The 56,466-nt window shown below is 60.8% G+C and carries 54 protein-coding genes (2 of these 54 running past the window's edge); 29 read left to right on the top strand and 25 right to left on the bottom strand.

The annotated features are described in order from the left end of the window. From D3P04_RS00545 to D3P04_RS00570, 6 genes are all read right to left on the bottom strand, one after another. Nucleotides 1-1,005, bottom strand: partial view of an ABC transporter ATP-binding protein gene (locus D3P04_RS00545; protein ID WP_119744866.1) — the 5' portion only. Its footprint begins 810 nt before the window's first position; the window shows 1,005 of its 1,815 coding nt (coding positions 1-1,005); the start codon lies at nucleotides 1,003-1,005; its stop codon lies off the left edge, out of view. A gap of 1 nt (nucleotide 1,006) precedes the next feature. Continuing rightward, complete coding sequence (locus D3P04_RS00550; protein WP_119744868.1) at nucleotides 1,007-1,852, bottom strand: ABC transporter permease; 846 nt, start codon at nucleotides 1,850-1,852, stop codon at nucleotides 1,007-1,009. Next, nucleotides 1,849-2,799: an ABC transporter permease gene (locus D3P04_RS00555; RefSeq protein ID WP_119744870.1), complete on the bottom strand. Its 951-nt coding sequence runs from the start codon at nucleotides 2,797-2,799 to the stop codon at nucleotides 1,849-1,851. The genes D3P04_RS00550 and D3P04_RS00555 overlap by 4 nt, the downstream gene beginning before the upstream one ends. 5 nt (nucleotides 2,800-2,804) lie before the next feature. Further along, a complete protein-coding gene (locus D3P04_RS00560; protein ID WP_119744872.1) occupies nucleotides 2,805-4,322 on the bottom strand; it encodes an ABC transporter substrate-binding protein in 1,518 nt (505 codons plus the stop codon). Between the two features lie 2 nt (nucleotides 4,323-4,324). Further along, entirely contained in the window at nucleotides 4,325-5,839 is a 1,515-nt protein-coding gene (locus tag D3P04_RS00565; protein ID WP_119744874.1) for a M81 family metallopeptidase, read from the bottom strand. A gap of 403 nt (nucleotides 5,840-6,242) precedes the next feature. Further along, complete coding sequence (locus D3P04_RS00570) at nucleotides 6,243-7,331, bottom strand: D-TA family PLP-dependent enzyme (protein ID WP_119744876.1); 1,089 nt, start codon at nucleotides 7,329-7,331, stop codon at nucleotides 6,243-6,245. 159 nt (nucleotides 7,332-7,490) lie between these two features. Between D3P04_RS00570 and D3P04_RS00575 the strand changes: the two genes are divergently transcribed. Together D3P04_RS00575 and D3P04_RS00580 are read left to right on the top strand one after the other, a co-directional pair. Then, on the top strand, nucleotides 7,491-8,354 hold the full coding sequence (locus D3P04_RS00575) for a MurR/RpiR family transcriptional regulator (protein ID WP_119744878.1): 864 nt from the start codon (nucleotides 7,491-7,493) through the stop codon (nucleotides 8,352-8,354). 29 nt (nucleotides 8,355-8,383) lie between these two features. Further along, nucleotides 8,384-8,770 carry a RidA family protein gene (locus D3P04_RS00580; protein ID WP_119744880.1) on the top strand — a complete coding sequence of 129 codons (387 nt, stop codon included), beginning with the start codon at nucleotides 8,384-8,386 and terminating at the stop codon, nucleotides 8,768-8,770. 143 nt (nucleotides 8,771-8,913) lie between these two features. Here D3P04_RS00580 and D3P04_RS00585 read toward each other — a convergent pair whose 3' ends face one another. The 10 genes from D3P04_RS00585 to D3P04_RS00625 form a co-directional block, all read right to left on the bottom strand. Beyond that, the gene (locus tag D3P04_RS00585) at nucleotides 8,914-9,684 is read right to left on the bottom strand and encodes an ABC transporter ATP-binding protein (protein ID WP_119744882.1); all 771 of its coding nucleotides are present in this window, start codon (nucleotides 9,682-9,684) and stop codon (nucleotides 8,914-8,916) included. After that, nucleotides 9,681-10,676 (bottom strand): ABC transporter substrate-binding protein, encoded by a 996-nt coding sequence (locus D3P04_RS00590; RefSeq protein ID WP_119744884.1) that lies wholly within the window; start codon nucleotides 10,674-10,676, stop codon nucleotides 9,681-9,683. Before D3P04_RS00590 ends, D3P04_RS00585 begins: the two co-directional genes overlap by 4 nt. Before the next feature lie 28 nt (nucleotides 10,677-10,704). Beyond that, complete coding sequence (locus tag D3P04_RS00595) at nucleotides 10,705-11,535, bottom strand: ABC transporter permease (protein ID WP_119744886.1); 831 nt, start codon at nucleotides 11,533-11,535, stop codon at nucleotides 10,705-10,707. A gap of 15 nt (nucleotides 11,536-11,550) precedes the next feature. Next, nucleotides 11,551-12,903: an LLM class flavin-dependent oxidoreductase gene (locus D3P04_RS00600; RefSeq protein ID WP_119745570.1), complete on the bottom strand. Its 1,353-nt coding sequence runs from the start codon at nucleotides 12,901-12,903 to the stop codon at nucleotides 11,551-11,553. Nucleotides 12,904-12,938: 35 nt separating this feature from the next. Then, nucleotides 12,939-13,835 carry a TauD/TfdA dioxygenase family protein gene (locus tag D3P04_RS00605; RefSeq protein ID WP_119744888.1) on the bottom strand — a complete coding sequence of 299 codons (897 nt, stop codon included), beginning with the start codon at nucleotides 13,833-13,835 and terminating at the stop codon, nucleotides 12,939-12,941. Nucleotides 13,836-13,927: 92 nt separating this feature from the next. Then, entirely contained in the window at nucleotides 13,928-14,497 is a 570-nt protein-coding gene (gene msuE / locus D3P04_RS00610; protein ID WP_119744890.1) for an FMN reductase, read from the bottom strand. Nucleotides 14,498-14,622: 125 nt separating this feature from the next. Next, nucleotides 14,623-16,008, bottom strand: coding sequence for an FAD/NAD(P)-binding protein (locus tag D3P04_RS00615; protein ID WP_119744892.1), 1,386 nt, complete (start codon nucleotides 16,006-16,008; stop codon nucleotides 14,623-14,625). Continuing rightward, a complete protein-coding gene (locus tag D3P04_RS23205; protein WP_182912688.1) occupies nucleotides 16,008-16,160 on the bottom strand; it encodes a hypothetical protein in 153 nt (50 codons plus the stop codon). The genes D3P04_RS00615 and D3P04_RS23205 overlap by 1 nt, the downstream gene beginning before the upstream one ends. Nucleotides 16,161-16,280: 120 nt before the next feature. Beyond that, entirely contained in the window at nucleotides 16,281-16,868 is a 588-nt protein-coding gene (locus tag D3P04_RS00620) for an RBBP9/YdeN family alpha/beta hydrolase (RefSeq protein ID WP_119744894.1), read from the bottom strand. Between the two features lie 342 nt (nucleotides 16,869-17,210). Beyond that, the gene (locus D3P04_RS00625) at nucleotides 17,211-19,418 is read right to left on the bottom strand and encodes a HAMP domain-containing methyl-accepting chemotaxis protein (protein ID WP_119744896.1); all 2,208 of its coding nucleotides are present in this window, start codon (nucleotides 19,416-19,418) and stop codon (nucleotides 17,211-17,213) included. A 426-nt stretch (nucleotides 19,419-19,844) separates the two neighbouring features. On the opposite strand from D3P04_RS00625, the gene D3P04_RS00630 reads away from it, so the two are divergent. From D3P04_RS00630 to D3P04_RS00640, 3 genes are all read left to right on the top strand, one after another. Continuing rightward, nucleotides 19,845-20,300: a nucleoside deaminase gene (locus D3P04_RS00630; protein ID WP_119744898.1), complete on the top strand. Its 456-nt coding sequence runs from the start codon at nucleotides 19,845-19,847 to the stop codon at nucleotides 20,298-20,300. Nucleotides 20,301-20,311: 11 nt separating this feature from the next. After that, nucleotides 20,312-21,589: a cytosine permease gene (codB, locus tag D3P04_RS00635; RefSeq protein WP_119744900.1), complete on the top strand. Its 1,278-nt coding sequence runs from the start codon at nucleotides 20,312-20,314 to the stop codon at nucleotides 21,587-21,589. A 182-nt stretch (nucleotides 21,590-21,771) separates the two neighbouring features. Then, nucleotides 21,772-24,057 (top strand): OmpA family protein, encoded by a 2,286-nt coding sequence (locus D3P04_RS00640; RefSeq protein ID WP_119744902.1) that lies wholly within the window; start codon nucleotides 21,772-21,774, stop codon nucleotides 24,055-24,057. Nucleotides 24,058-24,140: 83 nt separating this feature from the next. Here the strand turns inward: D3P04_RS00640 and D3P04_RS00645 are convergent, their stop codons facing one another. The 3 genes from D3P04_RS00645 to D3P04_RS00655 form a co-directional block, all read right to left on the bottom strand. Then, nucleotides 24,141-25,283: an HPP family protein gene (locus tag D3P04_RS00645; RefSeq protein WP_119744904.1), complete on the bottom strand. Its 1,143-nt coding sequence runs from the start codon at nucleotides 25,281-25,283 to the stop codon at nucleotides 24,141-24,143. A 259-nt stretch (nucleotides 25,284-25,542) separates the two neighbouring features. Further along, complete coding sequence (locus tag D3P04_RS00650) at nucleotides 25,543-26,133, bottom strand: outer membrane protein (RefSeq protein ID WP_119744906.1); 591 nt, start codon at nucleotides 26,131-26,133, stop codon at nucleotides 25,543-25,545. A 179-nt stretch (nucleotides 26,134-26,312) separates the two neighbouring features. Next, nucleotides 26,313-27,335, bottom strand: coding sequence for a LacI family DNA-binding transcriptional regulator (locus D3P04_RS00655; protein WP_119744908.1), 1,023 nt, complete (start codon nucleotides 27,333-27,335; stop codon nucleotides 26,313-26,315). A 97-nt stretch (nucleotides 27,336-27,432) separates the two neighbouring features. Here D3P04_RS00655 and bglB point away from each other — a divergent pair, with 97 nt between their 5' ends. From bglB to D3P04_RS00685, 6 genes are all read left to right on the top strand, one after another. Continuing rightward, the gene (bglB, locus tag D3P04_RS00660; protein WP_119744910.1) at nucleotides 27,433-28,518 is read left to right on the top strand and encodes a beta-galactosidase BglB; all 1,086 of its coding nucleotides are present in this window, start codon (nucleotides 27,433-27,435) and stop codon (nucleotides 28,516-28,518) included. Nucleotides 28,519-28,627: 109 nt separating this feature from the next. Next, nucleotides 28,628-31,183 (top strand): hypothetical protein, encoded by a 2,556-nt coding sequence (locus D3P04_RS00665; protein ID WP_220475223.1) that lies wholly within the window; start codon nucleotides 28,628-28,630, stop codon nucleotides 31,181-31,183. Continuing rightward, nucleotides 31,180-32,457 (top strand): ABC transporter substrate-binding protein, encoded by a 1,278-nt coding sequence (locus D3P04_RS00670; RefSeq protein ID WP_119744912.1) that lies wholly within the window; start codon nucleotides 31,180-31,182, stop codon nucleotides 32,455-32,457. Before D3P04_RS00665 ends, D3P04_RS00670 begins: the two co-directional genes overlap by 4 nt. Nucleotides 32,458-32,460: 3 nt before the next feature. Then, the gene (locus D3P04_RS00675; protein ID WP_119744914.1) at nucleotides 32,461-33,471 is read left to right on the top strand and encodes a carbohydrate ABC transporter permease; all 1,011 of its coding nucleotides are present in this window, start codon (nucleotides 32,461-32,463) and stop codon (nucleotides 33,469-33,471) included. Further along, nucleotides 33,468-34,523 (top strand): carbohydrate ABC transporter permease, encoded by a 1,056-nt coding sequence (locus D3P04_RS00680; protein WP_119744916.1) that lies wholly within the window; start codon nucleotides 33,468-33,470, stop codon nucleotides 34,521-34,523. The genes D3P04_RS00675 and D3P04_RS00680 overlap by 4 nt, the downstream gene beginning before the upstream one ends. A 9-nt stretch (nucleotides 34,524-34,532) precedes the next feature. Next, nucleotides 34,533-35,582 carry an ABC transporter ATP-binding protein gene (locus D3P04_RS00685; protein ID WP_119744918.1) on the top strand — a complete coding sequence of 350 codons (1,050 nt, stop codon included), beginning with the start codon at nucleotides 34,533-34,535 and terminating at the stop codon, nucleotides 35,580-35,582. Between the two features lie 205 nt (nucleotides 35,583-35,787). Here the strand turns inward: D3P04_RS00685 and D3P04_RS00690 are convergent, their stop codons facing one another. Next, a complete protein-coding gene (locus D3P04_RS00690) occupies nucleotides 35,788-36,717 on the bottom strand; it encodes a LysR family transcriptional regulator (protein ID WP_119744919.1) in 930 nt (309 codons plus the stop codon). A 210-nt stretch (nucleotides 36,718-36,927) separates the two neighbouring features. On the opposite strand from D3P04_RS00690, the gene D3P04_RS00695 reads away from it, so the two are divergent. The 10 genes from D3P04_RS00695 to D3P04_RS00740 are packed head-to-tail and all read left to right on the top strand — an operon-like array spanning nucleotide 36,928 to nucleotide 45,263. Next, nucleotides 36,928-37,758, top strand: coding sequence for a transporter substrate-binding domain-containing protein (locus D3P04_RS00695; protein WP_119744921.1), 831 nt, complete (start codon nucleotides 36,928-36,930; stop codon nucleotides 37,756-37,758). Further along, nucleotides 37,739-38,530 carry an amino acid ABC transporter ATP-binding protein gene (locus D3P04_RS00700; protein WP_119744923.1) on the top strand — a complete coding sequence of 264 codons (792 nt, stop codon included), beginning with the start codon at nucleotides 37,739-37,741 and terminating at the stop codon, nucleotides 38,528-38,530. Before D3P04_RS00695 ends, D3P04_RS00700 begins: the two co-directional genes overlap by 20 nt. Next, nucleotides 38,527-39,210, top strand: a complete 684-nt coding sequence (locus tag D3P04_RS00705; protein WP_119744925.1) for an amino acid ABC transporter permease — start codon at nucleotides 38,527-38,529, stop codon at nucleotides 39,208-39,210. Before D3P04_RS00700 ends, D3P04_RS00705 begins: the two co-directional genes overlap by 4 nt. A 3-nt stretch (nucleotides 39,211-39,213) precedes the next feature. Beyond that, nucleotides 39,214-39,879 carry an amino acid ABC transporter permease gene (locus tag D3P04_RS00710; RefSeq protein WP_119744927.1) on the top strand — a complete coding sequence of 222 codons (666 nt, stop codon included), beginning with the start codon at nucleotides 39,214-39,216 and terminating at the stop codon, nucleotides 39,877-39,879. Nucleotides 39,880-39,889: 10 nt separating this feature from the next. Further along, entirely contained in the window at nucleotides 39,890-40,816 is a 927-nt protein-coding gene (locus tag D3P04_RS00715; RefSeq protein WP_119744929.1) for an N-carbamoyl-D-amino-acid hydrolase, read from the top strand. Then, nucleotides 40,813-41,439, top strand: a complete 627-nt coding sequence (locus D3P04_RS00720; RefSeq protein WP_119744931.1) for a flavin reductase family protein — start codon at nucleotides 40,813-40,815, stop codon at nucleotides 41,437-41,439. The genes D3P04_RS00715 and D3P04_RS00720 overlap by 4 nt, the downstream gene beginning before the upstream one ends. Beyond that, the gene (locus D3P04_RS00725; protein ID WP_119744933.1) at nucleotides 41,436-42,371 is read left to right on the top strand and encodes a dihydrodipicolinate synthase family protein; all 936 of its coding nucleotides are present in this window, start codon (nucleotides 41,436-41,438) and stop codon (nucleotides 42,369-42,371) included. The genes D3P04_RS00720 and D3P04_RS00725 overlap by 4 nt, the downstream gene beginning before the upstream one ends. Beyond that, nucleotides 42,371-43,159, top strand: coding sequence for an SDR family oxidoreductase (locus D3P04_RS00730; protein ID WP_119744935.1), 789 nt, complete (start codon nucleotides 42,371-42,373; stop codon nucleotides 43,157-43,159). The genes D3P04_RS00725 and D3P04_RS00730 overlap by 1 nt, the downstream gene beginning before the upstream one ends. A gap of 2 nt (nucleotides 43,160-43,161) precedes the next feature. Then, nucleotides 43,162-44,622 carry a dihydropyrimidinase gene (gene hydA / locus D3P04_RS00735; RefSeq protein WP_119744937.1) on the top strand — a complete coding sequence of 487 codons (1,461 nt, stop codon included), beginning with the start codon at nucleotides 43,162-43,164 and terminating at the stop codon, nucleotides 44,620-44,622. Beyond that, complete coding sequence (locus D3P04_RS00740) at nucleotides 44,619-45,263, top strand: aspartate/glutamate racemase family protein (RefSeq protein WP_119744939.1); 645 nt, start codon at nucleotides 44,619-44,621, stop codon at nucleotides 45,261-45,263. Before hydA ends, D3P04_RS00740 begins: the two co-directional genes overlap by 4 nt. A 108-nt stretch (nucleotides 45,264-45,371) precedes the next feature. Here the strand turns inward: D3P04_RS00740 and D3P04_RS00745 are convergent, their stop codons facing one another. From D3P04_RS00745 to D3P04_RS00755, 3 genes are read right to left on the bottom strand one after another with little or no spacing between them, the layout of a single operon-like run. After that, entirely contained in the window at nucleotides 45,372-47,621 is a 2,250-nt protein-coding gene (locus D3P04_RS00745) for a xanthine dehydrogenase family protein molybdopterin-binding subunit (RefSeq protein ID WP_220475224.1), read from the bottom strand. Further along, complete coding sequence (locus tag D3P04_RS00750) at nucleotides 47,618-48,106, bottom strand: (2Fe-2S)-binding protein (protein WP_119744941.1); 489 nt, start codon at nucleotides 48,104-48,106, stop codon at nucleotides 47,618-47,620. The genes D3P04_RS00745 and D3P04_RS00750 overlap by 4 nt, the downstream gene beginning before the upstream one ends. Continuing rightward, the gene (locus D3P04_RS00755; protein ID WP_119744943.1) at nucleotides 48,103-49,479 is read right to left on the bottom strand and encodes a cytochrome c; all 1,377 of its coding nucleotides are present in this window, start codon (nucleotides 49,477-49,479) and stop codon (nucleotides 48,103-48,105) included. Before D3P04_RS00755 ends, D3P04_RS00750 begins: the two co-directional genes overlap by 4 nt. A gap of 424 nt (nucleotides 49,480-49,903) precedes the next feature. On the opposite strand from D3P04_RS00755, the gene D3P04_RS00760 reads away from it, so the two are divergent. The 7 genes from D3P04_RS00760 (at nucleotide 49,904) to D3P04_RS00790 (ending at nucleotide 54,560) form a co-directional block, all read left to right on the top strand. Continuing rightward, the gene (locus D3P04_RS00760; protein WP_119744945.1) at nucleotides 49,904-50,689 is read left to right on the top strand and encodes a sterol desaturase family protein; all 786 of its coding nucleotides are present in this window, start codon (nucleotides 49,904-49,906) and stop codon (nucleotides 50,687-50,689) included. A 104-nt stretch (nucleotides 50,690-50,793) separates the two neighbouring features. Then, entirely contained in the window at nucleotides 50,794-51,165 is a 372-nt protein-coding gene (locus D3P04_RS00765) for a hypothetical protein (protein ID WP_119744947.1), read from the top strand. Between the two features lie 52 nt (nucleotides 51,166-51,217). Further along, nucleotides 51,218-51,409, top strand: coding sequence for a hypothetical protein (locus tag D3P04_RS00770; protein WP_119744949.1), 192 nt, complete (start codon nucleotides 51,218-51,220; stop codon nucleotides 51,407-51,409). Then, entirely contained in the window at nucleotides 51,406-51,714 is a 309-nt protein-coding gene (locus tag D3P04_RS00775; RefSeq protein WP_119744951.1) for a DUF6166 domain-containing protein, read from the top strand. The genes D3P04_RS00770 and D3P04_RS00775 overlap by 4 nt, the downstream gene beginning before the upstream one ends. A gap of 79 nt (nucleotides 51,715-51,793) precedes the next feature. Further along, nucleotides 51,794-52,903, top strand: a complete 1,110-nt coding sequence (locus D3P04_RS00780; protein WP_119744953.1) for a Zn-dependent alcohol dehydrogenase — start codon at nucleotides 51,794-51,796, stop codon at nucleotides 52,901-52,903. 67 nt (nucleotides 52,904-52,970) lie between these two features. After that, on the top strand, nucleotides 52,971-53,732 hold the full coding sequence (locus D3P04_RS00785) for an alpha/beta fold hydrolase (protein WP_119744955.1): 762 nt from the start codon (nucleotides 52,971-52,973) through the stop codon (nucleotides 53,730-53,732). Nucleotides 53,733-53,882: 150 nt separating this feature from the next. Next, entirely contained in the window at nucleotides 53,883-54,560 is a 678-nt protein-coding gene (locus D3P04_RS00790; RefSeq protein ID WP_119744957.1) for a GntR family transcriptional regulator, read from the top strand. 84 nt (nucleotides 54,561-54,644) lie between these two features. Here D3P04_RS00790 and D3P04_RS00795 read toward each other — a convergent pair whose 3' ends face one another. Then, on the bottom strand, nucleotides 54,645-56,072 hold the full coding sequence (locus tag D3P04_RS00795; RefSeq protein WP_119744959.1) for an MFS transporter: 1,428 nt from the start codon (nucleotides 56,070-56,072) through the stop codon (nucleotides 54,645-54,647). Between the two features lie 68 nt (nucleotides 56,073-56,140). On the opposite strand from D3P04_RS00795, the gene D3P04_RS23210 reads away from it, so the two are divergent. Continuing rightward, a complete protein-coding gene (locus D3P04_RS23210) occupies nucleotides 56,141-56,311 on the top strand; it encodes a hypothetical protein (RefSeq protein WP_182912689.1) in 171 nt (56 codons plus the stop codon). 62 nt (nucleotides 56,312-56,373) lie between these two features. On the opposite strand, the gene D3P04_RS00800 is transcribed toward D3P04_RS23210, so the two are convergent. Beyond that, nucleotides 56,374-56,466 carry the end of a GntR family transcriptional regulator gene (locus D3P04_RS00800; RefSeq protein ID WP_119744961.1) on the bottom strand. 693 nt of this gene lie beyond the right edge of the window, so only the last 93 of its 786 coding nucleotides appear in the window; its start codon lies beyond the right edge, outside the window; it ends in the stop codon at nucleotides 56,374-56,376.

Below are 56,466 nucleotides of genomic sequence, written 5' to 3' on the forward strand. Positions count from 1 at the left end.
TTCGCCGGGATGCAATTGAAAGGACACATTTTCCACGGCGTGAATCCGGCCATGCGGCAGATCGAAACGGATGGACAGGTTCGAAACCGAGACCACCGGTTTCGTTTCCGGGGATGTCCGGACCATTTCGAGCCCTTCGCTGGCGATGCCGGTCGTCAGATCAACCTCGGGAAAGCGCCGCGGACCCCTGGCGTCGCCCATCGAGCCAAGACGCGGGATCGATGCCAGCAAGGCCTTGGTATAGGGCTGGGTTGGGTTCGCGAAAATCCTGCCCGTTTCCCCGGATTCGACCATATCGCCGCGAAACACCACAAGGGTACGGTCCGCTACCTCGGCCACCACGCCCATATCATGGGTGATGAACAGAACGGCCATGTTCTCTTCTTTCTGAAGCTCGCGGATCAGCAACAGAATTTCGGCCTGAATGGTCACATCCAGCGCGGTGGTCGGCTCGTCCGCGATCAGCAGTTTGGGGCGGCAGGCCAGCGCCATGGCGATCATCACCCGCTGGCGCATTCCGCCCGAGAACTTATGCGGATATTCATGCAACCGGTCCTTGGCGGCGGGGATGCGGACACGTTCCATCAGGCGCAGCGCCTCGGCCTCGGCCTCGCGCCATGACATGCTGCGATGCAGGACCAAAGCTTCGGCAAGCTGATTGCCGATGGTGAATACCGGGTTGAGCGAGGTCATCGGTTCCTGAAAGATCATCCCGATATCGCCGCCGCGGACCGCGCGCATTTCCGCCTCGCTGATTTTCAGCAGATCGCGGCCCTCCAGCAGGATCCGGCCTTCGATGCGGGATTTGTCGCGCGGCAGAAGACGCATGGTTGACAGCGCCGTGACGCTTTTGCCCGAGCCGGATTCACCGACGATGGCAAGGGTTTCGCCCGCATCGATATGGAAGCTGATATCCCTGATGACGGGTTTCCAGCCGTCGCGGGTGTGAAACGAGGTGGTCAGGTTCTCGACCGCAAGGATCGGCTGGTTCTGGACGTCATTCATATCAGCGTTCCTTCGTCAGGCGTGGATCGACCAGATCGCGCAGACCGTCGCCAAGAAGTTGCAGCGACAGGACCGAGAAAACGATGGCGAGGCCGGGGAAAAGCATCAGCCAGGGCGCGTTGTTCATATATTCGCGCCCCGAGGCCAGCATCGTGCCCCATGTCGGCATATCGGTCGAAACGCCCACGCCAAGGAAAGACAGGCTTGCCTCGGCCAGCATTGCCGAGGCGAAGACGAAGGTTGCCTGCACCAGGATCGGCGAAGCGAGGTTCAGCAGCACATGGCGCAGCAGCAATTGCCGCGTCGGCAGGCCAAGCGTCACTGCGGCCTCGATATAAGGCATTTCGCGCAGGACAAGGGTAGAGCCGCGCACGATCCGGGCCAGCCGCGGCGCATAGGTGATGCCAAGCGCGATGATGACCGTCACGAGTGAAGGCCCGAGTGCCGCGACCAATGCAATGGCCAGCAGGATATCGGGAAAGGACATCATGGCGTCGAGCAGCCGCGATATCGGCGTATCAAGACGCGGGAAGAACCCGGCTGCGACGCCAAGGATGACCCCCAGAATGGTGGACAGGATCACCACCCCGAGGCTGACCAGAAGTGAAATCCGGCCCGCATATATCGCGCGGGACAGGATATCGCGCCCGAATTCATCGGTGCCGAACCAATGCCCGGCCGAGGGGGGCAGCAGCTTGTTGACGATTGAAAGCTTGTTTGGTGCGTAGGGCGTGATCAGCGGGGCAAGAATTGCGGCCAGCACGACCGTGGTCAGGATGATCATGCCGATCACAACGGCGCGGTTGCGCAGAAGCGGACGGATCGTGACAAGGAATCTGGAGATCATAGCCGCACCCTTGGATCTGCGACGACATAAAGCATGTCCACGATGAAATTGATCAGGACATAGATTGCCGCGACGACCAGCAACGTGCCCTGAATCACGGGATAATCGCGCCTTAACACCGCCGAGACGACAAGATTGCCGACGCCGGGCAGGCCAAAGACGGTTTCCGTCACAACGGCGCCCGCGACCAGCATGGCGATGGACAGGCCGATGACCGTAATGATCGGCACCAGCGCGTTCCGGAAGGCATGTTTCAGCACCACCCGCCGCTCATTCGCGCCTTTTGCCCGGGCGGTGCGGACATAATCGTCACCCAGAACGTCCAGCATCGCCGCTCGGGTAAAACGCGTGATCAGTGCCGAATTGACAACGCCCAGAGCGACGGCGGGCAGGACCAGATGGCCTAACCGATCCAAAAACGGCGTCGCGGGGCCGCCATAGCCCGAGGCAGGGAACCAGCCCAATTGAACCGCAAAGACCTGAATCAGGATCAGACCCAGCCAGAAGCTGGGAACGCTGGCTGCCACCATGGTCAGGGTGACGACGATCTGATCGAAGATCGTCCCGCGCTTGACCGCCGACAGGATCCCCACCGGCAGCGCGATGGCCGAGGCGATCAGGATCGAGAACAGCGTCAGGAAGAATGTCGGCTCGGCGCGGGCAAGCAGGGCCTGCCCGACCGATTGGTTCAGGAAGATCGAATGGCCAAGATCACCTTTCAGCAATCCCAGCATGAAATGCCCATATTGAACGATCAGCGGCGCATCGAGCCCCAGCCTTTCGCGCAGTTGGGCAATATCCGCAGGCGTGGCATCAGAGCCAAGCATGACAGCGGCGGGGTCGCCCGGCGTGACCCGGACAATGATGAAAACAAGCGTTGCGACAATCAGCAGCACGATCAGCATGCCGAAAAGGCGCTTTGCGAAAGCACGAACGACCCGGTTCATGGCAGTTACTCCGCTGGGGTTACGTTCCAGAAATGCGGCCAATAGGTCGGCTCATAGCCGCTGACCGTATTGGATACACCGGACAGACCATTGAAATTGCCGACCTTGAACAGCGGCGCATCGTCATAGATCGCCGTCTGGATGCCGGCCCATGCCGCGATCTTGTCGTCGTCCGAGGTCGCCTCCATATATGTGGCCACGGCCTGTGCTTTCTGATCGGACACATACCAACCCGGATAATTGTCGTTGATTGTGTTGATCGTGGTCGGATCGCCGGGAAAATTCGAATGGGTGATGAAGATATCCCATTTGCCCGGATCGGCGCGGCGCTCGGTCAGGGTTGCCCAATCCACCACCTGCAAATCCACCTTGAAGCCCGCGGCCTCCAGATAGGCCTTGGCGACTTCGCCGATCTTGTAATGGAATTCATACTGACGGCTGGTCAGCAGACGGATGGGCGTGCCGTCATATCCGGCATCGGAGAGCATCTTTGCCGCCCCTTCGGGATCCGCCTCGTCATAGCGGACGACGCCTTCTTCAGTATGCCAGATATAACCTTCCGGGAAAATCGAGCCGTCGACGCTGAAGAACCGGTCGTCGCCGAAAGCGGCAAGCATCATGTCGTTGGGATCAAGGGCAAGCTGAACGGCCTGACGCAGGTCTTTGTTGGTCAAAGGCCCTTCCTGCATGTTGATATTCATCGACGCCCAGCCGGAGTTCTCGAAAATCACCGGCTTGGCGTTGTCACTGGCCTCTACCCGTTCATAGGCACTGACCGGCAGCGAATCCGCGAAATCGAATTGCCCGGAAATCAACCCCTCGACACGGGTATTCGCATCGGGAACCGGGACGAAATGAATTTCCTTCGCGATGGCCTCACGCTTCCCGGCATAATTACTGATCTCGCCTTCGGGCGATTTGTAATCCTCGAACCGGACCAGCTGGATATATTGATCCGGCTTGCGTTCCTTCAGCAGATAGGGGCCGGTGCCGACGAATTCCGTCAGCGTATCCGCAATTTTTTCCGAGGGCAGGATGATCGCCGCCTGCGAGATGGTGGCAAGCAGTGGCGCATAGCGGGATTTCAGCTTGAAAACCACGGCATTGTCGCCATCGGCCGTCAGGCTTTCGACAACCTCGGCAACCTCTTTGCCCTTCGAGTTGATCTTCATCCAGCGATCGAGCGAGGCAACCACATCGGCGCTGTCGAAATCGCTGCCGTCATGGAATTTCATCCCTTCGCGCAGCGGAATGCGATAGGTCAGCCCGTCCTCGGATATCTCGGGCATGTCCGCCGCCAGCAGCGGAACCGAGCGCCATGCCGCATCATAGGTGAACAGGGTTTCGAAGATATGCTGATCGATGGTCAGAACGATATCGGTCGGCGTCTGCATCGCATCAAGCGTGGGCGGTTCGCCAATTGTGGCGACAGTCAGGATATCTTCGCCCGGTTCGGCCAATGCGGTGCCCGCCAGCCCGGCGATCAATGCGATGGTGCTTGTCGTGAGTGCTGATTTTTTCATGATTAAGCTTCCTGTTGAGACGTTTCGTTTTTTGGTTCTGCTTCCAGCCCAAGCGGATCCTCGACCCGCGGCCAGAGATCCCGGCGGGCCTTGCGATAATCCGTTTTTGCCGGATCGGTGGGGTAGGATGTCGGTGCGGCGATATAGACGATCTCGGAGGTGATCGGCGCGAAACCGGCATAGAAATGGTTCGTGGATTTCACGAGCAGGTAGTCCTTGGTCGCAAAATCCATACCGGCATTGGTGAAGATATCGGGCTCATAGGTTTGAGTGCGGCTGGTGATCAGGATAATGTCCAGTTGCGTGCCGACCGGGCGGATCACCGCTGCGCGCCCAAGCGTCACCCGGCTGTTGCGAAAGCTTTGCCAGCCCGCATCCAGAACCCGCATCACCCTGACCCGCAGATCCAGCGGTTCGCCCCCGTCCGCGCAGGACTTGCCGCCGATCCGCATCTCCAGCTCGGCGCCCTCGCCAGCCGCATGGGCGAACCCGGCGGCGATGGGATCCCATATGGTCGCCACGCCCGTATTGGTCATGCCGCGCGCGATCATCTGGCGCAGGATATAGGTGGCATCCCCCGCCACGCCGCCGCCCGGATTGTCCCAGACATCCGCGATGACCACCGGCTTGTCGGGATACCGGCCGCGCAATGCCTGCGCGTGATCCAGACCGGCATCCGTGTCCAGCATGGGCATCACGGTATCGCGGCGCATCAGATACAGCTCTTCGCCAAGCCGTTTCGCCAATGCGTCGCCGGCCGCAGGGTCATTATCGGTGACGACGACGATTCTTGTTCCCATTTCAGGGACATCGCCCGCCATGAAGCCGTGAATGACCGAGATGGACAGAATTCCGTCCTTGCCCTGCATGTCGGCCAGCCTGTCCACATAGGACCGCATCGGTTCGCGGCTGGTGGGATAGATGGTGATCATCCGGCAATCGAAACTCGAGATGACCGGTTTCACCTCACCGCGCAGGGCACGCAGGGAAAGTTCGACCACATGTTCGCCGCGTTCCTCGAAATCGGTATGCGGGAATTCCAGAAAGGCGGCCATCAGGTCAAGGTTCCGGACACGCTTCGGGGTCAGATGGCTATGCGGATCGAATTCGGCCGAGATCAGGACGTCCGGGCCGACGATGGTGCGTACATGTTCCAGCAGATCGCCTTCGGGGTCGTCGTAATCCTGCGCGACCATCGCCCCGTGCAGCCCAAGCACCACGCCGTCGACCGGCAAGGCGGCGCGAATCTGATCAAGAATCTGATCCCGCAATTCCTCATAAGTCGCGCGCTGGATCAGTCCCGCCGGTTCCGCCCAGCAAGAAGTGCCTTCGATGACGGTAAAGCCTTCCTGTTTCCCGCGCCTGCGCAGAATCGGCACGACGGCGGAACATAATGTCGGCGTTTCGGGGTGCTGCCCCGGGGTGGCGAAGAATGCCGCGCGAAAGGCATTCATGTCGGTCGGCACCGGTGAGAAGGTGTTGGTTTCGGTCGCAAGGGATGCGGTGAAGATGCGCATGATCAGACCGCGAGAATACAGATGCGGAATGACCGGCGAGCAACTGTCGCTGGGGACGTTGTCACGGTGCCGGATGCGATCATCCTGTGATCGTTTGCCATTACAATACACCCCTAATACGTAAATAATTTACATTAATTACGGTAATCTCGCAAATCATGTCAAGAAAATTTGGAATTACCGAAAATTAAGGTAAATTCTTTTCATAAAATGCGTCTGATGATATTGGGGCGATCTTTGGTCGTGATCTGGTCGGATGAAAATTCGAAGGCGCAAATGCCCCGGGCATAACGCTCAGTGGAGCCATTCGGCGCCATGCAGTGAAAACTGCGCCGGTCACGACAGGGAGATTTTCAGTCTGTATGGGCGCGGTCGGTCGTGAACACCGACCGCGCCGTCCTGTTCACCAGACCGTGCCGCGCGCCGCGACGTCTTCGACCCGGGTCACGACACCATCGCGGTGAAAGACCATCCGGTCGAACAGGTTGCTGACGACACAGGTGTGATTCGGTACGATTCGCACGACCTCGCCCAGGGAAGGGAACTTTCCTGAATGCCCGGTCAGATCCACCACGGCATGTTCTTCCGACAGTCCGGTGATCCGGGCGCCTTCGGCCCCGAGGATTTGCCCGTAATCGCTGAACCCCAGCAGATCCGAGGTCAGGGCTTTCGATCCCGAATCCAGCACCGCCCGATCCGCGGCAGGGCGCGAGATGACGGTTGCCAGAATGGTCATCGCCAGATCATCGGCCCCGCATTGGCCGGCGCGCACCATGCTGCGGTCGTTATAGATATAGGTTCCGGCCCGATGCTCGGTCGCCGAAGGCACCAGATGCGCCTTGTAAAGATCGGGCGATCCGCCGCTGGAACGGACCGGACAGGGGATGCCCTTCGCATCCAGCCCCTGCATGGCGGTCGCAAGGAAGGTCTCGACCTGCTCTGCCCCGCCGGGTGCGGGATAGGTCATCAGCCCGACAAATTCGAGCCCCGGCGCCGCAACGATATATTCGGCCAGTTCAATCGCGGCTTGCGCGGTTTGCACACCACAGCGTTTGCCGCCGGTATCGCATTCGACCATGACCCGCAAAGGGCGCGACGCATCGAAAGTCGCGGCCAGTCCGTCGATCACCGCTTTGCTGTCAGCCACGACCGTCAGCTTGGCGACCCGGTCGTTCAGCAGCTTCAGCCGTGCCAGCTTGGCGGGGCCGAGAATGTGATATGTAAGCAGGATATCGTCGATCCCGGCATCCGCGAAAACCTCGGCTTCGGTGATCTTCTGGCAATTGATCCCGTTCGCCCCGCCTGCGATCTGCTGCCTCGCAAGCGCCGGGATCTTGTGGGTCTTGATATGCGGGCGGAAGCTTTTGCCGCAATCATCCAGATATTTCTGTGCCCGCGCGATATTCCGTTCAAGTATCGCTTCGTCGATAACCGGCATCGGCGTCGGAATCTGGGAAATCGGGGTTCCCGGCCTGGGCCATGGATAGCTCATGTCATGTCCTTCGTGTTTATGGGCGCGCGATAGGTAATGTATATAATTTTCATATTTCAACGTAGATTCGGATAAAATACCAGCAGATTTGCTTGACGACAGTAAGGTTATGTAATTTATTTTCCTTATCGGCCAATTATACCAATCAGGAATATCCCTGTGGACCTGTTTCATGCCCTGACCGACGAAGAGCGCAGCCGATCCAGGCTTGACGCGAAAATCACCGCTCTGGTGCTGGATGACGTGGATTTCGTCACGGGCTCGACAATCAACGAACTGGCCGAACGTGCTGGAGTATCCCCGCCGACGATCACCCGGTTTTGCAGGCGTCTGGGCTGTGTGAGCTTTGCGGATTTCAAGGTGCAGCTTGCGCGGATGACCTATGTCGGGCTGCGCTATCTGAAGCCGGAATTGCCGACAACGACGGTGTCGGAAGTCATCGACGATATTGTAGTCAAGGCGCAGGATACGCTGTTTTCACTGCATAATCAGCTTGATCACGACCGGCTGGAGGATGCGGCACGGCTGCTGCGCGGTGCCGGCTTCATTCAGGCGGTCGGCGCGGGCGGGAATTCTTCCATGATCGCGAATGAGATTCAGAACCGCTTGTTCCGGCTTGGCTGCCATGTGCAAAGCACCAATGACAAGGCGATGGCGGTCATGCTGGCGGCGGCGGCAACGCCCGATACGGTTGCGATCGTGTCATCAATGACGGGCAGGGATGTGGAACTGGTCCGGTGCCTTGATCTTTACCGTCACCACAACGTGCTGACCATTGCACTTACCCAAAGCGGATCACCGGTTGCCGAGCGGGCTTCGGTCGTGATTCCGATTGATCTGCCCGAGGGCGTCAATATCTATCGTCCGACCTCGACGCGCTATGCCTATCTGGCGGTGATCGATATTCTTGCCAATCTCGTAGCCTATGCCGACCGCCAGAAATCGTTGCAATATCTGCGGCGGATCAAGGAAGAACTGGTCAGCAATCGCGATGGCGACGACCGCCAGCTTCTGGGCGATTAATCAATAACCCTGTTAATATGGAGAATAGTATGACGATCAAACGCCACGGTGTCGGGGCTTCGAAAGGTTCGGGACAGAAATCGCTGCCCTTCGCCAAGGCGACGGAAGCGGATGGCTGGCTTTACGTTTCGGGCCAGACCCCGATGCGTGACGGCGAAGTCACTGGTCACGGCATTACCGAGCAGGCCAATATCGCCATCGAGAACATGCTGCAGATCGTCAGGGATGCCGGTTATGGCGTCGAAGATATCGTCCGCGTCGGAGTCTGGCTGGACGATGCACGCGATTTCTGGAGCTTCAACGGCGTTTTCGAGAAATATTTCGGAGACCATCCGCCCGCCCGCGCCGCGGTGCAATCCTCGATGGTGGTGGATTGCAAGGTCGAGGTGGATTGTATCGCTTATAAGAAGAAGTGACGGCGGGCCGGGTCGCCTGAACCGGGCCCGGACCAGCGGGAATGTTCCTGATATGAAAAGGGCGGCGATATGCCGCCCTTTCGAGAATGATGCTGCACCCCGATGTGAAACTTCCGGCCAGCCATCCGCCGGCCGGAGCCATTTCAATGAAGTCCGAATTCCGCCATAAGCTGCCGCCGGTTCCGGACGAAGTCGGGATCGCTGCGGTCTCTGGGATGGGGCAGATCGATATCGATCAGGCGGATGGCGGTATCCTTGGTCTTCGGCAGCACCAGCACCCTGTCAGCCAGAAAAATCGCCTCTTCGAGATCATGGGTGACAAGCACCATGGTCACGCTTTCTTCCGTCCAGATGCGAACCAGCTCTTCCTGCATCGTCATCTTGGTCATGGCGTCAAGCGCACCCAGCGGTTCGTCCAGCAACAGGATCTCGGGCTGAACGGTCAATGCGCGGGCGATGCCGACCCGCTGGGCCATGCCGCCCGAAAGTTGTCGGGGCCATGCCCCCTCGAATTCGGCCAGGCCCACAAGGCGGATATAATGCCGCGCCCGTTCTGCGGCCTCGTCGCCGGGGATGCCCTGAACCTCCAGCCCGAAGGCAACATTTCCAAGCACCGTGAGCCATGGCAGAAGCCGGGGTTCCTGAAAGATCACCGCGCGTTCCTTGCCAAGCCCGTGGACCGGTTCGCCATCGATCAGAACGCTGCCGGAATCCGGCTCTGTCAGCCCGGCCAGCACGCGAAGCAAGGTCGTTTTGCCGGAACCGCTGGCGCCCACGATGGCAAGGCTTTCGCCGCCGGAAATGTCGAGATTGATATCTTTCAGAACCGTCAGGCTATCGCCGTCGATCCGGAAGGATTTGGAAAGGTCGCGGATCGTGACCTCTCCTTTCGCGGAAATCTGTGCAACGCTCATGCGCCCGATTCCTTGTCGGTCTTTTCCTCGTCGCCGGTGATCAGAAGTATGTCGGATACGTCAAGCTGTCCTTCGGAAAGGGCACCCTCGCGAACCAGGACATCGATCCAGAACTGTACGTCGTGCTCGACAGGTAAACCGCCTTCGCGAATGCCATAGCCTGCGAAATACTGCGCCACCTCGGGATTCTCGCCACGCTCTTCAAGCATGCGGGCCATGATCTCGCGGGTTTCCTCGGGGTGTTCGCGCGCGTAATCCAGCGCAAGGGCCGATTTCTCGATAAAGGCTTTGGCCGCTTCGGGATGCTCATCGGCCCAATCCCGGCGCAATACGGTAAAGCCACCGGCGATATCGCCAAGAATATCGGTATCGTCAAAAACGGCCCGCAAACCGCCCTGCGTGTGGGCAACCCCTTCGAAAGTCGTCTGCCAATAGCCGAATGCAGCGATATCCACCTGTTTCGAGCGCAGGACCTGTTCAAGCTGCGGGCCCGGCGCCACGATCAGATTGGCGGCATTCTGCGGCAGGCCGACCGAATGCAGCGCCTCGCGCACCGTATAGTCAAGATGCGCGCCAAGCGTGTTCACCGCGATGGTCTTGCCCGCGATATCCTCGATCGAATGAATCGGGCTGTCCTCAAGCACATAGAAAATGGATTGCACCTCATCATTGATGCCATTGCTGGGGTAAGCCGCCACAAAATCATTGCCGCTTGCGATGGAATTGAGCACGGCAGAAGTCGCGGCCGAGCCGATATCGACGTCTTCGGAGGCAAGGGCAAAAAGGGATTCGGGGCCGCCGCCGGCATAGCCGATACTTTCGACACTGACGCCGGTGCCCTTGAAGTAACCAAGCTCCTGGGCCAGTTCATGCGCGGCGATGCTGCCGTGACTGGCGAGGAAGCGCATGGTGACATCCTCGGCATGTGCCGCGCCGGCCAGAACGATCGTGGCGCCCGCGGCGGAGAGAAAGTTTCTGAACCTGTGGGTCATGGGTCTATCCTATTGTGAAATCCGGAGGTCACTGGCTCGCGACGCTCCAGCGGCAAAGACGCCGTTGCAGCAGCACCAGAACCGCATTCGCGGCAAGGCCAAGAAAGGCCAGCAGGAAGATTGCGGCGAACATCAGGGGGATCTGGAAATTGTACTGGGCATTCATCACCTGAAAACCGATCCCCTTATTCGCGCCGATCATCTCTGCCGCGATCAGCAGCAGAAGCGCCGTCGTCGCCGAAAGCCGCAGACCCACAAAGATGGACGGCACGGAAGCCGGCAGGATCACACGGCGAAAGATGGTCGCGCGTGACGCCCCGAAACTGCGGGCCATCTCGATCAGTTTCGCATCGACTTCCTTGACCCCGCCGATCGTGGCCAGCAGGATCGGGAAGATCGTCGCCCAGAAGATCAGGAACACTTTCGAGGTTTCGCCCAGCCCAAGCAGCAGGATGAAGACCGGATAAAGGGCAAGTGCCGAGGTTTGCCGGAAAAGCTGCAGGATCGGGTCAAGCGCACGTTCCACCGGTTTGATCTGTCCCATGACAAGGCCAAGCGGGATGCCAAGACCGACCGCTGAAATAAAGGCAATGCCCGCCCGCTGGATCGAGATCGCGATATCGTCCAGCAAGGCACCCGAGGTGATCCCGCTCCAAAGCGCTTGTGCCACGCGGTCGAGCGGAGGAAATACCGCCGGATTCAGCCAGCCGACGGTGCTGGCAATCTGCCAGCCTGCGAAAAAGGCGAAGATCAGGCCATAATCGGCAGCCGCCTTGCCAAGCACAGGCGAAATACCTTTGGCGCTAATGGTCCATTTCGGACGCACCCGCTGCGCGGCACCGGTCAGGTCATAGGTCATTGATATTCGCTCCTGTCATTCTGCGGCCTGGGCCACTCTGCGACCCGCCGCATATCCGTTGACGGGGATGGGCAGGCCAAGATTTTCGCGCAGGGTCCGGCCTTCATAGGCGGTGCGGAACAGACCGCGGCGCTGTAGCTCGGGGATTACCAGATCGACGAAATCGTCAAGCGATGTCGGAAGCCAGGGCGGCAGGATGTTGAAACCGTCCGCGGCTTCGTTCTCGAACCACTCCTGTAGCATATCAGCGATCTGCCCTGCTGTGCCGATGATCGTGTAATGCCCGCGTGCTGACGCCACCCATTGATAAAGCTGACGGATCGTGAAGCCGTTTTCATCGGCGATCTGGCGAAGCAATACCTGACGCGACTTGTTGCCCTCGGTCGGAGGGGCGGGAGGCAGGGGGCCGTCGAGATCATGGCCCGTCAGATCCAGCGTTCCTCCGGTCAGGCCGTTCAGAAGCGCGATACCATCCTCTTCCAGAATATAGGACGTGAGGCGCTCGTATTTCTCCTGCGCTTCTTCCTCGGTTCGTCCGACGAATGGCGACACACCGGGCATGATCAGCACATGATCCGGATTGCGCCCTTCGGCTGCGGCGCGGGACTTGATGTCGCGATAGAATTCCTGAGCCGTGTCCAGCCGCTGATGCGCGGTAAAGATGACTTCCGCCGTCGCGGCGGCCAGTGATCTTCCGTCCTCGGACTGACCGGCCTGAACGATGACAGGATGGCCTTGCGGTGAACGAGGCACATTCAGCGGGCCATTGACCTTGAAATGCTCACCCGCATGATCCGCGAAATGCATCTTGTCCGTATCGTAAAAGACACCGCTTTCCTTGTCGCGAATAAAGGCGTCATCTTCGAAACTGTCCCAAAGCTTCTTGACGACCTCGACATGTTCCCGTGCGCGGCGATACCGGGTTGCATGTGGCGGCTGTTCGGCAAAGTTGAAATTCCGGGCTGCGGCCTCGCTTGCCGTCGTCACCACGTTCCAACTGGCCCGGCCACCAGAGATCAGGTCGAGAGACGCGAATTTGCGGGCGGTGTTATAGGGTTCTTCGTAACTTGTAGAGGCCGTCGCGATGAAGCCGAGATGTTTGGTCAATGGCGCCAAAGCAGAGAACAGGGTCACAGGTTCGAAGCCTGCGACCTTGGCATTGCCGCCCTCGGTCCCGCCGCCGAATGAGACGGCAAGGCCATCGGCAAGGAAATAGGCATCGAACAGTCCGCGCTCCGCTGTCAGGGCAAGTTGCTTGTGAAACTCGAAATTCGTGGCGCCATCGGCGGGCTGATCGGGGTGACGCCAGGCAGCCACATGCTGACCGCCGCCAGGCAGGAATGCGCCAAGTTTGATCTGTCTGGTCATGATTTCGGGTCCTGTGAGATTGTGAAAGGTCACGGTCAGGCGAGTTTGACGCTCCTGCGGCCATCGATGCCTACGGGCGTATCGCCCTCGGTGGTCACACGCCGCACGACGCGATGGGCATCGCCATAATCGTTGATCGCCACATGCTGGGTTGCGCGGTTGTCCCAGATCGCAATGTCACCGACACGCCAGCGCCAGCGAACCGTGTTTTCGGGGGCGGTGATATAGCCTTGGAAAAGCTCGTAAATCTTGTGGGTATCGGATCGGGACAGCCCGGTAATGCGCTGCACGAAGCTGCCCAGCAACAATGTCCGTTCTCCGGTTTCGGGATGAACGCGCACCACCGGATGTTCGGCCTGGAAGACCTTGGACGAGAAGACCTCGCGGTAATGTTTCTTTTCGACCTCTGTCGCTTTCGGACGCTGGGCCGCGTAGTCATAGGAATTGCTGTGAACCGCACGCAGCGAGTCGGCCAGCTGCTTTAACGCGGGCGGCAGCGCCTCATATGCGGCGCTCGTATTGGCCCAGATCGTGTCTCCGCCCGTTTCCGGGATGACCACGCCACGCAGCACTGAATATTTGGGATAGGCCGGAACGAAGGTAATGTCGGTATGCCACTGGTCGGCCCGGCCGCCATGAGACGAGTCCAGTTCGAGAAGGCTCGATGTCCCTTTGCGGACATGCTGGGTCGGATGTGCCACCAATTCGCCCAACCGCGAGGCAAAGGCTTCCTGACCGGCATCGTCAAGGTGATGCTGATCGCGGAAGAACACGACCTTGTGGCGGGCGACAAGCGTCTTGATCTCGTCGATGACCAGATCGTCAAGATCCCCCGATAGCTGCACGCCACGGATCTCGGCGCCGATGACCGGCGTGACCTGCAGCGTCTCAAGGACCGGGGTGCCGTGGGTGATGATATCTTGCTGAGTCATGGGAAAAGCTCCTTTCAGTGAGCGCAGCGCGCCGTTGCCGGTTCAGCGATGAACCGGATCGGGAACAGGACGAACTGATGGGGTTCTGGTTCTCAGGCCGGACTAAAGGCGGGTTCGTGCTGCCTGACGGACATCCGCGTGGCGATGGCCGAAGCCAGTTGCCCCGCCGCATCTTCCAGCCGCTTGGTCAGGGCCAGCGATGTCAGCTGGCCGTCGGTAAAGTCTTCGGATGAGGCATAAACGCCGGTTGCGACTGTTGTTGCCTCGAAAAAGCCAAGCAGCGGGCGCAACTGATGCTCGATGACAAGCGCGTGGCGATGCCCGCCGCCCGTGGCGGTCAGAAGGACCGGCTTTCCCTTCAACGCCTCGGGTTCGAGCAGATCGAACAGATGCTTGAAGAGGCCGGTATAGCTGCCCTTGTAGACCGGGCTGCCGACCACAAGGGCATCCGCGGCGATAATCCGGTCAATGATCGCACGGGTCCTCGAATCGAGCTCGGCCAGTGCGTGAGTGGCCCCGAACTGGCGGCCAAGATCGATAAGATCGAAGGTCGCGCCTTTCAATCCTGACAGATCCGCGCTTCGTTGTGTCGCCAGGTCAACAAGCGCTCTGGTGCGAGACGGGATGCTGACACTTCCTGCAAAGCCGATGATTTCCGCCATTTTATCCTCTTACACGATTATTCCTATCGTGATTAAGATATAGATGACGGAAGGTACTTACTCCATTCTAAAGATTCTCGCGCAGAGAGAGTAAACAGCTTGCTCTTTGCACTTCTGGGAGAAACTTAGACCCTTTCGCCGGCATGGATATCGGTTGGCCCAAAGAAGTCCTGGGCCAGATTGGCGGTTTGTTCGCGGATGTCGGGAATCGCCGTGATCTCCCACAATGCGCCCCGTGCGGCAGGGCCGATCGCATAGATCCGCTGCGATGTCTGGCCGGACGCGTCGATCACTTGCGCCGAGGTGGTCGTATCCAGGCCAAGGCCAAGCGGATCAAGCCGTGCGGCACGCCGCAGCAGCAGATCGCGAACCACCGGAACCGCATGTTCGACCGGATTGCGGCGAATGCCCCGGCAGTCGATCACATGATCGGCGACCAATTGTTCAGGACCGCCGTTTTTCCTTGGGACAATCCGCATGGCGATGCGCCCGTCGTCACGTTCCTCGGCGCTTTGGAAATGGCCGCGCAGGATGGAAAGCTGCCCGCTTGCCGCTGCCCGCGACATCCGATTCGCCGAAACCGGAGGCATCCGGTGGCGATGCACTTCCCACCACGCGGCAGCATGGCGCAGGAATCTGGCGCGGTCTTCCAGAGACCATGCGTGCCATATCTTCGCGACATGGGGACGGATCGCATCGACCGCGTTCCGCCAGGTTCCGCCCTGCGCCTCGGCAAGCCGGACCAGTCCGCGAAGCCAGTGCATCGTCTCGCTGACCGATGCGCCCAGCGGAATCCTGTGCTGTTCAAGCCCAAGCGCATATGTGTCCGCATGGGGCTGCGGCAGCAGACCGCGGCGCGACAGGCAATAAATCGGCCCCTTGTGGCCGGCCCCCAGAAGCGTCGCCACATGATCGACCATGCTCAGGCCGGTTCCGATGATGGCAACGGTCGCATCCGCATCGGCAGGCGGATTGAAATCCCACCCGCCACGCAAAGGATAGGGTGGCTCTGACGGGACCGCGTGACCTGTTGCAAGGATGGCCCGATCCGCCCGGGCGGTTCTGCCGTCATCAAATTCGGCGACCACTCCGCCATCCGTTTCCAGGATACGCAGGCATTCGCCGCGCATGCAGTGAAGCCGCCCGCTTTCCGCACCTTCTTCGCGCCACGGGGCAAGAAGGCTGGCCAGATAGCGGCCATAGGTGCCGCGATCGACAAAGCTCATGCCGGTAACGGGAATACCCTCAGCGGCCAGCCAGCGTTCGAAATGGTCCGGCTGATCCGGGAATGCGCTCATCTGCGAGGCGCGGGTGTTCAGCAGATGATCGGGATCATCGGTGCCATAGGCGATGCCGCAGCCAAGCAGTTCCGCCCGTTCGATGATCGTAACCCTGACCTCCCGGCTTGGAAGCCGCAGCAGATGGGTGGCCATCAGAACGCCGCTCGCGCCGCCTCCGATGATCAGGACATGCTGCCCATCCCGATGATCTTGCCTGTATGCCCCGTCCATCACGATACCGCCATCGCAAGGCCGACCGTCCAGACCAAGGCCAGAAGGGCGACGGAAACGGTCAGGGCGCTGTGATCGGGCGCCGGTTCAATCCCGTCCTTGTCCATCGCGAACAAGAGAAAGTTCGGATCATACGCGCAACAGGGAAACATCGGTGTTTTCCTCTCAGTTTGGTGGTAAATACAGGATGAATGCCAGCAGGGTGAGATAGCAGGTCCCAAGGATGAGTGCCGGTTCGGCCTGCCGGATCATTATCGCGGATCGTTGCGTCATCAGCGTATCTCCACGGCTTTCGGAGCGCGGTCGACCGGCAGGAAAACGCGCGGCCGGGCGGTTCCTTTCTGAGGCCAATGCTGTTCACGCAGAGCCTTGCCCTGCGCCCAGGGTCCATAGCCGGAGGCGATATTGATATGGCCGGCATCGCCCATGTCGATGAAATCGGCCTTCCAGCTATCCGCCAGGCTGCGGGCCTGTTTCTGATCCATCCACGGATCGTTCCGGCTGGCGGCGACGATCACCTTGTCATGCAGGGGCCGTTTCGGGATCGGGCCGAAGGACGCGGTACGGGCACTTTTCGAGGGCTCTGCCGGGGCGACCAGCAGGGCGCCCGCAATCTTGATCTGGGGCCAGGACGAGAGCAGGCGGACAATGGCGATAGCGCCCAGCGAATGACCGACCAGAACCGAATCGGGATAGATCAGTGTCGCCGCCGCAATCTCGGTAAGCCATGCTTCCGGCGATGGCTTGGACCAGGAATATTGCTCGACGATCTTGGCAGTGGGATCGGTCGCCGCCCACCAATGCTGCCAATGTGCGGCCGGTGAACCGTCGAGACCGGGAATGAGGAGGGTTTTGATCATGACGAAACTCCTTTCCCATAAAGACTACCAAGTTAGTCGTATATTGTTATTCCAAATATTTCCGGATCTGAAGAAAAATAATCCTCATTGGCGCGATTCTTCCGAAACAAGCGGGTTCCGGAGCGCTGGATCAAGGCTTTTGCCCGCCGATTGAAAAAGAATCGGAACAGCTTAACGGTGATTCCAAAGGCTTTTCGCGGCTATCTGCGACGGGTTCGCCCGATGTCGGATTCAGCGGGCAAGGAATACAAATGCAAAAGAGACCGGCAGGTATCGACCGATCTCTTTTCAGATGACATGAGGCCGGTTTTCACCGGCCCCGTGGAAGTGGATCGATATCTATCAATATCTGACGAATTCGGCATCCGATATCTGATCTTCTCCCAGATCAAGCACGACGCCATTGGATCGCCCGCTTCCATTCGCGACCCGTCTTGCCGCCGGAGCGGTCGCCATGGCGGGCGCGTCGTTATTGGCACGGCGCGTGATGGACGAAATTTCCGCGCTTTCCATTGCCGGGGCGGAGGCCATTTCATGAAGCGAAACGGATCCGCCATTGCCCAACCGGAAGAAAGAAATGACGCCGCGAAGCTGTTCGGACTGCGTTGCCAGATTTGCGGAGACGTTTGCCGCTTCGGTCGAAGCCGACGCGTTTTGCTGAATCACAGTGTCAAGTTCGCGAATTGCTTGATTGATCTGCTCCACGCCAATATTCTGTTCGCGCGCTGCGGCACTGATTTCCTGCACGAGATCCGCGGTTCTCTGGATCGAGGGCACCAGTGCCGACAGCATCTCACCGGCTTTCTGGCTGACCTCTACCGTGCGGCCGGAAAGTTCGCTGATCTCCCCCGCAGCCTGCTGACTGCGTTCGGCCAGTTTGCGCACTTCCGAGGCGACGACCGCAAAGCCCTTGCCGTGCTGACCCGCGCGCGCGGCCTCGACCGCCGCATTCAGGGCAAGCAAATCCGTCTGACGGGCGATTTCCTGGATGATGTTGATCTTCTCGGCAATGGTTTTCATCGCACGCACCGCCTCATCGACAGCCTCGCCACTCTGCGCGGCTTCTTTGGCCGATTGCGTCGCGATCTTTTCCGTTTGCGCCGCATTATCCGAGGATTGGCGGATGTTGGCGGTCATCTCTTCCATGGAAGCGGATGCCTGTTCCGCTGCGGCAGCCTGTTGGGTAGAGCCGTGGCTGAGTTCCTCTGCGGTGACCGACATGGCCTGCGCACCTTCGGCGACGCCATCAGAGCTTACATTGGCATTCGCGATCACATCGCGCAATTTCTCAAGCATCTGCTCCAGCGCGATTCCCAGGGAATCCTGGTCAGAGCGCCGACGGGTGGTGACGGTCAGGTTTCCTTTGCTGATCTCTTCGGCGACACTGGTGATCTCGCGCATCGAACTGTTCATCCGATCCATCGCACCCAGCAGATCGCCGATTTCGTCATTGGAGGTAGGCTTGGCATCAATCGAAAGATCGCCCTTGCCGACCCCTTCCGCCACTGTGACCGCACGGCTCAGACCACGGCTGACCATCATCGAAATCCAGAATGCGGCAACAATTCCCACAAAGGCCGCAATGCCCGCACCGGTCATCAAAAGAACACGGCTCGACTGATAATCGCCGGCTGCTTGTTCAACCGAGTCGTGCATGAGCATATTGCTGCGCTGTGCATATTGTTCAAGCAGGTCTTCGTTGTTCCGGGCCAAGGGCAAAAGGGTCCCGGTCACCAGTTCCTGTGCCCTCGTTTCGCTATTGCGCTGTCCAAGGGTCATAATCTCTGCCATCGCATTGCTCAGCGTTTCGACAGCATCGCGCAACCGGGAAATCTCGGCCCTTGCGTAACCTTTGGATGCGACTTCCAGAGCATCCACCGCTGCCAGCGCCGCGGTCCCGGACTGGGTCGCTTTTTCGCTTTGCGATACCCTTTCAGCGTCATCTGTCATGGTAGTCGCGTATTGTACCCGACGCACCTGATTCAGAAGATGGAATTTGACATCAGCAGCCAGAAGCCGGATTTCCGCAGGATCTGCCGAAGGATTACGCAAGGCTGCGGCAACAGTCGCGTCGGTGGCTGACTGAGTCATGTGCAGGGCATCCCGCGTTTCACCATGCAACTTCTCGGCCGCCTGTGCATTGGTTGCTTCCAGCGCAAGAGCAAAAACCTGCTCCAGCGTATCCTCAACCCGTTGGCGATTATCCGCGAATTCTTCAAGAATTTTAAGGCCATCCTCACCACTCAGCGGGAGGAGTTCGTTATAATATTGTTCGATTTCTGCGTTATCTGCCTCGGCCTGTGCGATCCCGGCCCGCCGTCCCGCGTCATCATCCGCCATCATGACAATGCCGACCGCTCGACCTAACTGAGCCATCGATTCCTGTATTCCCAGTGAAAGTTCGACCCGTTCATGGTAGGTTCCTACTAAATCTTCCGTTCGCTCGTTTGCGGCAGAAAGACTGGTGATTGCCAGCCACACCACTGCCCCCAACATTGTCAGGACGGCAGCGAAGGCGGCGGCCAGTTTGGCCTTGATGGTAATGCGCATGATAATTCCTCGCTAAGGGATGTCGTGTTGTAGCGAGGCTGTTCCTAAGAATTCGTTTCGGACCCAGCTAATCACCAGGCATTTGCCCATGGAAATATATTGAAAATTTGACTGATCGCTTGCCGGCTTCTATCGGGCCCAGACGCGATCAGGCAAATTGATCCAGTTGCGCCCGGGGGTCTTTTCGATCTTCGCCTCTGTCCAGCCGGCCCGCGCCATGGTCTGGGAACGCGGCAACGCAGAAGAGCTGAACATCTTCCTGCGCCGCACCCGGCCGCTCATTTCCGCAGGAAGCTGAATATACGATCCAAATTCCGGGCATCGGATAAATTCCTGACATCCGGTTGGTTCTCGTGGCCGCGACAGCCTTGTATTATCACGCAAGCTCCGTGATGTTTGAAACAACAATAATCCTGGGGGAACGGAATGGCGGAAGATGCAGATCGACAATTCATGGCGTTGGCCCTGGCCGAAGCCCGGCAGGGGATGGCGGATGGCGGCCTGCCAATCGGTGCGGTGCTGGTCAGGAACGGCAAGGTCGTCGCCTCGGGCCACAACCAGCGCGTTCAGCATGGCGACCCCATCGCGCATGGCGAAATGGACTGCCTGCGCAAGGCGGGACGACAGCGCAGTTATCGCGACACGGTGCTTTATACCACGCTCAGCCCCTGCATGATGTGCAGCGGCACGATCCTGCAATTCGGCATTCCCCGCGTCGTGATCGGCGAGGCCGAGAATTTCGAGGGCGACATCCCCTTCCTGCGCGGCCGCGGCATCGATGTCACGCTGATGGATGACGAGGGCTGCAAGGAGGTGATGCGGCATTTTCTGGCTCAGCCCGGCAATCTGGAGCTGTGGCATGAAGACATAGCCGAGGATTGAGGGTCGGCGGCATGGATCAGAAAAGCCAGGATTATCCGCTGTCCGAAGTGCCGCAAGCGGCCCGCAAGAGCTTTGGATCGCTTGCTGTCGTACTGCTGGGGTTCACCTTTTTCACCGCGACGATGTTCGCGGGCGGTCAGATCGGCACGGCCTTTCCGCTATGGCCGGATCTGGTGGCGATCATCGTGACCGGCAACCTGCTTCTGGGCGCCTATGTCGCGGTGCTGGGGATGATCGGCGCGCGCACCGGGCTGAACACGGCGCTGCTCAGCCGTTTCAGCTTTGGCCGGATCGGGGCGAAGCTGCCCGATCTGCTGTTGGGGTTCACGCAGATCGGATGGTATGGCTGGGGCACGGCGACCATGGCCGTCGTGCTGCTGCGATTGATCGGGATCGATGCCGAGACTCATTCGGTTCTCGCTTACGCATTGATGATCCTTTTCGGCTTCGCCTTCTGCTGGACGGCCTATATCGGCTATCGCGGACTCGAGCTTCTGTCGATCGTCTCGGTGCCGCTGATGGTCCTGCTTCTGGCGGTATCGCTGTGGATCGCGGTCCAAGATGGCGCGGGCGGTGAGGGGCTGATGGCGATCCAGCCCGGCCATGCGCTTGGCATCGGCACCGCCATCACCATGGTTTTCGGCACTTTCGTGTCAGGTGGCACGCAGGCTACAAACTGGACCCGCTTCGCAGCCAGCCCGCGTCAGGCCGTCTGGGCTTCTTTGGTGGCTTTCTTCATCGGTAACGGGCTGATGATCACGACCGGAGCAATCGGGGCGCTGGTCTATCAGCAGCCCGATATTGTCGATGTGCTGGTGATTCAGGGGCTGACGGTGCTGGGAATCCTCATGCTGTTCCTGAATCTGTGGACCACGCAGGACAACACCATCTATAACTTTTCGGCTGTGGGCTGCACGGGCTTCGCCACCGACAAGCGGCGGATGGTCACGGTCATCGGTGCGGCGATCGGAACGGTTCTGGCGCTTCTCAGGATCGATCTGTATCTGATCCCGTTCCTGTTGCTTCTGGGCACCTTCATTCCGCCCATCGGCGGGGTCATCATGGCCGATTATCTGGTCAAGCGCCGCGGGTCCTATCCGCCAATCGCTTCGGCCGATCTGCCGGATTTCAACAAGGCGGGTCTGGCAGGCTATGTGGTCGGGTGTCTTGCGGCCTATTTCAGCCCGGGTATCCCGCCACTCATCGGCATTATCGTTGCAATCCTGACCTATGTGATGGTCGATCGGGTGCTGTCGGAACGGGATAAGCCGGCGGCCGGCTCGCCCTGAAGATATATAACGGACAAGGATTGATCCGTTCGTTGCATCCGGCCTGTTTCCAGGGGCCGGATTGCGGTGCCGGTACAGGTCGCGGCCCTGTGTTCACGAAAGGGTCATGCGGTTGTCGGGAACCGGCAGGTATACCGCTCGTTGTTCATCACAGCACAGAACATAGCTTGTGAGGAATGCAGATGCGCCGGATCGTTCATAATACAACCGCCATCGTCGCGTGCTTATCGCTTATGGCGCCCCATATCGCGATGGCTCAAACCAATATCCCCGAGGCTGCAGCGCAAAAGGATGCCGACAAGTTGCCGGCCAACGCCGATGTGCTTGCTCAGGCCGAAGCGGAGCCTGTGCCACCGGCAGAGGCAGAACCAGTCGCCCCGGCGGAGGCCGAGGCTGAAGCACCGGCTGAAGCAGAGACAGCCGTACCGGTAGAGCCGGAGGCCGAAGCGCCGGCAGAGGCAGAAACAGCTGCCCCGGCAGAGGCTGAGGCCGAAGCGCCGGCTGAAGCAGAAACAGCCGCTCCGGCAGAGGCTGAGGCCGAAGCGCCGGCTGAAGCCGAGACAGCCGCTCCGGTAGAGGCAGAGGCCGAAGCGCCGACGGAAGCCGAGACAGCCGCCCCGGCAGAGGCTGAGGCCGAAGCACCGGCGGAAGCAGAAACAGCCGCCCCGGCAGAGGCTGAGGCTGAAGCACCGGCGGAAGCCGAGACCGCCGCCCCGGCAGAGGCTGAGGCTGAAGCACCGGCGGAAGCCGAGACCGCCGCCCCGGTAGAGGCTGAGGCTGAAGCACCGGCGGAAGCCGAGACCGCCGCCCCGGTAGAGGCTGAGGCTGAAGCGCCGGCTGAAGCAGAAACAGCCGCTCCGGCAGAGGCTGAGGCCGAAGCACCGGCTGAAGCAGAGACAGCCGCTCCGGCAGAGGCTGAGGCCGAAGCACCGGCTGAAGCAGAAGCAACTGCCCCGGCAGAGGCTGAGGCTGAAGCACCGGCGGAAGCAGAGTCAACCGCTCCGGCAGAGGCTGAGACGACCGAACCGACAGCGGCTGAGGCCGAAGCGCCGGATAATGCCGCGTCCGAGGATAAGGACGCCCTTGCCAAAGCTCTCGCCGAGAAAGAAAAAGCATCGGAAGGGGAAGCTCAACCGGACGACGCTGCCGCCTCTGAGGACCCCGCATCCTCGGGCGAGGATGACCTCGCCGATGCCTTGGCCGAACAGGAGAAAAAGGCTGAGGAATCCGGGCAGGAGGACAGTTCGCAGCAACCGGCTGATGCCGAAGGCGAGGCGAAGCCCGATGACACAGCCTCCGATGACGCAGCCTCCGGTGACAAGGCCGCCGGTGACACAACCGCCGAGGGCGGCAGCGAAACCGAGGCCGCCAAAGAGGCCGCGACTGAAACCGAAATTCCCGAGCTTTCCGCCCTGACTTCCGAAGAGGGCGAGGGCGAAGTGACCGAAGAGGAAGTGACCGAAGAGAATAGTCGTTCCTCGTCGGAAGATTTCGGAACCAGTCTGAGTGACGCCTTGTCCGGTCTTGCCGGTCAGGAAGAGCAGCAGTCGGATGATGACAGCAAAGACAACGACAAGAGTGATCTGACCAAGGCCGTGCTTCTGGGGCTTGGCGGGCTCGCTGTCGGTTCGATGCTGAGCAATAACCGCGAAGTCGAACTCAGCACGCCAGATCGGCTTGTCGTAACGCGTGCGGATGGCAGCCGGGAAGTGATCAAGGATGAGACCGTATTGCTGCGGCAGCCGGGTTCGACCGTTGCGACGGAGAATTTCGACGACGGCTCGTCGCGGACGACGGTGACACGTGCGGATGGCAGCAAGGTCGTGACGATCCGCGACGCCAATCTGCGGGTTCTGCGCCGTACCCTGATCACCGCGGATGGCGGCTCGATGCAACTGATCGACGATACCACAAGCGCCGAGCCGGTTGATATCGCGAGCCTTCCGGCCCCGGCCGAGCCCGTCGAAACGTCGGGTGGTTCCCTGAGCGAGGAGGAATTGCGTGCCGCATTGCTTCGGGAAGTCGATGCCGGACGTTATTTCACCCTTGGCCAGATCCGGAATATTCCGGAAGTGCGCGCCCTGGTGGCTCCGATCAATATCGACGCGATCACGTTCGATACCGGTTCGGCAGCGATCAAATCCGATCAGGCCGAGCAATTGTCGACGCTTGGCAAGGTCATCCAGCAGACTATTCAGGAAAACCCGCGCGAGATCTTCCTGATCGAGGGTCATACCGACTCGGTCGGAGACGCGGCAATGAACCTTGCCCTGTCCGACCGGCGGGCTGAATCGGTCGCGCTTGCGCTAACCGAGTATTTCGACGTACCGCCCGAGAACCTTGTCACGCAAGGTTATGGCGAGCAGTTCCCGAAAGTGAGCGCCGAGGGCGATCTTCGCGAAAATCGCCGGGCTTCGGTGCGCCGTATTACGGATTTGCTGCAAACGGCATCGACCGAATCCGAATAGGTCGCTACCCATCATAAATAGCCGGCAAGGTAACAGCTGCCGCTTCCCGAACTGCCCGACGCTTTTCAAGTGTCGGGCAGTTTTCATGCGCGCTGCACGCTTTGATGCGCCAGTGCGGCGATAATATCCGTTCGGGTGACGATGCCGACAATGCGCGTCCCGTCGAGAACCGGCACCGCATCGCAATGCCCGTCGGACATAAGCGGCAAAAGCGCGGAAACCGGCGTTTCGGGGGCGGCCCGGGGAATCCGGACATCCATGACATCCCGTGCGCGTGCCCCCGAACCATGGCCGATCAATCGCCCCATTGCCGAAAGAAATCCGCCGACACGGCGCTGGGCGCGTTCATCCGCGTGACGGATCAGGTGAAGCTGGAAGATCACGCCGTGAAACTCATTCCCATCGCCAACGACCGGCAGAGAGGTGAAGGCGTGGCGGCGGAAAAGCTCGGCAACCTCGAATAGCGGCGCGTCCGGGCCAACGGTTATCAGGTCGCGCGACATGATATCGGCCGCGGTCGAGCCGGTCCCGCGATGCGAGGCGATGACCATTTCCGCCGCGCCGATCAGCCGGGCAAGGTCCGCCACGCCCAGGTTCATCGTCTGGTTATACCGTTCGAGTATGCTGACAAGTTCGTTTTCGTTCAGACCGATCCGTTTCAGCGGATTCAGATCCCCGGTGCCGTGAGGATTTTTTTCCTCGAACTGACGGAAAGGATATCGCCGGCCGGTGATGCGCGCATAGATGACCGCGATCAGGATCAGGGCCAGGGTGCCGCAGGCCACCGGAGCGAAAGCAAAGCTCCATCCAAGTTCCAGCGTTGCATCGGGGTTCAAGGCCGCTGTCATGGCCACGGCGCCACCCGGAGGGTGAAGCGCGCGGATCAGGATCATGGCGGTAATCGCGGCGCCGACGGCAACGGCAACGCGCAGGACAGGATCCGGGATCAGCATGCAGGCGGCAATCCCCATCAGGGCAGAGGCCAGATTCCCCATGATCGCGGACCAGGGCTGGGCCAACGGGCTGTTGGGCGCCGCGAAAACCAGAACCGACGTGGCTCCGAAAGGTGCGATCAGATAAAGGCCCAGACGGTCATCGACCGATGGCGCAAGCAGGAACAGCCCGGCCATCAGCAGGCCCAGCAATGCGCCCAGCCCCGCCCTGACCGCCTCTTTCGGCGAGGCATGGGGGACGGCCGGGCCGACCGATCGCAGAAAATGGGTCATGGGTGTCGGCATCCGGGCGTCCCTGAATTACAGCGCCGTGTGGCTACTCCCGGTGATCGCGAGATGCAATTCCACAAACAGCCGGGCACAGATAAAGTCGGAGATGCAGGGCGGATTTCGAATGCCGGATTTTGCCAGCCGCCCTGTCGTGCTCGAAAGATGCGGCCGTCACGCCCGGCGCTTTCCGGCTATCGCGCTCACATGTAAAAACGCGGACCTTTTCAGATCCGCGTTCGCACTCGGGAAAGACAGGTTTGGCTCAGAAGCGGAAGGTTCCGCGGACCTGCGCCAGTTCGGTGTCAAGGTCGGTGCCGCCGATATCATCCACATCCGAGAAATCGTTGCGGGTGTATTCGAAGCCGACCGAGAAGCGGTCATGCACGAGATAATCGACGCCGAGACCATAAGTGACGCCGGTTTCAGAGATATCAATATTCCCGCCATCGACTGAAACTTTGGCGACGCCCAATGCCAGATAGGGCTGGATTTTGCCAAAGTCGTAACCGGCGCGGCCGCGAAGGCGGATCAGGTCGCCGTCGACATCGACATCATCGAGCTCGACCTTGTTGTAATCGAGTTCACCGCCAAGCACATATTTGCCGAAATCATGCAGATAACCGGCATGGACGCCATAGCCGTCAAAATCGGCATCACCATTTGCGCCGGAAACTTCGGCATCGCCCTTGCCATATTGCAGACCGGCATAGAAACCCGTCCAATCGGTTCCGGCTTCCACAGGCGCGACGGGCGCAACCACCGGGGCGGGCTCGACAACCGGCGCGACATAACCGCCGGCAAAGGCGCCCGTTGCGGCAAGCGATGCGGCGAGAGACAATATAACAGTTTTCATAGCTGTTCTCCTTCTTGTTCTGGGATAGAGCTAGGGTTGCAGAATCTGCAATTCCAGAACGCCGACAAGATGGATATGCCGGGATGTGGCATAAATGATACGATACGTAACATACGCGTTACACTTCGGAACATTTGCTTGATCGGCCTTGAATTCGTGAGGGTGAGCTCTTCCGAAAATCAGCCGGCGGGGGCTGTCGGCGGGATTGACGCGGGGCCGGTCGATCCACGTTCGACAATGCGGCAGGCCAGTTCCACGCGGCGGGGTGGCAGGCCGGGTCCGGAGATGATTTCGCCCAGAAGATCGAGGGCAAGGCTGCCGATGGTGCGCATCGGGATCTCGACCGCAGAAAGCGGCGGAGTCTGCAGATCGCATTGCGGCAGCCCGTCGAAGCCGAGTACGCTCACCTCGCCCGGAACATCGATGCCTGCCCTGGCCAGGGCAAGAAGCGCGCCGACGGCAAGGCTGTCTCCGGCCGCGAGGATTGCCGTGAAATCCCGGGGGGCTTCGGTCAGGCGGCGTGTCACTGCGGCGGCGGCGGCATCGGGCAACCAGTCATCGACTTCAACGACCAGCGAAGGTTCAGGAACGATCCCTTCGGCCATCAGCCGGTCCGCCCAGCCTTCGCGGCGGCGTTCGATGGTGCGGCGGCCGGGGCGGGTCAGAAACAGGATGCGCCGGTGCCCGTGCCGAAGCAGCAGCTCGGTCGCCCGCGCCGCGGCGGTGCGGTTGCAAGGCGCGACCGAGGATAACCGCATCATCGGGTCGTCGGCATTGACAAGCACGACCGGCCGGTCGAGCGCAGCCGCCTCGGCAATCACGGCATCGCTTTCGGGCGTCAGCAGCACATAGCCCGCCGCATCCTCGTCTGCCGCGAGATTCGCGGCCAGCGGTTCCGTGGCGGTGCGGGTTTCGAGGGTCATCCCCAAAGCCGCCGCGCGGTCGCGCATACCGTCAAGAACATGCAGCGTGAACTGGCTTCGGGCGTAATCGACCATGGCCGCCTGGCTTGCCACAAGGATCGCCTTGCGCCCTGCCACCGCTGACGGCATCGCATATCCCAGCAGCGCCGCCGCGTCGCGGATGCGGCGGCGCAGTTCGGGCCGCACGCCGGGACGATCGGCAAGGACGCGGCTCACCGTCGCGACCGAGACGCCGCAGCGTTCCGCCAGATCCTCCATCCTGATGCGCCGCCGTTCCATGACCAGCTTTCTTGATGCCCGGACCAAGACTGCAAAAAATTTACATATTGTGCAAACAATTTTCTGTCAGTTAACCTTGCGCCAGGGGAGGAACGTGATGCGGGACGATTCGGTCGTTCGTAATGCCTTGACGCGCGTTGTCGACGGTTTGACCGCGCTGCGCGATACCGGAAGGTTCGACGAGCCGAATCTTGACGGCACGGTCGGGGATTATATCAGCTTTCAATCCTGGGAATGGCCGCAGGGCGTCGGGCTTTATGGCCTTGCCCGGCTTTGGCGCGACACCGGAGAAGAGCGGCTGCGCGCCGTGCTGGAGGATTGGTACGCCGCACAGGAAACACGCGGGCTGCCATCGCTCAATGTCAACACGACGGCGCCGATGCTGGCACTGACCCTGCTTTGGGACCGCACGCGCGATCCGCGATGGGAGGCGATGCTGTCCGGCTGGGCTGACCGCGTGCTGGCCGAGATGCCGCGTACCCCGGAAGGCGGATTTCAGCACGATGTGTCCGACAAGATCAATGACGGCGAGCTTTGGGACGATACGCTGTTCATGGTGGCGCTTTTCCTTGCCGCCTATGGCGAGGCTTCGGACCGGCGCGCGCTGGTCGATGAGGCGCAGCATCAGTTTCTGGTGCATGCGCGCTATCTGGCGGATCCGGAAACCGGGCTCTGGTTCCACGGCTGGAGTTTTCCCCGGCGCAGCAATTTCGCCCGGGCCCGCTGGGCGCGGGGCAATGCGTGGATCACCGCGGGACTTGCCGATCTGCCCGAGCTTTGCCGCCTTGATCCGGCGGTCGCACGCTATCTGGACGGAGTGCTTGGCGCTCAGATGGCGGCGCTTTTGCCATTGCAGACCGCGAACGGCGCATGGCGGACCCTGCTGGACGATCCTTCATCATACGAGGAAACCTCGGCCACGGCAGGGATCGCCTATGGTCTGATGAAGGCCGCGCGTCTCGGTCGCGCATCGGATGAGGCGCGGCGGGCGGGACGCCGTGCGGTCGATTATGTGCTGAGACAGATAGATGCCGATGGTATCGTGGGCGGTGTGTCCTATGGCACCCGCATGGGCCATGATCTGCAATTCTACCGTGACATCCCGCTGCAACCCACCGGTTATGGCCAGTCGCTTGCCATCCTGTGCCTTGCAGAGGCACTTAACGATCCGGAGTTCCGATGATCTCAGACACCCGATATGGTCCCGCGCCACTGGCGATCGGCAGAGCGAAGGCTCCGGCAATCTGCGGCGCGCGTTTCTTTGTGAGTTCTGTTTCGGCCGGGGTTTTCGGATGAGCCGCCTGGACCGCCCGCTTGAAGCCGGTATGCCCGTCACCCTCTGGCGCGTGTCGTCCATCGCGGAACAGCCGTTCGACGTGCCCGAACGTCCGATGGAGGGCGAGATGGATCCGTTTTTCTTCCTGACCAAGGAGAAGAATTTCATCCCGCATGAATATCCCTGCCGGACTGATTTCGCCCGGCGTTTTCAGGGACGGCGCCCCGAGGAACGGGCTTTGGCGGCGCCGGACCGGGTCTGGCTTGGCTTCGGATCGCCACGGCTCGACCTCTCAGGCTTCTGGTTTCGCGCCACGCGTCTGGCGGCACGTGCCGAGACGCTTGTCATCGCCGGAATCGCGGGGCGCGCCACGCTGCGTCTGGCCACATGCGGAGGAGCGATACTGCGGGTGAATGGCCGGGAAATCCTTTGGATGGCGGAATACCGGCGCAATTTCGAGACCGCCGCCGAAATCGGGGTCGATCTCGTGGCGGGCGAGAACCGGATCGAATTGTTTCTCGACGACCTTGCCGAGCGGGATACCCGTTTCTATGCGCAGCTGGACTATGCCAATGGCCCGTCGGCGCAGCAGGCGATCCGGATCGAAGCAGATGCCGCGCATGCACGCGAGATCGAGACCGCGCTGGAGACCATGCATTTTTCCCGAAGCAGCCACGATGGCGGGCCGGTTCGGCTGACCCTGCCGCATGCGCTTTCGGTGCCTTGTCATGCCGAGATCCGGATCGAAGGCGATTTCATGTCCCACGATCCGTTTCCTCCGATGCGGATTGCGCTTGCCGCGGGCGCGACCGAGATCGATCTTGGCGATGCCGATGCGCTTCCGGCGGATTTCCGGCATGTCGTGGTGCGCCTTGCGGTGGAGGGTTTCGCGGCTGAACGCGTCTATGGCACCGAGATCGCCCATAGCGCGAAACAGGGGGTGGCACCTGCTGCGAGGGCTTCGCGCGTGACGGAGGCCCTGACCGCGGTCGCGGCAGGGGGTGAGGCCGATACCGTGCGGGCGCTGGCGCGGCTGGCATTGCAGGATGGCGGCGCGGAAACCCGGGCGATGATCGAGGCGGCGCTGCCGCGGATCGACGCCTGCTGGGATTGCGCGGATTTTGCGCTTGTGCCGCTGATCTGGTGCCGGACAAGCTGGCCCGAACTGCTGGGGCCGGATCTCTGCGCGCGCATCGACCGGACGATTTGTGGTTACCGGTACTGGATGGATGAGCCGGGTAACGACGTGCAATGGTATTTCTCTGAAAATCATGCGCTGCTGTTTCACACCGCCGCGCATCTTGGCGGGGCGCTTTTGCCGGCCAACACCTTCCTTCGCTCGGGACGCACCGGAGCCGAGCAGTCCCGGACAGGCGCCGAACGGCTTGCCCGATGGTTCGATCATTTCGAAAAATGGGAGATGGCCGAGTTCAACTCTGCGCCCTATTTCCCGATCGATCTGAAGGGGTTGACGGCGCTTTACGCGCTTTCGCCGGATGCCGGTTTACGTGCGCGTGCCGAAAGCGGGATCCGCCGGCTGATCGGGATTGTGGCCAACTCGTCGCATAAGGGTGTGCTCACCGCCGCGCAGGGCCGAAGCTATGAACACACGCTTCGGGCCTCGATGACGCTGGAGCTTTCGGCGATCGCGCGGCTTCTGTGGGGGGCCGGAAGCTACGGCACCCGGTTCCATGCGACGCCGCAACTTGCGGTTTGCCTCAGGGATCACGGGCTGGTGCTGCCCGATGACACGGATCGTGCCATCTTGACGGGCGATCAGGCGCAGGAATGGCGGTTCGCGCAAGGTCAGGATGCGATCGCAAAGCTTTACCATTACAAGACCGCCGATCATGCGATGGGCAGCGCCGTGGCCTATCGCTGGTACGAATGGGGGTATCAGGAAACGCTGATCCATGCGCGGCTTGGCGAGAATCCGAATGCGCAGATATGGATCAACCATCCCGGCGAGGTGACCCATTCGGGCTATGGCCGGCCCTCTTACTGGGGTGGTTCGGCTTCCATCCCGCGGGTTCAGCAATATCGCGACCTCGCCCTTGTCCGGTTCGCGGGGGTGGCTTCGCAACCGGCATTTACCCATGCCTGGTTTCCCACCGGGGATTTCGACAATGCCCGGATCGACGGCGACAGGGCTTATGCCCGGTCCGGGTCGGCCTATCTGATGCTGCGCGGATCCCTGCCGTTCCGCCTGATCGACAGCGGTCCGTCCGCGGGGAACGAACTGCGCCTTTCCGGACAGGAAAACTGGTGGCTCCTGCGTCTCGGGTCGGCCCGTGCCCACGGGGACGAGGCCGCATTCGCGGCGCGATTTGCCGCATTATGCCCCGAAGAAGGGGCGACAGCGATCAAGGTTGTGGATCCGGATTACGGATGTGTAACCTTCCATGATGACGGCTCGGTGGTGGCAGAGGGCCGGCGGATCGATCCGGCAGATTTTACCGTTTCGGGTCAGCGGGAAATCCTGCCCCGCGTTCCGTTCGTTACGCCGCAGGACAAAGCAAGGACCAAGGTCGATACCGGCCCGGGACCATTGACAGGGAGGAAGACCGGATGAAGTTCACGATGACATCGTTTGCGGCGTTGGCCGTGGCCGGGTTCGGCTCGGTGGCGTTCGCTCAGGACAGGACCGAGATCCGCGTGATGTGGTACTCTGACGGGATCGAGGGCGAGATAATGCAGGATCTGCTCGACCGGTTCGAAGAAAGCCATCCCGAGATAGACGTGGTTCTGGACAATGTCGCCTATCAGGTGATTCAGGAGCAATTGCCGATCCAGCTTGCCTCCGGTCAGGGACCGGATATTGCCCGGGTGACGAATCTCAAGGAACAGGCCGAGCATTGGCTGGATCTGCGTGAATATGTCGAGGATCCAGCCTATTGGGAGACGAATTTCGGCGACCGTTTCGACTGGATGCGGCCCGACGGCTCGGATGCGATCCCGGGCTTCATGACCCAGCTTACCCTGACCGGCGGTTTCGCCAACAAGACGCTTTTCGAGCAGGCCGGCGTGGAAATGCCGGGCGAGGGCGCGACCTGGGACGACTGGATTGCGGCCTCTAAAGAGGTGATGGAAAGCCAGCAACTGCCCGCCGCCTTTGCGATCGACCGGTCGGGGCATCGTATCTCGGCGGGTACCGCGTCCTATGGTGCGAATTATATCGGCGATGACGGGATGCCCGCGCCGATCGACGACGGCACCATGAGTTTCGCCACGAAGCTTGTCGAATGGACCGAGGAAGGGCTGATGCTGCCCGAGGTCTGGGTTTCGGCTGCCGGAACCACCTATCGCGCCGCGACGGACGATTTCATCAATGCCCAGATCCCGTTCTATTATTCCGGCTCGTGGCTGATCGCGAATCTCTCGACCAAGATCGGCGATGCCTTCGACTGGGTCGCCATCGGCACGCCTTGCGGGACTGAGGCATGCGCCGGCCTTGCGGGCGGGGCCGGTCTTGTCGGGATCAAATATACCCAGCATCCCGAAGAGGTCGCGGTGGTGATGGACTATCTCGCCTCGGAAGAGGTGCTGCGCGAATTCACCGAACGTACTCTGTTCCTGCCCGCCCATAAGGGTGTGGTCGAGGCGGGCGGCCTGAACTTCCAGACCGACGATCCGAATGTCGCTCCGGCGCTCGAGAAATTCATCGCCGCCTCGGGCGAGTCCTCGCCGCTTACGGATGCCTTGCCGGCTTGGAAATGGGGGAATGCCTATTACGGTACGCTCGTCACCCGTATCAGTCAGGTCATGGCGGGCGAGATCAGCCTTGACGAGGCTCGCAGCATGATGGACCAGGACATCGCCGATCAGGTCGGCACGGCGTCGCAATAAACGATGGCCGGGCTTGGCGAAACCCTTGGACGAGCGGCCGCCTGGCCGTTTACCCTTGTGGCAAGGGCTGTCGACCCGCCACTAAGGGTCTGGCAGCGCTGGACCGGCACCGGCGGCATGGCAGCCGTGTTCCTTGCGCCCAATCTTGCGATTTTCGGCGTATTCGTCCTGATTCCGCTGGTGCTGAATTTCGTTTATTCGATGACCGGCGGAACCGGAATCCTGCTTGATCAGCGTCCCTTCATCGGGATGGAGCAATATGGACGCCTTCTTGAATGCGAGGATTACACCCGCCGCATCACCTGCCGTGAGGATCAGTTCTGGACGGCGGTAACCAATACCACGGGTTTCGTGATATTTCAGGTCACGCTGATGGTGGTGGTTTCGCTGATCACGGCCCTGATCCTTAACCGCAACATCCGGGGCCGCGGTTTCTTTCGCGCGGTGTTCTTCTTTCCGGTTCTTCTGTCGCCTGTCGTCGTCGGGTTGATCTGGCGCTGGATTCTGCAGCGGGAAGGGCTTTTGAACCTGATCGCGGTTAATCTGGGGCTGGAACCCGAGATCTGGCTGAATGACCGGTTTTATGCCTTTGCCGCCACGATCGGGGTGTCGACCTGGGCGCATATGGGATTCTATACGCTGATCCTTCTGGCCGGGCTTCAGGCGATCCCACGAGATCTTTACGAGGCGGCCGAGATGGATGCGACACCGCCGGCGCGTGTGTTCTGGCGGATCACGCTGCCGCTTCTGGGACCGAATTTCGCTGTCGTGCTGGTGCTTGCACTGATCCGCAGCGTGCAGATCTTCGACGAGGTCTATGTGCTGACCGGCGGCGGTCCCGGAACCTCGACCCTCTATCTCACGCAATATATCTACGAGGTCGGTTTCGCCTCGATCCTGCGCAATCCGGGACTGGCGGCGGCGGCATCGATCCTGATGGGGGCCGTGCTCGTGGTGCTGACGCTTCTGCAACTCCGGCTCTCGCGCCGGGCAGAAGGAAGGCGGGCGCGATGAGCCGGATCCTTGCCTTCATCTTCCGGCGCCGGGGCCATGGCAGGGGCTGGCACTGGACCGACATTGCCACCTGGATCTGGCTGATCGGCGGCACGATCCTGATGTTCGGCCCCGCGCTCTGGCTTGTCGCCTCGTCGTTCAAGGGGCCGGCGCAATTGGCGGAATTCCCGCCGACGCTTTTGCCCTATGTCCAGCAGACGGCAATGGTCGAGGGCTATGACGCACCGCTGCCGCTTTACACGACGACACAGGAAGACGGTTCCACAAAAGTCCTGGCAGAGATCCGGCGTATCGGCGTCAATTCGCAAATGGTCGATCCCGGGAATCCGGGTGAACGGATCAACGTGAATATCGCCGATCGCAGCCCCGTCCGCGAGATCGGGCTTGCAACCGGGAATTATGTAGAGCCGCTGGTGAAGAACAATTTCCTGCGGTTCCTCTGGAACTCGGTCTTCGTGACGGTGATGGCCACGCTGATCACGCTTTTTACCAATTCCATGGCCGCATTCGCGCTTTCGAAATACCGGTTCCGCGGCCGCGACGGGGTGATGCTGCTGATCGTCGCGACGCTCATGGTGCCGCTTTCAGTGATCCTCGTGCCGCTTTACTCGGTGGTGAATGCGATGGGGCTTCTCAATTCGCTTTGGGGGGTGATCCTGCCCACGGTGGCGACACCGACCGGCGTCTTTCTGCTTCGGCAATACATGCTGACGATCCCCGACGAGCTTCTGGAGGCGGCGCGGATGGACCATGCCAGCGAATGGCAGATCTACTGGCGGATCGTCCTGCCGCTTGCCGCGCCCGCGCTTGCCGTTCTTGCGATCTTTTCGGTCGTCTGGCGCTGGAACGATTTTCTCTGGCCGCTGATCGTGCTGTCCCAGCGTGAACATTATACGCTGCAGGTCGGGCTCAACACTTATGCGGGCGAGTTGAACGTGCAATGGCACTATATTCTCGCCATGACCGTGGTGACGATGATTCCGGTGATTCTGGTCTTCCTGTTCCTGCAGCGTTTCATCACCACCGGAATCGCCGGGGCAGGCATCAAATAGGGGGCGTGTATGGGACGGATTGCCTTGGAAGGGATCACCAAGAACTTTGGCAATGTCGAAGTGATCCACGGCATCGACCTTGAGATCGGCGAGGGCGAACTTGTCGTTTTCGTCGGCCCCTCGGGCTGCGGAAAGTCCACACTGCTGCGGCTGATCGCGGGCCTCGACCAGCCGACGACCGGCAGCATCCGGATCGACGGCAAGGATGTCACCCGCGTCTCAGCCGCCGATCGCGGTCTTGCCATGGTGTTTCAGTCCTATGCGCTATACCCGCATATGACCGTGCGCCAGAACCTGTCCTTCGGGCTGGAAAACACCCGGATGCCGAAACCCGAGATCGCCAGCCGGATCGACGAGGCCGGGCGGATGCTTGAGATCGGCGACCTGATGGAGCGCCGCCCGACCCAGCTTTCCGGCGGCCAGCGTCAACGCGTCGCGATCGGTCGTGCTATCGTCCGCAACCCCTCGGCGTTTCTTCTGGACGAGCCCTTGTCGAATCTTGACGCCGAACTGCGCGGGACGATGCGGGCAGAGCTTGCGCGGCTGCATGAACGGCTGGGAACGACGATGATCTATGTCACCCATGATCAGGTCGAGGCAATGACGCTTGCCGACAGGATTGTGGTCCTGCGCAAGGGCATTGTCGAGCAGGTGGACACGCCGCTTGGGCTTTATAACCGGCCGCAAAATCTTTTCGTGGCGGGCTTCATCGGCGCCCCGAACATGAACTTCTTTCGCACCCGCGCCAGCGCCGGCGCGGCCGAGTTGCCGGGCGGCCTGACGATTCCGGCGCCATGCGACGGCGAGGTCACGATCGGTATCCGTCCGCAGGATCTGAAACTTGCCGGAGACGACGCGCCGGCGCTGGAGGGCGAGATCCGGCTGATCGAGGCGCTTGGCGCGGAAACCGTCATCCATGCCGACGCCGTCGACGGGACGCCGCTGGTGACGGTCCTGTCCGGTCAGCCAACGCTTGGGACCGGCCAGCGCATCAGGCTGGCTTTCGACGGATTGCCGCATCTGTTCGGAGCAGACGGAAAGCGATTGAACCAGGATTAAAGCATGTCGCTTCCGCCTGGATCGTTTCCCCTTCCTCCTTTTCTTCTTTGCGGTAAATACCTCGGGGGTCCGGGGGCAGCGCCCCCGGCCATCGCGGGACGCAAATAACCGCCGTTTCCGATTTAATGCGACATGCTCCGGAGTTCGGGCAAGGGCAGGATATCGTCTATGGCACGGGTCATGCGTCCGTTGCCGCGAAACCCTTTCAACGATCGCGATCGGGCATCTCGCCTCCGAATTCCTGAAGCGCTGTCAGCGTCGGTGACCGTCGCAATTCGGCAAGGAAATTCGCCTGAATGCGCTTGGCCGGTTCACCCTTGCGGGTAATGAGGCAGATCGGCACCGGCTGGCTGGGAAAAAGCGGCCGGGCCGACAGGCGGTAGCGGTCGCCGACCGAGGCGGTCAGCGAATCCACGAAGGCCACGCCCATTCCCACCTCGGCCATCAGGCAGGCGACCGAGGAATAACGCACTTCGGCAATCGCCTGCGCCCGCAGTTCCGCGGTCAGGATATCGCGGGAGATGGCAAGATCGAGGCTGGAATTCTGTTCGTAAAGGATCAGCGGCACGCCGGCGAGATCCTGCGAGGTGAGGGCAAGCTTGTTCTCAAGCGGATGGCCCGGAGGAAATACGCAAACCATCTGCGCCATCGCCAGCACTTCATAGGCCAGCCCCTCGCGCTCTGGCGGGTTCAGCCCCAGCCCGATATCCGCCGTTCGGGTCTGGACCGATTCCAGCACTCCGGTGATTCGCCGCGTGTCCAGATGCACCCGCACTGCCGGGCGTTTCGACACGAATTCCTTCAGGGCCCGGGGAATCAGCGCATTGGCCATCGGCGGAGTGCCGACGACCCGCAAATGCCCGCTTTCGCTGCGCTGGCGGGCTTCGATCCTATGGGTAAATGCCTGATATATCGAAAAGATCGAATCGCTATCCTGATAGATTTCATCCGCATCCGGTGTTGGCACCAATCGGTTGCCGAAGCGTTCGAACAGCGGAAAGCCGATTTTCGTTTCCATCTGCCGGATCATGTTCGAAACCAGCGGCTGCGATACGTTAAGCGCCTTGGCTGCGCCGACGGTGGTCCGGGCGCGGACGACTTCGCGGAAGATTTCCAATTGCCTCAATGTGAACATGGAAACTCCTTAAAATGCCATAATCGGCGGCATTATAATGAAATATTATTTTCTGATCCAATAATTAATAACTTACTATATTGCGTGACCCGCCATGCCCATGCTGAACTTGACGTAACGGAGTTCGCGGCCGCGTCGTTTCATGCTTCTCGGCCTGATCGCCGATTGGACCGCTTTGGTCCCAAGACAAACCAACAGAGGGGAAACAACATGAAATACCTGATCAGCGGGCTGGCATTATCCCTGGCACTGGGTGGCCCCGCATTGGCGCAGGACAAATATGTCGTCGCAGTGGACGGAACCTTTGCTCCGCATGCCATGCCGACGATGGATGGCGGGCTTGAAGGCTTCAATATCGACCTGATCAATGTCATCGGCGAACGGCTTGGCGCCGAAATCGAAATCGTCGCCACACAGTATTCGGGCATCCTGCCCGGGCTTCAGGCGGGAACCTATGATTTCGTGATCGCGCCGACCACGATCACGCCAGAGCGGGCCGAGGCCTATTATTTCTCGGAAGGTTATCTGAATACCGATTTCCAGTTTCTGGTGAAAGCCGGCGGGCCGGAAATCACCGCGCTCGAGCAACTCGAGGGGCAGGTGATCGCGGTCAACAAGGGTTCGGCCTATGACAGCTGGGCGCGCGAGCTGGCCGATGAGATCGGCTGGACCGTCGAAAGCTACGGCACCGCGACCGATGCGGTGCAGGCGGTCGTCTCGGGCCGGGCCTTCGCGACCGTGGCGGGCAATACCGTCATCGCATGGGCTGCCAAGCAGAACCCGGCAGTGCAGCTAAGCTATCTGCATTCGACCGGCCTTGTCTGGGGCATGCCCTTCCGCAAGGGCGATGACGAACTGCGCGAGAAGATAGAAGGCGTCATCGAATGCCTGAAAACCGACGGCACGATCGCCGAGCTGCATGTGAAATGGTTCGATTCCGAACCCGCCGAGGATTCCGCCGCCGTCACGCCCCGCCCCGGCTGGGGAGAGCCCGATCTGCCCGGCTATGTCGAGGACGATCATGAGCCCGGTTGTGCTTGATTCATCGTTAAATCAGGGCAAACCCGCGCCTGTCGAAAAGCGGCCCACGCTGGAGGTCATCGGGCTGAAGAAATCCTTCGGCACGGTAGAGGTTCTGAAGAATGTCAGCCTGCAGGTGGCGAAGTCCGAGATGGTCTTCGTGCTCGGCCGTTCCGGTTCGGGCAAATCCACCATGCTGCGTTGCTGCAACCGTCTGGAAGAACCCAATTCAGGCGACATATTGCTGGAGGGCGAAAAGATCACCGGGCGCGGCGTGAATCTCGACCGGCTTCGCCGCCGCATCGGCATGGTGTTCCAAAGCTTCAACCTCTATCCGCATCTCGATGCCCGTGGAAATGTCACGCTGGCGCTGCGCAAGGTGCTGAAGCTGTCGCGTGACGAGGCCAGGGCGCGCGCCGACACCGCGCTGGCCCGGGTCGGGCTGGCCGACAAGGCGGAAAACTATCCCTCGCAGCTTTCGGGCGGCCAGCAGCAGCGCGTCGCCATCGCCCGCGCCATCGCGCTGGAACCGGCAGTGATGCTGTTCGACGAGCCGACTTCCGCGCTTGATCCCGAACTGGTCGGCGATGTGCTGGGCGTCATGCGGGAACTGAAGCAGGACGGCATGACCATGCTGGTCGTCAGTCATGAAATGGCCTTCGCGCGCGAAGCCGCGGATCGCGTCGTCTTCATGGCGGATGGCGAGATCGTCGAAGAGGGGCCGCCCGAGGATCTGTTCGGAAACCCGCAGCACGAACGCACCCGCGCCTTTCTTGCCCGTTACAGCCAATGACCAATCTGGACCGGTTTATCGAGACGTTCCTGAACGGGACGGTTCTGGCGAAATATGCGCCGGAAATCCTGCAGGGTGTCTGGGTGACGATCGAGCTGTCGGTGCTGATCGTGATCGCGGGCACGCTTTGGGGCGCGTTACTGGCCTGTATCCGTGCCTATCGGATCTGGCCGGTCTCTTTCCTGATCGTCATCTATGCCGATATTTTCCGCGCCCTGCCGCCGCTCGTGCTGATCCTGCTGGTCTTTTTCGGCCTGCCCAATCTGGGCGTGACCCTGTCCAGCTTTGCGGTGCTGTTCGTGATCCTTGGCCTGACGCTTGGCGCCTTCGCCGAAGAGATCATCTGGGCCGGCATCACCGCGACCGACAAGGGCCAGTGGGAAGCCGCACGCTCGACCGGTCTCGGCTTTACCCAGACGCTGGGCTATGTGGTGCTGCCGCAGGCGGTGCGGATGGTGATCCCGCCGCTGACCAACCGCGCCATCGCCATCACCAAGATGACGGCGCTGGGTACGGTGATCGGGGTGCCGGATATCCTGAATCAGGCCACCACGGCGCAAAGTTTTTCGGGCAATGCCTCGCCGCTGACGCTGGCCGCACTGGCCTATGTGGTCCTGTTCCTGCCTTTCGTGATCCTGTCGCGCTGGCTGGAAAGCCGCTTTGCCTGGAAAAAGGGCTGAGCCATGGATCAACTGATTTTCCAGTTCTTCAATCTTGCCATCATGGCCGACGCGCTGCCGACCATTCTGCGCGGTCTTGGCATGACCCTGCTGATCTGCTGCGCGGTCATCCCGCTTGGGCTGGCCGGGGGGCTGGCAGCCGCGCTGGCCTCGACCGCCCGGTCGCGCTGGCTGCGCTGGCCCGCCATGGCGCTGGTGGATCTGTTCCGCGCCATCCCGCCGCTGGTGCTGCTGATCTTCATCTATGCCGGCTTGCCCTTTTCGGGCATCCGCCTGTCGCCTTTCGTTGCCGTGGTGTTGGCTTTCCTGCTGAACAACTCTGCCTATTACGGCGAGGTTTTCCGCGCCGGGCTGATCTCGGTGGGAACGGGGCAATGGGAGGCCGCGCGCTCGACCGGTCTTACCCAGCGCCAGACGCTGAGCTACGTGATCCTGCCGCAGGCCACCCGCAACGTGCTGCCCGACCTGATCTCGAACACGGTTGAAGTGGTCAAGCTGACCTCGCTGGCCTCGGTGGTGTCGCTGGGAGAGCTGCTGCATGCGGCCAGCCTTGCCCGCTCGGTGACCTATAACGCCTCGCCGCTCACATTGGCGGCGGCGATCTATCTCGTTCTGTTATGGCCCGTGGTGCGGCTGCTCAGCCGTTACCAGCGCCGTCTTGTCGTCTGAAAGGAAGAATATGCGAAAAATTGTCATCGGAGCCGCCCAGATGGGCCCCAACCAGAAAGCCGACAGCCGTGAAACCATTGTCGCCCGGATGCTCGCGCTGCTGGAAGAGGCCGCCCGGAAAGGCTGCACGCTGGTCGTCTATCCCGAACTGGCACTGACAACGTTTTTCCCCCGCTGGTACATCGAGGATCCGGCCGAGATCGATCGCTGGTTCGAGTCCGAGATGCCCAATGCCGCCACGCAACCGCTATTCGACAAGGCCCGCGAATTGCAGGTCGCGATCAGTTTTGGCTATGCGGAACTTACGGCGGACGGGCATCATTTCAATAGCCAGATCCTGACCGACCGAGACGGCAATATCGTCGCGAAATATCGCAAGATCCATCTGCCGGGGCATTCCGAATGGGATGACGAACGCGCCTTTCAGCATCTGGAGAAGCGCTATTTCGAACCCGGCGATCTGGGCTTTCCCGTGTGGCGCACGCAGGACGCCGTTATCGGCATGCTGATCTGCAATGACCGCCGCTGGCCCGAAGCCTACCGGGTCATGGGGCTGCAAGGAGTCGAACTGGTGATCCTGGGCTATAACACGCCCTCGGTGAACAGCCAGAACAGCGCCGAAGGGGAGGAACAGCGGCTTTACCATTCGGAGCTTTCGATGACCGCTGCGGCATATCAGAATTCCACCTGGGTGGTGGGCGTCGCCAAGGCGGGCGACGAGGACGGGCATCCGCTGATGGGCGGCTCGATCATCGTTGATCCCAACGGCTATGTCGTGGCGCGGGCCAAGACCGATGGCGACGAATTGCTGGTTCATGAATGCGACATGGATCTGTCGGTCTTCGGCAAGGAAACCATCTTCGACTTTGCCCGCCACCGCCGGATCGAGCATTACGGGTTGATCACCAGCCAGACAGGGGTGGTGCGCAAGGTATGACAACGCAGATCGACCTGACCGCGCTGCCACCGCAAGAGCGCTACAAGCTTCTGACGGCGGTGGTGATCCCGCGCCCTGTCGCTTGGGTCACCACGCAGGACAGCCTTGGACAGGTCAATGCCGCGCCGTTTTCCTTCTTCAATGTCTTCGGGCAGGATCCGGCGCTGGTAATCCTTGGGCTGGAGCATTCCCGCGACGGCAGCGGGCCCAAGGACACCGCCCGCAATATCGCGGAATCCGGGGAGTTCGTCGTCAATATCGTGACGCCCGATCTGATCCTGCCGATGGTGGAAACCGCCGCCTCCTATCCGTCCGGGGTAAGCGAGCCGGAGGCGCTGGGTCTGGCGCTTGCCCCATCCGGTCAGGTCGCACCGCCCCGGCTGGCCGCTGCGCCCGCCGCGATCGAATGCCGGTTGAAGGATACGCTACGCTATTCGGATGAACGCGATATCGTCGTGGGAGAGGCGCTGGCGCTTGCTGCCCGCGACGGGCTGATCGATACCGACAGGATGCATGTCGACTGGGGCGGAGATTTTCCGATCGCCCGGCTCTTCGCCGACCGCTACGCACGGCTTGAAGAAATGGGCCGCCATGCCATCCCGCAACCGAAGGAACTGCCATGACCGGACTTATTCACCGCAACTCTGCCGGCGTGTTCGTGATCGCCGCCACTCCCTTTGCCGATGATGGCGGGATCGATCTGGAATCGACGGACCGGATGGTCGATTTCTATCTGGAATGCGGCGTCACCGGCATGACCATTCTGGGCATCATGGGCGAAGCACCGAAACTGTCGGATGCGGAATCGCGCGTCTTCGCCGGTCGCGTCCTTGACCGTGTTAGCGGCCGGGTTCCGGTTATCGTCGGCGTTTCGGGGGGCGGGCTTGATCCGATGCGCAGCCTGACCGCCGATGTCATGGCGGCAGGCGCGGCGGGTGTCATGGTCGCGCCCATGCAGGGCATGGGGCCGGAAGACCGGCTGGAAGGTTATTTCGCACAGGTCTGCAAGGCGCTTGGGCCGGATGTGCCGGTCTGCCTGCAGGATTATCCGCAAACCTCCAACGCCCGCTTCTCGGTGGACAGCATCCTGAGGATCACGCGGGACAACCCTCAGATCGTCATGCTGAAGCATGAAGACTGGCCGGGGCTTGCCAAACTGTCGCGGGTGCGGGCCGAAACCGGCAACGCCGATCAGCCGCGTCTGTCGATCCTGACCGGTAATTCCGCGCTGTTCCTGCCGCAAGAGATGCAGCGCGGCGCGGATGGCGCGATGACAGGCTTCGCCTATCCCGAGATGATGGTGCAGGTCGTGGAACTCGCGCTTAATGGCGATCATGACCGGGCCGAAGATATCTTTGACGCCTATCTGCCACTGGTGCGCTATGAACAGCAATTGGGGCTGGGCCTTGCCATCCGCAAGGAAACACTGCGCCGCCGCGGTGTGATCGCCTCGGCACGGGTGCGCGCGCCGGGTCCGGCCATGAGCGGGACGGATCATGATGAATTGACGCGGCTGACATCGCGTCTGGAAAAACGACTGAAGGAGCTGGGCTGATGGATCTGGGACTAAAGGGCAAACGCGCATTGGTCATGTCGTCGTCGCGGGGGCTTGGACTTGGCATCGCGCAGGTGCTGGCCGAAGAAGGCGCCGATGTCCTGCTGACGGGGCGCAGCGCCGACAGACTGGCGCAGGAAGCCGGCGCGATCGCGGCAAAGGGCGCAGGCAAGGCCGATTGGGTGACCTGCGACCTTGCGCAGGAGGATGCCGCCGACAGGCTGGCGCAGGCGGTCAAGGAAAAGCTGGGCGCGGCGGATATCCTTGTCGCGAATACCGGCGGGCCGCCTCCTGGAAAGATGGTCGATGCTGATCTTGCCGCGCTTGGCACCCAGTTCAACCAGATGGTGCTGCGGGTGATGGAAACCGCCGACCGGCTGTTGCCCGCGATGCGGGCCGCGGGCTGGGGGCGGGTTCTGACCATCGGATCATCCGGGGTGATCCAGCCGATCCCGACGCTGGCGATGTCGAATGCGCTCCGCTCGGCTTTGGTGGGCTGGTCGAAATCGCTGTCGAACGACCTTGCTGCCGAGGGCATCACCGTCAACATGCTGCTTCCGGGCCGCATTCATACTCAACGAACGGATGAGCTTGACGCAGCCGCCGCCAAGCGCACGGGAACTTCGGTAGAGGAGGTGCGCGCCGCTTCCGCCAAAACCATCCCGGCGGGCCGCTATGGCAGGATCGAGGAATTCGCCAGGACCGCCGCCTTTCTTGTCTCGGAACCTGCCAGCTACATCACCGGCGGCCTTGTGCGCTGTGATGGCGGCTCGATCAGATCGGTGTGACCATGGAATTTGATCTCGTCATCACAAACGGAACCGTCGCCACCGCGTCGGATACGTTCCGCGCCGATATCGGTATCCGCGACGGACGTATCGCCGCCATCGCCGACAATCTGCACGGCGCGCGCGAGATCGACGCCAGCGGCAAGCTGGTCCTGCCCGGCGGAATCGAGGCGCATTGCCATATCGCGCAGGAAAGCGCGACCGGCGGCATGACGGCGGATGATTACCGCAGCGGCTCGATCTCGGCGGCGTTCGGCGGCAATTCCAGCTTCATCCCCTTCGCCGCCCAGCATCGTGGCATGGGCGTGACCGAGACGCTGGATCTTTACGACAGCCGGGCGCAGGGCAATTCGGTGATCGATTACGGTTATCACCTGATCGTCGCCGATCCGACCGAGGAGGCATTGCACAAGGAACTTCCGCAGGCATTCGCCCGTGGCGTCACCTCGTTCAAGGTGTTCATGACCTATGATCTGATGAAGATCGATGACGGGCAGTTCCTTGATATTCTGTCGGTGGCAAAAACCCATGGCGCGTTGACCATGGTTCATGCCGAGAATTCCGGCATCATCAGGTGGATCTCGGACCGGCTGGTGGCGGCGGGGCATACCCGGCCGCGCTATCACGCCATCAGCCATCCGGCGGTGGCCGAAACCGAGGCGATCAACCGTGCGATCACGCTGGCGCGTTTTGTCGATGCGCCGCTGCTGATCGTGCATGTCTCGACTCCCGAGGGTGCCGGGATGGTTGCGCGGGCGCGGCTGGAAGGCGCGAAAATCTTCGGCGAGACCTGCCCGCAATACCTGTTTCTGACCAAAGACGATCTGGATCGCCCCGGCATGGAGGGTGCCAAGTTCATGTGCTCGCCCCCTGTCCGCGACGCCAAGACACAAGAGGCGCTTTGGCGGCATCTTCAGGCGGGTACATTCTCGGTCTTTTCCTCGGATCACGCGCCCTATCGCTTTGACGACAGCGGCAAGCTGGCGAAAGGCCCCGATGCGACATTCAAGCAGATCGCCAATGGCATGCCGGGTCTGGCGCTGCGCCTGCCTCTGTTGTTCTCGGAAGGTGTCCGGGCCGGGAGGATCACGCTGAACCAATTCGTGGCGCTTGGCGCGACCAACGCCGCGAAACTCTATGGCATGCATCCCGAAAAAGGCACCATCGCCATCGGATCGGATGCCGATATCGCCATCTGGGACCCCGAGGAAACCCGGACCGTCACGGTCGAGGATCAGCATGACAATATGGATTATACGCCGTTCGAGGGCCGGCAGATCACCGGCTGGCCGGTGACGGTCCTGTCACGCGGCGAAACCGTGATGGATGGCGGCAAGCTGGTGGCGCAGCCGGGGCGCGGTAAATTCATCGCCCGTCGCCCGCCGGATTTCACCGGCTATCCGGGCACCCGGACGCCCGAACTCGACCCGGCGCGGAATTTCGGCGCGGAGATCGCGCCATGACCGGCCCCATCGTCGTCATCAACCCCAATTCGAATCAGGCGGTAACGGATGGGCTGGAACAGGCGCTGGCGGCTTTTCGCTGCGGAGTCGGGATCGATTGCGTGACCCTGAGCGAAGGCCCGTTCGGCATCGAAAGCCAGTACCACGTCGAACAGGTCGCATTACCATTGGCCGCGCTTGTGAAAAGCCGGGCCGATGCCTCGGCCTTTGTCATCGCATGCTATTCGGATCCCGGGCTGGATCTGTGCCGCGCGACCGCGACCGTTCCGGTCTTCGGCATTCAGGAATCCGGCGTGCTGACGGCGCTTGCGCGCGGCGACCGTTTCGGCGTTCTCGCCATTGCCGAAGCGTCGATCCCGCGCCATCTGCGCTATCTGCGGCGGATGGGCGTCATCGACCGGCTGGCGGGCGAGCGGGCACTGAATATGAGCGTCGATGAAAGCGCGCGTGGCGAAGGCACATTCGACCGCCTGGTCGAAGTCGGTCATGCCCTGATCTCGGATGGCGCCGATGTGCTGATCCTCGGCTGCGCGGGGATGGCCCGCCATCGCGCGGCGCTTGAAGCGAAGCTGCATCGCCCGGTCATCGATCCGGCTCAAGCCGCCGTGGCCATGGCGCTTGGCGCGGTGCTGAATGGCTGACATTGCCCCGGCCCGGATGAAGGGCGTTGCTGCAATGGTATGCCGCTCTGGCGCGACCCGTGGCCGCCGAACTGTCGCTTGGCGGCGCGCATTTCACGGGTTGGGGCCTCAGACGCCCAGCACCGTCTTCACCCTTTCGCGGGTGAAGGGCAGATCATGGATGCGCTTGCCTGTCGCGTGCCTGAAGGCATTGCCGATAGCGGCCCCGGTCGGCCCCTGGGCCGCTTCGGCAACGCCCAGATAAGGTGTCCCCGGATTATCGACGACCGCCACCTCGATACTGTCGGGAATGGCACTGAACCGAGCGATCGGATAGGCTGACCAGTCCGGCGACTGGATGCGAGTCCGGTCGAACTGCACGGCTTCGTACAGCGTCCAGCTCATCGACTGAATAATGCCGCCCTCGGTCTGGTTGATGATGGCGTCGGGCGCAACCGCCTCGCCGCAATCGACGGCACAAGCGACATGCGAGATTTTCACGATCCCCGTTTCCCGGTCGACCGCCGCCTCCAGCGCAATCGCCAGATAGGCGGCGTGGTTTTTATATTGGGCGAAAGCGAAGCCCCGTCCGCGCCCTTGCGGCAGGGGATCATCGCTCCAGCCGAATTTCTCCGCTGCGGTTTCGATGACCGTTCGGGCCCGCGGATCCGTCATATGCCGCAGCCGGAATTCGACCGGATCGGTTTCGGCAGCCTCTGCCAACTCATCCATGAAGCTTTCGAGCGAAAAGATATTGCAATAGGCGCCCAGACCCCGCAGCGCGGAAACCCGCACGGGCATATCGGGGACGAAATGCCAGTTCACACGCTGGTTCGGGATATCATAAAGCGGAATGGCATTGCGGTCGCCATTGCCTGACGGCGAGATCTGAAGCTTGGCCGGCTCAAGCTGGAAATGTCTGCCCATCAGCCTGGCGGCCATCAGCGATCCTGCCGAGCCCGGCCGGGTGCTGTGGCTGTTGCTCCACAGATCGTACCGCCAGTCGACAATCTTGCCGCTGTCGTCGAGCGTGGCACTGACGCGGGTCAGCATGCCCGCTCCGTAGGGTTCCCAAAGATGTTCCTGCTCGCGCGTCCATTGCACGCGGATGGGTTTCCCCGGCAGCCATTTGGCGATGAGCGCGGCATCCGCCGCCGCATCGTCGGCGCCGTTATGGCCATAGCAACCCGAGCCCTCGACATGAATGCAGCGAACCTTCTCGGGCGGAAGGTCAAGCATCTCCGCAAGCGCGTCGCGGTCGGGATAAACGCCTTGCGTGTGAGTCCAGACCGTCATTGCGTCATTCTCGAACAGAGCTATCGCGGCGGAGGGGCCGATCGATCCGTGCATCTGGTAAGGACGGGTGAACTGGGCCTGCAGGGTCCTGGCTCCGGAAACGGATTCTGCCCCGACCGAAGCAACCGAACCGGTTTCGGACACCGCGCTTTCCAGAAAGGCGGGAATGTCGTTCTGATCCGGCAGGTTTTCCTTTTCGTCCCATTTCGCCGTGGCATAGGCTGCCCGCATGGCGGTGATGGCCTGAAATTCCTGTTCGGCGATGACGGCCAGGAAATCGCCGTCGCGCACCAGCGTCACCACGCCCGGCATGGATGTGATCGCATCTTCGTCGATTTCCACCAGCCGCGCGGTATAGGTGGGCGGCCGCACGAGGCGCGCATGCAGCATGCCTTCGGGCCGCAGATCCTGCACGAATGCCGCGCCGCCGGTGACCTTGGCGGGGATGTCTACCCGCGCGAAGGGCTTGCCGATGGCATGATAGCTGTCGGGTGATTTGAGTGGCACGTTACCGGTTGCGTCGACATGCAGAAGATCGTCCGCGACGATCTCGCCATAGCCAAGCGTGCGGCCATCCGACGCGACGATCCGGCCATTCTCGGCCCTGAGATCCTCTGCCGGAATGCCAAGCTTTTCACTTGCCTGCCGGATCATGATCTCGCGCACCTCTGCCGAGGCGTGGCGAATGGCCGTGCCGCTGTTCTGGATGGTCTGGCTGCCCGCGGTATATCCCTCATTCGGGGTCTGTCCGGTATCGGCGGTGATCAGCTCGATAGAGGCCGGATCCATCTCGAGCTCTTCCGCCGCGATCTGCCGAAGCGCGGTTTTCGTGCCTTGCCCAAGCTCTACCTTGCCGGTGAAGACCGTCACCTTGCCATTCGCATCGATCCTGATCCACGCGTCAAGCGAGGGTGTCTCGGCGAGACTGCCGGGCAGATCCGGATTCTGCGGTGCGGGAGTGGCGGGCGTCGCCACCTCGCCTTCCTGCGCCACGGCGGGGATCGCGAAAGAGACGACAAGCGCGCCGGTCCCGGCAAGGAAACCGCGGCGCGTGGCGTTCAGAGGAGTCGAAATATTCATCATGCCCTCTCTACGGCAGGCGCGGCGGATGCTGATTTCATCAGGGTGCGGGCTTTGGATACGGCGCGCAGAATGCGCATATGGGTGCCGCAACGGCACAGGTTGGGTTCAAGACCATGACGCAGCTCATCATCGGTCGCGTCCGGATTGGCCTCCAGGATCGATTGCGCCCGCATCATCATGCCGGGGATGCAATAGCCGCATTGCGCGGCCTGCTCTTCGATGAAGGCCGTCTGCATCGGGCCGGGATTGTCGATCGTGCCCAGACCCTCGACCGTCTTGATCTCGCGATCCTCAAGAAGCATTACCGGCGTCAGGCAGGAGAAGACCGCCTTGCCATCGACCATTACCGTGCAGGCGCCGCACTGGCCCAGACCGCAGCCGAACTTGGCGCCGTTGAGTCCCAGATCGTTGCGCAAGACGTAAAGCAGAGGGGTGGAGGGATCCGCATCGACCTCGTGGGCCGTGCCATTCACGGTCAGTTTCATTGGTCTTTTGCTCCTACATTGTCGGGGCCGCGTTCGATGCCATCGGACGGCCGCACGCTGACGTGATATTTCCCGCTTCTGGTATCGGTCAGCCGGCTTGCGACATCGTCCCAATTGGGCTGCTGGGCGAATTCCTCACGCAGATAGGCAAGCAGGTCGCTCATTTGCTGATCGTTCATGATCGCTGCAAAACCCGGCATGATCGAGCTTTGCCGCCCGCTTGCGGCTGGCAGGCCGAACAGGATGACATTGATCGCATTTTGTGGATCGGGCGCATTCAATGCGCTTGAAAGATGGAGATTGCTTCCCCCGAAAGGCTGCGGACGATTACTGTCATGGCATGTCGCGCAGGCGGCGTAATAGATGGTCTCGCCGCGTGCGGCCGGGGTGTCGTCCTGCGCGCCCGATGCCGAGGCCAGAACCAGATCGGATGCCGCCGCCGCTTTCAATGCCTGTTCACCGCGCTGCTCGCGTTCGGCCGACGGCGTGCCCATCAGCGACTCCAGATAGACCGCGATCGCCCTGATATCCGAATCCGGAAGCAGGCCAAGATTGCCGGTCACCTCGGCCATCGGGCCGTTGGCGACGCCGTGATCGGCATGCCAGCCCCGGCGCAGATAGGCGTAAAGACTGTCCGCCGTCCATGGCACGGGCGCGGGCGACGCCTCGTTCAAAGCGAAGGCCGACCAGCCTTCTGCCTCGCCCCCGGCAAGATATGCGTCGGGTTTTTCGGCGCCAAAGGCATTTCGCGGTGTATGGCAGGCGCCGCAATGGCCAAGCCCGTCGACCAGATAAGCGCCGCGATTCCACTCGTCGCTTCGCGAGGCGACATTCTGATGGGCGCCTTCGTCGAAGAACAGCAATTTCCAGCCGGCAAGAACGAAACGGATGTTCAGCGGAAAGGGAAGCTCGTTTGCCAGCGGCGATTGTTTTACCGCGGGCCGCGTCATGAGGAAGGCGTAAAGCGCTTTGTTATCCTCGTCTGAAACCCGGGTGAAGTGGTCGAATGGAAATGCGGGATAGAGATGCGAGCCATCGCGGCTGACGCCCTCGCGCATGGCGCGGCTGAACGCTGCTTCGGACCATTGGCCTATCCCGGTTTCCGGATCGGGGGTTATATTGCTGGAATATATGATCCCGAAAGGCGTGGGCATCGCGAAACTGCCCGCGAATGACCGCCCGCCCGGATTGGTATGGCAGGCCGTGCAATTTCCGACGGCGGCCAGCTGTGCGCCTTTCTCGATCAGTTCCTGATCGAAATCGGCGCGTTGCGGTGGCGTGGCGGGATCAATCGCCGGCTTCCACGCATAGGCGAACAGGCCCGCTGCAACGATGGCAAGCAGAATGACGAATCTGACGATGAGGCGCTTCACGATATTGCAGTCCTGAACAGGGGGCTTAGCTTGAACGGCTTAGCTGCCATCAGTCGCGTGAATGGTATTATCTATACCTTATAGCCTCAGCCATCTGAAAATTCCAGCATAGTGGCCCCGGCTGATTTCTCTGTGTACCATCCGGCCCTTCGGCGATGCCGATTCAGGCCGGTGGTTTTATGGCGCGGCGCATGGCGTGGCTTTGCCATTCCGCCCTTGGCATCGCGCCGATGCGAAGCAGGATCAGCATGGCGCCGATACTCGCGCGGATGGCGGGGGAAGCCTCTGTCCCACGAACCGCTAGAAAGCAATTAATTCCAATAAAAATACATAATTTCAATTGGTTAATTTCTGATCAAAGCTCTGCTTGTAATTGATATATCAGTAAGATATCATAACCGAGAATCGTCTAAGGGAGAGGGCAATGGAACTTCAGAACACCCAGATGTCTGAACGCCAGAAGAAGTACCGCGCCAATTATCGTCAGCGGGTGGCCGGCTGGTATAACGGCTTTCTGCATATCGTCATCATCTATGTGATCGGTCTGACGGCGTTCTATGTCTATGTGTCGAACATTCATGACGTGACGCCACTGGAATGGCTGACGATCCCGGTCGTCTTTCTGTTCTGCAATTTCTTCGAATGGTGGCTTCATCTCTATGTCATGCACCGGCCCTCGAAGAACCCGATCGCCCGGGCGGTCTACAACCGCCACACCCTGCAGCATCATCAGTTTTTCACCGAAGTCGAAATGCGCTTCGCGGATCACAAGGATTATCGCGTGACTTTCTTTCCGCCCTATGCGCTGGCGGCCTTCACGCTGATGTCGATCCCCGGCGCCATTGTCCTGGGCTATCTGTTTACGCCGAATGTCGGCTGGCTGTTCATCGCAACCACCACAAGCGTCTACATGATTTATGAATTCATGCATTTCTGCTGTCATGTCGAAGAGAACTGGTTCGTGCGGAACATGCCCTTCATCAATACCAACCGGCGCCATCACACCGCGCATCACGATCAGTCCCTGATGATGGAGCGGAATATGAATCTGACTTTTCCGATCATGGACTGGCTGTTCGGCACCTCTGACCTGAATCGTGGTCTGCTTGGCCATCTCTTTAACGGCTACGAGACGCGTTATGTCCGCCGCGACATGCGCAAGACCTCGCGCAAACCGGTTCAGGCATCCGGCTCGCATCCAGCCGAATAGACATCAATCAAAACAGGTAGCGGGCGAAACAGGCAACGGGATTCGCTGTTGGCGGTGTCCAGCCGCCGGTGGTGCCGTGTCCTGACCCGGGAGAAAGCAATACCATGGATATGATCGAACCGAACATCACCGGCCTTTTCATCTTCGCACTGCTTGCCAGCGTGGGAAGTCTGGGCGTACTGGTTCTGAGTGGCGTTTTCCCTCTGGCCACCCGTCCGGAACTGAAACGGCCGGTGGGCATCGGACTTATCGCGGTGAACCTGCTGCTGCTGGCCGCCGTTCTCTATGGCACGATCAGCTTCGGACTGAACGAGCTTCGCTGGACCAGCATGGTCATCGTCGGCGGCATGGCGTTTCTGTTTACGCCGGGGCTTTTCAACGCCTGGCCGGGCAAATGGCGGGACGGAGTTGCCGGGCTCGTCACGGTGACGCTGGGACTGGGCGCGACGGCATATCTGCTTGGATCAATCACCTGATCGCCACGCATATCCAAGGCTGGTCGCTTTATTCGTTACAGGAGGAACTTATATGCCCTTCCACATCAAATTTGGCCTGTCCGTGATGGTGGCGCTCGCCGCCTTGGCCGGATGGTTCTTTATGGGTCACCTTGGCCAGACAGGTCCGCAATGGGCACTGACATTTCTTGGCCCCTTCAGTGTCTTCTCCTTGTGGATCTTCCCCGAGGTGATGCGGGGTAAAGCGGATGGGAGGAAATCATGAAAACATATACCGGTGATCGCACCATTGACGGCGTCGTCGTCGAGGTGAACGGGCAGGAACTCCCCAGCCATGCCGATATCAGGAAATTCACCAATGCGGATTACGAATGGGGCTATGAAGGACTGGCGGCTACTCAGCTGGCTTTCGCGATGCTTTACGATCATACCGGCGATGCAAGCCTGGCCATCCGGCTTGCCACGGCCTTCATGAAGAAGGTGACGGCGAATTTCGGCAATGACTGGGAAATGACATCCGCCGACATGGACAGCGCCATCGATCAAATCGAATCCGTGCGCGCGGGTTGAACAGCCATGCTTACCATCGGGCAAAAGCATGCGACCACGGCTGACGCCGCCAAACAGATATCGTCGAAGGAAACCCGCAATGAATTTGAGTTTCAGGGCATCGGTCCTTCATTCAGTGAACAGCCCGCTGAAGACCGAAACGGTAGAGGTCGCCGGGCTGGCTGCGCGGGATGTCCTTGTCAGGATCTGTGCCGCGGGACTGTGCCACACCGATCTTGAGGTGATCGATGGCTCGCTTCGGCAGCCTTTGCCGATCGTGCTGGGACACGAAGCCGCAGGGGTGGTCGAGGCAGTCGGTCCGGAAGCAGACAAGGTTGCGGTCGGGGATCATGTGATCCTGTCGTGGAACCCCCATTGCGGTCATTGTTTCTACTGCGATCACAGCCTGCCGATCCTTTGCGAGACCTATCTTGCGAATACTCCGGCGGCGCTTGCCTTCGATGGCCGGCCACGGGCGCGGCTTTCCGGAGGCGAGGATCTGCATCAGCTGATGTATATGGGGGCCTTCGGCGAGTTCTGCGTGGTTCAGGATCAGCAGGCCATCCCGATCCCGAAGGAAATGCCCTTTCCGCAGGCCGCCCTGATCGGCTGCGGCGTGATGACGGGCGTCGGCGCGGCGATTAACGTGGCGCAGGTCAGCCCGGGATCGTCGGTCATGGTCATTGGCTGCGGCGCGGTCGGGCTGGCGGCAATACAGGGCGCGGTTCTGGGAGGAGCCGACCGGATCATCGCGGTCGATTTGCAGGACAGCCGTCTTGAGGTCGCGAAACGGATGGGCGCCTCTGTGCTGGTCAATCCGGCCCGTGACGACGCCGTTCAGGCAGCCCGGGACATCACATCGGGCCGTGGCGTCGACACGGCTCTGGAATCTGCCGGAAATGAACCCGCGTTCCGGCTGACTGTCGAGGCCGTGCGTCCCGGCGGGCAGGTGATCTGGCTGGGCAAGACCGATGTGAACAAGGATGTCTCTTTCCGCTGGGGCTCGCTCATGCAGGAAAAGCGCATCCGCCGCTCTTCATATGGCGATGCCCGGCCGGCCCGGGATTTCCCCTTTCTTTGCCGCGCCTATCTGGACGGCCGCCTTGATCTGGACGCCCTGATCTCGCAGGAGATCGGTCTGGACCAGATCAATGAAGGCTTCGCAGCTTTGCGGGCCGGCGAAACGATCCGCAGCATTGTCACATTCTGAGTCTGCCGGACGGCGGACCGCTTCCCGCCTCCGCATTTATCCATTCAAGCGGAAATTATGGTGAGACATGATTGTAACCATTCCCGAGGGCGTGCTTGAATGTCTGAGCGCAGGCGCCACTGAAGACAAGCGTCCAAGCGTGGTGCTGCTGCATGGCATTCAGGGCACGGCGACGATCTGGAAGCCGTTGCTGCCCGGTCTGTCCTGTCTTGGGCCGGTCCTTGCCCCTCATCTTCGCGGCCGGGCGGGTTCCTACAGCCCGGATCGGCCCGATGCATATGGCCTGACGGGATTCGCCAGCGATCTGCACACGGTTATTGCAGGATTGCATGGGCCTGTCCTGCTTGTGGGCTGGAGCATGGGCTGTCTGGTCTCGCTTGAATATCTGCGTATCCACGGGTCGGATCGATTGATGGGGCTGATGCTGGTCAGCGGCACGCCCTGCATCGGCGCGACCGGAGGCAATGATGCGAACTGGTTTCATGGCGACACGCCGGAACGGGTCGCCCGCGAGGCCGCCCAACGTGCGAAACGGCTGCAATTGACGGAAACCGCGACGGATGTTGCGGTCGCGGGCTCATGGCTTGCCGTTCGGGCTGCCGATTTTCGCGATTTCCTGCCACAGATCGACCTGCCGACCATGGTTCTTCATGGATCCGAAGATAGTGAATGCCCCGTTGCGCATGCCAGCATATTCGCCCGTTCCATACCTGGCGCGCAACTTGGCATCTGGGAAGGATGCGGTCATGTCCCGATGACCTATGCGCCTGAACGATTTTCCCGCGCGGTGGCGGATTTTTTCCATATTTGTCAAGGATGTTCCGCGTGATCGTGGGCAGTTTGTTTTGCCCTGCAGCCCGCAGGTCCGCGCAGGGTGCCGTTTGCGCTCTTGGCGCGATGGTATATAAACCATATATGTGAGATCGTCAGAGCCAATCCGCGAGTCTCCGGGTAAACTATTCAGGATGATCGTCACGTCATGAGTGCATCAGACATTACTACGCCAGCTCGTCTAACCGGCGACAAGAACAGCACTCTGACCGACCGTGCCTATCATCAGCTTGAAGAGCGAATCGTCAATTTGCAGCTTGAACCCGGTCAGGTCCTGTCCGAGGCGCAGCTTGCCGAGGAACTTGGCATCGGGCGCACTCCGGTGCGGGAGGCATTGCAGCGGCTGGCCAGCGAAGGTCTGGTGAATGTGCTGCCCCGACGCGGTATTCTGGTCTCGGAAATCAATCTTTCACGGCAATTGCTTCTGCTCGAACTGCGCCGGGAGGTCGAACGCCTTTGCACCCGCAAGGCCGCGCAGCGTGTGCTTCCCGATGAACGCGAGGCGTTCCGTATTTTGGCCGATGCTTTGGCCGAAGCCGCCAAAAATCGCGACGACGCGGCCTTCATGCGGTTGGATCTGGAATTCAATCAGGCATTGGTGGCTGCCTGCCGCAATGAGTTCGCCGAACGCGCGATGCGCCGCATTCAGGGCCTCTCTCGCCGCTTCTGGTTTCAGCATTACCGTGAAGCGCTGGATCTGGAGCGTTGCGCCAATCTGCATGCAAAGGTTGCGCGGATGATTTCCGAGGGCGATGCCGATCGTGCGGCTGACGCATCGGATGAACTGATGGATTATATCGTCGAATTCACGCGCTCAACGATCTGATATCCGGCAGCCGGGCGGCGGCGGGACCGGCATCTGTAACCCGGCCGCCAGTCTGTCCCGGCGGCCGGATTGATTGTTCTGCGATCAATGCGAGATTTCTTCGAGCGATTTGCCCCTTGTCTCGATCCCGAAGATGCCGATGGCCAATGCGGCGACAATGAACGAGCCCGCTCCAAGCGCAAACACACCGCTATTGCCCAATGTAGGCAGGACGATCCCGATGATATACGGGCCAAGCAGCGACCCGATCCGGCCGATGGCCGAGGCGCAGCCCGCGCCGGTGGCCCGGGAGCGTGTCGGGTAAAGTTCCGGCGTATATGCGTAAAGCACCGACCACATCCCGAACAGGAAGAACTGCATGACAAGGCCGTAAGAGATGAGCATGGCGGTCGTCGTCGCGTTGCCATAGAAATATGCCGCAACCGCGGAGCCGATCAACATCATCATTGCGGTGGGTTTACGTCCCCATTTGTCCAGCAAGATGGCGGCCGCAACGAATCCGGGCAGACCGGCCAGAGAGATCGTGATCGTATAAGTGACCGATTGGGAAACGCTATGTCCCGCATCCTGTAGCAATGCGCTGAGCCAGGTCGTCAGCCCATAGAAACCCAGCAGGGCAAAGAACCACACCGTCCAGATCATCATCGTCCGGCTGGCATAACCGTTGGACCACAATTCGAGAAAAGAGAAACGGCGCTCTTCGCTGGCGCGGCTTTCGATCGGCTTCGGAGCCGGTAGCGTCCGTCCTTCGGGCAGCCGTTTCAGAACTTTCTCTTCGATCCGGCTCATGACCCGTTCCGCCTGATCATTGCGTCCGCGATCCGCCAGCCAGCGAGGCGATTCGGGTACGAAAATCCGGATTATCAGCAGGAAAGCGGCTGGAATGGCCTGGAACAGGAACATTGTGCGCCAGTCGAAATGAGTCAGGAACAGCAGGCTCAGCAAGCCCGCCGCGATAAAGCCGATGGGCCAGAACCCCTCCAGAACGGCAAGGTAACGCCCCCGTTTCGCGGTCGGCAGGATCTCCGAGACGATCGCCAGCGCCACGGGGAACTCCATTCCCATGCCAAAGCCAAGCAGCAGCCGGGCATAACCAAGCGTTTGCGCATCCGGTGCATAGGCGCACCACAGGCTTCCCAGGCCCCAGAATACCATACTGACCTGAAAGACCATTTTTCGTCCGAAACGGTCAGCGGCCATGCCGGCGATGGCAGCGCCCAGGAACATGCCTATGAAGCTCATGCTGGACAGCAGGCCAGCCTGAGCCGTGGTCAAACCGAATTCATTGCGGATTGAGCCCAGAAGAAATGTCAGTGAGCCGAGATCGATCGAATCGAAGAGCCAGGCGGTCGCAATAATACCGAAAATGAAACGCTGATAGCCGGTCATCGGCAATCGATCGAGCCTTGCGGCGATCATCGCATCGGACGCCGTTTCGGCAGCTCCGCGCACAACCTTGGAAGATGGGCTCGGGGCGGCAATCCCCCCGGCGCCTGTCGTCAGGTCTGTCATGTGAACTCCTCCCTTTCACAGCTACCTCCATACAGATCTACGATTAAAATGCAATAGATATATCAGATGTGGATAACAATCATGCACCGGATCTGCCAAGCTGTGAGGCAGCCGTGATCCAGCCGGTGCTGACGAATGTGGCGACAGGCAATCCGCAGGCGGGGCCGGGCGTGTTACGGCAGATTGCGACGTGGCGGACCATGATGGAGGTGGTTGCCGGGATGATCCCGGGGGATTGAACTGGCGTAGCGATGAGGCAGATCCGATCCGGGACGAGTAAGACGGATCATGCGCCTTTGAATCAGGCGCCGTTCCTTTCAGCCTCGCTCCGGTCGTCGCCTGAAGCCAGTTTCAGCTCGACGGCGAAATCATAGGCATCGCCGCGATAGATCGA

The organism is Paracoccus onubensis (assembly GCF_003591515.1).
Taxonomy (GTDB): domain Bacteria; phylum Pseudomonadota; class Alphaproteobacteria; order Rhodobacterales; family Rhodobacteraceae; genus Paracoccus; species Paracoccus onubensis.

What these genes read in the sequence shown, in the direction of transcription:
- D3P04_RS00550 (WP_119744868.1), bottom strand. Translation starts at nt 1,852, where the DNA reads ATGATCTCCAGATTCCTTGTCACGATCCGTCCGCTTCTGCGCAACCGC.
- D3P04_RS00555 (WP_119744870.1), bottom strand. Translation starts at nt 2,799, where the DNA reads ATGAACCGGGTCGTTCGTGCTTTCGCAAAGCGCCTTTTCGGCATGCTG.
- D3P04_RS00560 (WP_119744872.1), bottom strand. Translation starts at nt 4,322, where the DNA reads ATGAAAAAATCAGCACTCACGACAAGCACCATCGCATTGATCGCCGGG.
- D3P04_RS00565 (WP_119744874.1), bottom strand. Translation starts at nt 5,839, where the DNA reads ATGCGCATCTTCACCGCATCCCTTGCGACCGAAACCAACACCTTCTCA.
- D3P04_RS00570 (WP_119744876.1), bottom strand. Translation starts at nt 7,331, where the DNA reads ATGAGCTATCCATGGCCCAGGCCGGGAACCCCGATTTCCCAGATTCCG.
- D3P04_RS00580 (WP_119744880.1), top strand. Translation starts at nt 8,384, where the DNA reads ATGACGATCAAACGCCACGGTGTCGGGGCTTCGAAAGGTTCGGGACAG.
- D3P04_RS00585 (WP_119744882.1), bottom strand. Translation starts at nt 9,684, where the DNA reads ATGAGCGTTGCACAGATTTCCGCGAAAGGAGAGGTCACGATCCGCGAC.
- D3P04_RS00590 (WP_119744884.1), bottom strand. Translation starts at nt 10,676, where the DNA reads ATGACCCACAGGTTCAGAAACTTTCTCTCCGCCGCGGGCGCCACGATC.
- D3P04_RS00595 (WP_119744886.1), bottom strand. Translation starts at nt 11,535, where the DNA reads ATGACCTATGACCTGACCGGTGCCGCGCAGCGGGTGCGTCCGAAATGG.
- D3P04_RS00600 (WP_119745570.1), bottom strand. Translation starts at nt 12,903, where the DNA reads ATGACCAGACAGATCAAACTTGGCGCATTCCTGCCTGGCGGCGGTCAG.
- D3P04_RS00605 (WP_119744888.1), bottom strand. Translation starts at nt 13,835, where the DNA reads ATGACTCAGCAAGATATCATCACCCACGGCACCCCGGTCCTTGAGACG.
- msuE (WP_119744890.1), bottom strand. Translation starts at nt 14,497, where the DNA reads ATGGCGGAAATCATCGGCTTTGCAGGAAGTGTCAGCATCCCGTCTCGC.
- D3P04_RS00615 (WP_119744892.1), bottom strand. Translation starts at nt 16,008, where the DNA reads ATGGACGGGGCATACAGGCAAGATCATCGGGATGGGCAGCATGTCCTG.
- D3P04_RS23205 (WP_182912688.1), bottom strand. Translation starts at nt 16,160, where the DNA reads ATGTTTCCCTGTTGCGCGTATGATCCGAACTTTCTCTTGTTCGCGATG.
- D3P04_RS00620 (WP_119744894.1), bottom strand. Translation starts at nt 16,868, where the DNA reads ATGATCAAAACCCTCCTCATTCCCGGTCTCGACGGTTCACCGGCCGCA.
- D3P04_RS00625 (WP_119744896.1), bottom strand. Translation starts at nt 19,418, where the DNA reads ATGCGCATTACCATCAAGGCCAAACTGGCCGCCGCCTTCGCTGCCGTC.
- D3P04_RS00630 (WP_119744898.1), top strand. Translation starts at nt 19,845, where the DNA reads ATGGCGGAAGATGCAGATCGACAATTCATGGCGTTGGCCCTGGCCGAA.
- codB (WP_119744900.1), top strand. Translation starts at nt 20,312, where the DNA reads ATGGATCAGAAAAGCCAGGATTATCCGCTGTCCGAAGTGCCGCAAGCG.
- D3P04_RS00640 (WP_119744902.1), top strand. Translation starts at nt 21,772, where the DNA reads ATGCGCCGGATCGTTCATAATACAACCGCCATCGTCGCGTGCTTATCG.
- D3P04_RS00645 (WP_119744904.1), bottom strand. Translation starts at nt 25,283, where the DNA reads ATGACCCATTTTCTGCGATCGGTCGGCCCGGCCGTCCCCCATGCCTCG.
- D3P04_RS00650 (WP_119744906.1), bottom strand. Translation starts at nt 26,133, where the DNA reads ATGAAAACTGTTATATTGTCTCTCGCCGCATCGCTTGCCGCAACGGGC.
- D3P04_RS00655 (WP_119744908.1), bottom strand. Translation starts at nt 27,335, where the DNA reads ATGGAACGGCGGCGCATCAGGATGGAGGATCTGGCGGAACGCTGCGGC.
- bglB (WP_119744910.1), top strand. Translation starts at nt 27,433, where the DNA reads ATGCGGGACGATTCGGTCGTTCGTAATGCCTTGACGCGCGTTGTCGAC.
- D3P04_RS00665 (WP_220475223.1), top strand. Translation starts at nt 28,628, where the DNA reads ATGAGCCGCCTGGACCGCCCGCTTGAAGCCGGTATGCCCGTCACCCTC.
- D3P04_RS00670 (WP_119744912.1), top strand. Translation starts at nt 31,180, where the DNA reads ATGAAGTTCACGATGACATCGTTTGCGGCGTTGGCCGTGGCCGGGTTC.
- D3P04_RS00675 (WP_119744914.1), top strand. Translation starts at nt 32,461, where the DNA reads ATGGCCGGGCTTGGCGAAACCCTTGGACGAGCGGCCGCCTGGCCGTTT.
- D3P04_RS00680 (WP_119744916.1), top strand. Translation starts at nt 33,468, where the DNA reads ATGAGCCGGATCCTTGCCTTCATCTTCCGGCGCCGGGGCCATGGCAGG.
- D3P04_RS00685 (WP_119744918.1), top strand. Translation starts at nt 34,533, where the DNA reads ATGGGACGGATTGCCTTGGAAGGGATCACCAAGAACTTTGGCAATGTC.
- D3P04_RS00690 (WP_119744919.1), bottom strand. Translation starts at nt 36,717, where the DNA reads ATGTTCACATTGAGGCAATTGGAAATCTTCCGCGAAGTCGTCCGCGCC.
- D3P04_RS00695 (WP_119744921.1), top strand. Translation starts at nt 36,928, where the DNA reads ATGAAATACCTGATCAGCGGGCTGGCATTATCCCTGGCACTGGGTGGC.
- D3P04_RS00700 (WP_119744923.1), top strand. Translation starts at nt 37,739, where the DNA reads ATGAGCCCGGTTGTGCTTGATTCATCGTTAAATCAGGGCAAACCCGCG.
- D3P04_RS00705 (WP_119744925.1), top strand. Translation starts at nt 38,527, where the DNA reads ATGACCAATCTGGACCGGTTTATCGAGACGTTCCTGAACGGGACGGTT.
- D3P04_RS00710 (WP_119744927.1), top strand. Translation starts at nt 39,214, where the DNA reads ATGGATCAACTGATTTTCCAGTTCTTCAATCTTGCCATCATGGCCGAC.
- D3P04_RS00715 (WP_119744929.1), top strand. Translation starts at nt 39,890, where the DNA reads ATGCGAAAAATTGTCATCGGAGCCGCCCAGATGGGCCCCAACCAGAAA.
- D3P04_RS00720 (WP_119744931.1), top strand. Translation starts at nt 40,813, where the DNA reads ATGACAACGCAGATCGACCTGACCGCGCTGCCACCGCAAGAGCGCTAC.
- D3P04_RS00725 (WP_119744933.1), top strand. Translation starts at nt 41,436, where the DNA reads ATGACCGGACTTATTCACCGCAACTCTGCCGGCGTGTTCGTGATCGCC.
- D3P04_RS00730 (WP_119744935.1), top strand. Translation starts at nt 42,371, where the DNA reads ATGGATCTGGGACTAAAGGGCAAACGCGCATTGGTCATGTCGTCGTCG.
- hydA (WP_119744937.1), top strand. Translation starts at nt 43,162, where the DNA reads ATGGAATTTGATCTCGTCATCACAAACGGAACCGTCGCCACCGCGTCG.
- D3P04_RS00740 (WP_119744939.1), top strand. Translation starts at nt 44,619, where the DNA reads ATGACCGGCCCCATCGTCGTCATCAACCCCAATTCGAATCAGGCGGTA.
- D3P04_RS00745 (WP_220475224.1), bottom strand. Translation starts at nt 47,621, where the DNA reads ATGATGAATATTTCGACTCCTCTGAACGCCACGCGCCGCGGTTTCCTT.
- D3P04_RS00750 (WP_119744941.1), bottom strand. Translation starts at nt 48,106, where the DNA reads ATGAAACTGACCGTGAATGGCACGGCCCACGAGGTCGATGCGGATCCC.
- D3P04_RS00760 (WP_119744945.1), top strand. Translation starts at nt 49,904, where the DNA reads ATGGAACTTCAGAACACCCAGATGTCTGAACGCCAGAAGAAGTACCGC.
- D3P04_RS00765 (WP_119744947.1), top strand. Translation starts at nt 50,794, where the DNA reads ATGGATATGATCGAACCGAACATCACCGGCCTTTTCATCTTCGCACTG.
- D3P04_RS00770 (WP_119744949.1), top strand. Translation starts at nt 51,218, where the DNA reads ATGCCCTTCCACATCAAATTTGGCCTGTCCGTGATGGTGGCGCTCGCC.
- D3P04_RS00775 (WP_119744951.1), top strand. Translation starts at nt 51,406, where the DNA reads ATGAAAACATATACCGGTGATCGCACCATTGACGGCGTCGTCGTCGAG.
- D3P04_RS00780 (WP_119744953.1), top strand. Translation starts at nt 51,794, where the DNA reads ATGAATTTGAGTTTCAGGGCATCGGTCCTTCATTCAGTGAACAGCCCG.
- D3P04_RS00785 (WP_119744955.1), top strand. Translation starts at nt 52,971, where the DNA reads ATGATTGTAACCATTCCCGAGGGCGTGCTTGAATGTCTGAGCGCAGGC.
- D3P04_RS00790 (WP_119744957.1), top strand. Translation starts at nt 53,883, where the DNA reads ATGAGTGCATCAGACATTACTACGCCAGCTCGTCTAACCGGCGACAAG.
- D3P04_RS00795 (WP_119744959.1), bottom strand. Translation starts at nt 56,072, where the DNA reads ATGACAGACCTGACGACAGGCGCCGGGGGGATTGCCGCCCCGAGCCCA.